Source organism: Rhodovarius crocodyli (assembly GCF_004005855.1).
Classification (GTDB): Bacteria; Pseudomonadota; Alphaproteobacteria; order Acetobacterales; family Acetobacteraceae; genus Rhodovarius; species Rhodovarius crocodyli.
On record NZ_SACL01000003.1, the window covers coordinates 56,713 to 111,106 of the forward strand.

General features: G+C 69.9%; 56 protein-coding genes (2 of these 56 running past the window's edge). 33 read left to right on the forward strand and 23 right to left on the reverse strand.

Translation table 11 applies throughout. The features are described 5' to 3' along the window. Nucleotides 1-143, reverse strand: partial view of a glutathione S-transferase family protein gene (locus EOD42_RS09420; RefSeq protein WP_164867855.1) — the beginning only. The gene continues 412 nt to the left of window position 1, outside the view; only the first 143 of its 555 coding nucleotides appear in the window; the start codon lies at nt 141-143; the stop codon falls past the left edge of the window. Between the two features lie 51 nt (nt 144-194). On the opposite strand from EOD42_RS09420, the gene EOD42_RS09425 reads away from it, so the two are divergent. From EOD42_RS09425 to EOD42_RS09440, 4 genes are read left to right on the forward strand one after another with little or no spacing between them, the layout of a single operon-like run. After that, nucleotides 195-515, forward strand: coding sequence for an urease subunit gamma (locus EOD42_RS09425; protein WP_127787282.1), 321 nt, complete (start codon nt 195-197; stop codon nt 513-515). Then, nucleotides 512-817: an urease subunit beta gene (locus EOD42_RS09430; protein WP_127787283.1), complete on the forward strand. Its 306-nt coding sequence runs from the start codon at nt 512-514 to the stop codon at nt 815-817. Before EOD42_RS09425 ends, EOD42_RS09430 begins: the two co-directional genes overlap by 4 nt. Before the next feature lie 55 nt (nt 818-872). After that, complete coding sequence (gene ureC / locus EOD42_RS09435) at nt 873-2,585, forward strand: urease subunit alpha (protein WP_127787284.1); 1,713 nt, start codon at nt 873-875, stop codon at nt 2,583-2,585. After that, nucleotides 2,585-2,788: a hypothetical protein gene (locus EOD42_RS09440; protein WP_127787285.1), complete on the forward strand. Its 204-nt coding sequence runs from the start codon at nt 2,585-2,587 to the stop codon at nt 2,786-2,788. Before ureC ends, EOD42_RS09440 begins: the two co-directional genes overlap by 1 nt. Nucleotides 2,789-2,879: 91 nt before the next feature. Here the strand turns inward: EOD42_RS09440 and EOD42_RS09445 are convergent, their stop codons facing one another. The 4 genes from EOD42_RS09445 to EOD42_RS09460 form a co-directional block, all read right to left on the reverse strand. After that, complete coding sequence (locus tag EOD42_RS09445) at nt 2,880-5,660, reverse strand: bifunctional aconitate hydratase 2/2-methylisocitrate dehydratase (protein WP_127787286.1); 2,781 nt, start codon at nt 5,658-5,660, stop codon at nt 2,880-2,882. Nucleotides 5,661-5,826: 166 nt separating this feature from the next. Continuing rightward, complete coding sequence (locus tag EOD42_RS09450; RefSeq protein ID WP_127787287.1) at nt 5,827-6,300, reverse strand: VOC family protein; 474 nt, start codon at nt 6,298-6,300, stop codon at nt 5,827-5,829. Continuing rightward, nucleotides 6,293-6,766 carry an RES family NAD+ phosphorylase gene (locus EOD42_RS09455; protein WP_127787288.1) on the reverse strand — a complete coding sequence of 158 codons (474 nt, stop codon included), beginning with the start codon at nt 6,764-6,766 and terminating at the stop codon, nt 6,293-6,295. Before EOD42_RS09455 ends, EOD42_RS09450 begins: the two co-directional genes overlap by 8 nt. Before the next feature lie 9 nt (nt 6,767-6,775). Continuing rightward, nucleotides 6,776-7,237, reverse strand: a complete 462-nt coding sequence (locus tag EOD42_RS09460) for an antitoxin Xre/MbcA/ParS toxin-binding domain-containing protein (protein WP_127787289.1) — start codon at nt 7,235-7,237, stop codon at nt 6,776-6,778. Nucleotides 7,238-7,379: 142 nt separating this feature from the next. On the opposite strand from EOD42_RS09460, the gene EOD42_RS09465 reads away from it, so the two are divergent. Genes EOD42_RS09465 through EOD42_RS09490 form a run of 6 tightly spaced genes read left to right on the forward strand, consistent with a single transcriptional unit; the run spans nt 7,380 to nt 11,630 of the window. After that, nucleotides 7,380-7,940, forward strand: coding sequence for a PadR family transcriptional regulator (locus EOD42_RS09465; RefSeq protein ID WP_127787290.1), 561 nt, complete (start codon nt 7,380-7,382; stop codon nt 7,938-7,940). Further along, on the forward strand, nt 7,940-8,224 hold the full coding sequence (locus tag EOD42_RS09470) for a DUF2218 domain-containing protein (protein WP_127787291.1): 285 nt from the start codon (nt 7,940-7,942) through the stop codon (nt 8,222-8,224). The genes EOD42_RS09465 and EOD42_RS09470 overlap by 1 nt, the downstream gene beginning before the upstream one ends. Nucleotides 8,225-8,270: 46 nt before the next feature. Next, complete coding sequence (locus EOD42_RS09475) at nt 8,271-8,816, forward strand: urease accessory protein UreE (protein WP_127787292.1); 546 nt, start codon at nt 8,271-8,273, stop codon at nt 8,814-8,816. After that, nucleotides 8,701-9,483 carry an urease accessory protein UreF gene (locus EOD42_RS09480; protein ID WP_338069634.1) on the forward strand — a complete coding sequence of 261 codons (783 nt, stop codon included), beginning with the start codon at nt 8,701-8,703 and terminating at the stop codon, nt 9,481-9,483. Before EOD42_RS09475 ends, EOD42_RS09480 begins: the two co-directional genes overlap by 116 nt. Further along, the gene (ureG, locus tag EOD42_RS09485) at nt 9,480-10,145 is read left to right on the forward strand and encodes an urease accessory protein UreG (protein ID WP_127787293.1); all 666 of its coding nucleotides are present in this window, start codon (nt 9,480-9,482) and stop codon (nt 10,143-10,145) included. Before EOD42_RS09480 ends, ureG begins: the two co-directional genes overlap by 4 nt. Before the next feature lie 57 nt (nt 10,146-10,202). After that, entirely contained in the window at nt 10,203-11,630 is a 1,428-nt protein-coding gene (locus EOD42_RS09490) for a PAS domain-containing protein (protein ID WP_127787294.1), read from the forward strand. On the opposite strand, the gene EOD42_RS09495 is transcribed toward EOD42_RS09490, so the two are convergent. From EOD42_RS09495 to EOD42_RS09505, 3 genes are all read right to left on the reverse strand, one after another. Further along, nucleotides 11,620-12,786, reverse strand: a complete 1,167-nt coding sequence (locus EOD42_RS09495; RefSeq protein WP_127787295.1) for a murein hydrolase activator EnvC family protein — start codon at nt 12,784-12,786, stop codon at nt 11,620-11,622. The two genes, EOD42_RS09490 and EOD42_RS09495, sit on opposite strands and share 11 nt — an antisense overlap. A 10-nt stretch (nt 12,787-12,796) precedes the next feature. Beyond that, a complete protein-coding gene (gene gpmI / locus EOD42_RS09500) occupies nt 12,797-14,311 on the reverse strand; it encodes a 2,3-bisphosphoglycerate-independent phosphoglycerate mutase (RefSeq protein WP_127787296.1) in 1,515 nt (504 codons plus the stop codon). A gap of 66 nt (nt 14,312-14,377) precedes the next feature. Next, nucleotides 14,378-15,331 (reverse strand): Bug family tripartite tricarboxylate transporter substrate binding protein, encoded by a 954-nt coding sequence (locus tag EOD42_RS09505; RefSeq protein WP_127787297.1) that lies wholly within the window; start codon nt 15,329-15,331, stop codon nt 14,378-14,380. A 134-nt stretch (nt 15,332-15,465) separates the two neighbouring features. Between EOD42_RS09505 and EOD42_RS09510 the strand changes: the two genes are divergently transcribed. After that, the gene (locus EOD42_RS09510; RefSeq protein WP_164867856.1) at nt 15,466-16,428 is read left to right on the forward strand and encodes a Bug family tripartite tricarboxylate transporter substrate binding protein; all 963 of its coding nucleotides are present in this window, start codon (nt 15,466-15,468) and stop codon (nt 16,426-16,428) included. A gap of 19 nt (nt 16,429-16,447) precedes the next feature. Here the strand turns inward: EOD42_RS09510 and EOD42_RS09515 are convergent, their stop codons facing one another. Continuing rightward, nucleotides 16,448-17,716: a hydantoinase/carbamoylase family amidase gene (locus EOD42_RS09515; protein WP_127787299.1), complete on the reverse strand. Its 1,269-nt coding sequence runs from the start codon at nt 17,714-17,716 to the stop codon at nt 16,448-16,450. A gap of 121 nt (nt 17,717-17,837) precedes the next feature. Here EOD42_RS09515 and EOD42_RS09520 point away from each other — a divergent pair, with 121 nt between their 5' ends. From EOD42_RS09520 to EOD42_RS09530, 3 genes are all read left to right on the forward strand, one after another. Beyond that, on the forward strand, nt 17,838-18,824 hold the full coding sequence (locus tag EOD42_RS09520; RefSeq protein WP_164867857.1) for a tripartite tricarboxylate transporter substrate binding protein: 987 nt from the start codon (nt 17,838-17,840) through the stop codon (nt 18,822-18,824). Between the two features lie 236 nt (nt 18,825-19,060). Further along, nucleotides 19,061-20,038: an N-acetyl-gamma-glutamyl-phosphate reductase gene (argC, locus tag EOD42_RS09525; protein ID WP_127787301.1), complete on the forward strand. Its 978-nt coding sequence runs from the start codon at nt 19,061-19,063 to the stop codon at nt 20,036-20,038. 121 nt (nt 20,039-20,159) lie between these two features. After that, entirely contained in the window at nt 20,160-22,439 is a 2,280-nt protein-coding gene (locus EOD42_RS09530) for an NADP-dependent malic enzyme (RefSeq protein ID WP_127787302.1), read from the forward strand. A gap of 264 nt (nt 22,440-22,703) precedes the next feature. Here the strand turns inward: EOD42_RS09530 and holA are convergent, their stop codons facing one another. The 3 genes from holA to leuS are packed head-to-tail and all read right to left on the reverse strand — an operon-like array spanning nt 22,704 to nt 26,793. After that, complete coding sequence (gene holA, locus EOD42_RS09535; RefSeq protein WP_127787303.1) at nt 22,704-23,717, reverse strand: DNA polymerase III subunit delta; 1,014 nt, start codon at nt 23,715-23,717, stop codon at nt 22,704-22,706. Continuing rightward, nucleotides 23,704-24,222, reverse strand: coding sequence for an LPS assembly lipoprotein LptE (gene lptE, locus EOD42_RS09540; protein ID WP_127787304.1), 519 nt, complete (start codon nt 24,220-24,222; stop codon nt 23,704-23,706). The genes holA and lptE overlap by 14 nt, the downstream gene beginning before the upstream one ends. A gap of 3 nt (nt 24,223-24,225) precedes the next feature. Then, on the reverse strand, nt 24,226-26,793 hold the full coding sequence (gene leuS / locus EOD42_RS09545; protein ID WP_127787305.1) for a leucine--tRNA ligase: 2,568 nt from the start codon (nt 26,791-26,793) through the stop codon (nt 24,226-24,228). Between the two features lie 64 nt (nt 26,794-26,857). On the opposite strand from leuS, the gene EOD42_RS09550 reads away from it, so the two are divergent. From EOD42_RS09550 to EOD42_RS26330, 3 genes are read left to right on the forward strand one after another with little or no spacing between them, the layout of a single operon-like run. Then, on the forward strand, nt 26,858-27,988 hold the full coding sequence (locus tag EOD42_RS09550) for an alpha/beta hydrolase (protein ID WP_127787306.1): 1,131 nt from the start codon (nt 26,858-26,860) through the stop codon (nt 27,986-27,988). Nucleotides 27,989-28,021: 33 nt separating this feature from the next. After that, nucleotides 28,022-28,483 carry a hypothetical protein gene (locus tag EOD42_RS09555; RefSeq protein WP_240655099.1) on the forward strand — a complete coding sequence of 154 codons (462 nt, stop codon included), beginning with the start codon at nt 28,022-28,024 and terminating at the stop codon, nt 28,481-28,483. 53 nt (nt 28,484-28,536) lie between these two features. Next, complete coding sequence (locus EOD42_RS26330) at nt 28,537-29,409, forward strand: SH3 domain-containing protein (protein ID WP_240655100.1); 873 nt, start codon at nt 28,537-28,539, stop codon at nt 29,407-29,409. Here EOD42_RS26330 and EOD42_RS09565 read toward each other — a convergent pair. The 3 genes from EOD42_RS09565 to EOD42_RS09575 all read right to left on the reverse strand — a co-directional run bounded on the left by EOD42_RS09565 (nt 29,402) and on the right by EOD42_RS09575 (nt 30,965). Then, nucleotides 29,402-29,833, reverse strand: a complete 432-nt coding sequence (locus EOD42_RS09565) for an EVE domain-containing protein (RefSeq protein WP_127787307.1) — start codon at nt 29,831-29,833, stop codon at nt 29,402-29,404. The two genes, EOD42_RS26330 and EOD42_RS09565, sit on opposite strands and share 8 nt — an antisense overlap. Nucleotides 29,834-29,837: 4 nt before the next feature. Further along, nucleotides 29,838-30,203: a VOC family protein gene (locus tag EOD42_RS09570; protein ID WP_127787308.1), complete on the reverse strand. Its 366-nt coding sequence runs from the start codon at nt 30,201-30,203 to the stop codon at nt 29,838-29,840. 66 nt (nt 30,204-30,269) lie between these two features. Next, a complete protein-coding gene (locus EOD42_RS09575) occupies nt 30,270-30,965 on the reverse strand; it encodes a helix-turn-helix transcriptional regulator (RefSeq protein WP_127787309.1) in 696 nt (231 codons plus the stop codon). A gap of 115 nt (nt 30,966-31,080) precedes the next feature. Between EOD42_RS09575 and EOD42_RS09580 the strand changes: the two genes are divergently transcribed. Genes EOD42_RS09580 through EOD42_RS09590 form a run of 3 tightly spaced genes read left to right on the forward strand, consistent with a single transcriptional unit; the run spans nt 31,081 to nt 34,551 of the window. Beyond that, a complete protein-coding gene (locus tag EOD42_RS09580; protein ID WP_164867858.1) occupies nt 31,081-32,679 on the forward strand; it encodes a methyl-accepting chemotaxis protein in 1,599 nt (532 codons plus the stop codon). Then, nucleotides 32,672-33,826, forward strand: coding sequence for a PP2C family protein-serine/threonine phosphatase (locus tag EOD42_RS09585; protein WP_127787311.1), 1,155 nt, complete (start codon nt 32,672-32,674; stop codon nt 33,824-33,826). The genes EOD42_RS09580 and EOD42_RS09585 overlap by 8 nt, the downstream gene beginning before the upstream one ends. After that, nucleotides 33,826-34,551 carry a sulfite exporter TauE/SafE family protein gene (locus tag EOD42_RS09590; protein ID WP_127787312.1) on the forward strand — a complete coding sequence of 242 codons (726 nt, stop codon included), beginning with the start codon at nt 33,826-33,828 and terminating at the stop codon, nt 34,549-34,551. Before EOD42_RS09585 ends, EOD42_RS09590 begins: the two co-directional genes overlap by 1 nt. Here the strand turns inward: EOD42_RS09590 and EOD42_RS09595 are convergent. The 4 genes from EOD42_RS09595 to EOD42_RS09610 form a co-directional block, all read right to left on the reverse strand. Further along, on the reverse strand, nt 34,548-34,979 hold the full coding sequence (locus tag EOD42_RS09595) for an organic hydroperoxide resistance protein (RefSeq protein WP_127787313.1): 432 nt from the start codon (nt 34,977-34,979) through the stop codon (nt 34,548-34,550). The genes EOD42_RS09590 and EOD42_RS09595 overlap by 4 nt on opposite strands. A gap of 195 nt (nt 34,980-35,174) precedes the next feature. Beyond that, a complete protein-coding gene (locus tag EOD42_RS09600; protein WP_127787314.1) occupies nt 35,175-35,513 on the reverse strand; it encodes a DMT family transporter in 339 nt (112 codons plus the stop codon). Continuing rightward, nucleotides 35,510-36,472: a glycosyltransferase family 2 protein gene (locus EOD42_RS09605; RefSeq protein WP_127787315.1), complete on the reverse strand. Its 963-nt coding sequence runs from the start codon at nt 36,470-36,472 to the stop codon at nt 35,510-35,512. Before EOD42_RS09605 ends, EOD42_RS09600 begins: the two co-directional genes overlap by 4 nt. Before the next feature lie 10 nt (nt 36,473-36,482). Then, complete coding sequence (locus tag EOD42_RS09610) at nt 36,483-37,226, reverse strand: class I SAM-dependent methyltransferase (protein WP_127787316.1); 744 nt, start codon at nt 37,224-37,226, stop codon at nt 36,483-36,485. A gap of 224 nt (nt 37,227-37,450) precedes the next feature. Here EOD42_RS09610 and EOD42_RS09615 point away from each other — a divergent pair, with 224 nt between their 5' ends. The 5 genes from EOD42_RS09615 to EOD42_RS09635 all read left to right on the forward strand — a co-directional run bounded on the left by EOD42_RS09615 (nt 37,451) and on the right by EOD42_RS09635 (nt 42,641). Then, a complete protein-coding gene (locus tag EOD42_RS09615) occupies nt 37,451-39,070 on the forward strand; it encodes a hypothetical protein (protein ID WP_127787317.1) in 1,620 nt (539 codons plus the stop codon). A gap of 5 nt (nt 39,071-39,075) precedes the next feature. Further along, entirely contained in the window at nt 39,076-39,906 is an 831-nt protein-coding gene (locus EOD42_RS09620) for an FAS1-like dehydratase domain-containing protein (RefSeq protein ID WP_127787318.1), read from the forward strand. An 83-nt stretch (nt 39,907-39,989) separates the two neighbouring features. Beyond that, nucleotides 39,990-40,886: a DMT family transporter gene (locus tag EOD42_RS09625; protein WP_240655101.1), complete on the forward strand. Its 897-nt coding sequence runs from the start codon at nt 39,990-39,992 to the stop codon at nt 40,884-40,886. After that, nucleotides 40,870-41,766, forward strand: coding sequence for a DMT family transporter (locus EOD42_RS09630; RefSeq protein WP_127787319.1), 897 nt, complete (start codon nt 40,870-40,872; stop codon nt 41,764-41,766). Before EOD42_RS09625 ends, EOD42_RS09630 begins: the two co-directional genes overlap by 17 nt. Next, nucleotides 41,763-42,641: an MBL fold metallo-hydrolase gene (locus tag EOD42_RS09635; protein WP_127787320.1), complete on the forward strand. Its 879-nt coding sequence runs from the start codon at nt 41,763-41,765 to the stop codon at nt 42,639-42,641. Before EOD42_RS09630 ends, EOD42_RS09635 begins: the two co-directional genes overlap by 4 nt. A 278-nt stretch (nt 42,642-42,919) precedes the next feature. Here the strand turns inward: EOD42_RS09635 and EOD42_RS09640 are convergent, their stop codons facing one another. Then, nucleotides 42,920-43,957: a threonine aldolase family protein gene (locus EOD42_RS09640; RefSeq protein ID WP_127787321.1), complete on the reverse strand. Its 1,038-nt coding sequence runs from the start codon at nt 43,955-43,957 to the stop codon at nt 42,920-42,922. Nucleotides 43,958-44,137: 180 nt separating this feature from the next. Between EOD42_RS09640 and EOD42_RS09645 the strand changes: the two genes are divergently transcribed. From EOD42_RS09645 to EOD42_RS09675, 7 genes are all read left to right on the forward strand, one after another. After that, entirely contained in the window at nt 44,138-45,124 is a 987-nt protein-coding gene (locus EOD42_RS09645; RefSeq protein WP_127787322.1) for a 2-keto-3-deoxygluconate permease, read from the forward strand. An 11-nt stretch (nt 45,125-45,135) separates the two neighbouring features. After that, on the forward strand, nt 45,136-46,383 hold the full coding sequence (locus EOD42_RS09650) for a four-carbon acid sugar kinase family protein (protein ID WP_127787323.1): 1,248 nt from the start codon (nt 45,136-45,138) through the stop codon (nt 46,381-46,383). 1 nt (nt 46,384) lies between these two features. Next, nucleotides 46,385-47,398, forward strand: a complete 1,014-nt coding sequence (gene pdxA, locus EOD42_RS09655) for a 4-hydroxythreonine-4-phosphate dehydrogenase PdxA (protein WP_127787324.1) — start codon at nt 46,385-46,387, stop codon at nt 47,396-47,398. Between the two features lie 13 nt (nt 47,399-47,411). Further along, a complete protein-coding gene (locus EOD42_RS09660) occupies nt 47,412-48,161 on the forward strand; it encodes a DeoR/GlpR family DNA-binding transcription regulator (protein WP_127787325.1) in 750 nt (249 codons plus the stop codon). 21 nt (nt 48,162-48,182) lie between these two features. Continuing rightward, a complete protein-coding gene (locus tag EOD42_RS09665) occupies nt 48,183-48,875 on the forward strand; it encodes a HugZ family pyridoxamine 5'-phosphate oxidase (RefSeq protein ID WP_127787326.1) in 693 nt (230 codons plus the stop codon). 218 nt (nt 48,876-49,093) lie between these two features. Further along, nucleotides 49,094-50,683 carry a phosphoenolpyruvate carboxykinase gene (locus EOD42_RS09670; RefSeq protein ID WP_127787327.1) on the forward strand — a complete coding sequence of 530 codons (1,590 nt, stop codon included), beginning with the start codon at nt 49,094-49,096 and terminating at the stop codon, nt 50,681-50,683. Nucleotides 50,684-50,854: 171 nt separating this feature from the next. Further along, nucleotides 50,855-51,097, forward strand: a complete 243-nt coding sequence (locus EOD42_RS09675) for a hypothetical protein (protein WP_127787328.1) — start codon at nt 50,855-50,857, stop codon at nt 51,095-51,097. 60 nt (nt 51,098-51,157) lie between these two features. On the opposite strand, the gene EOD42_RS09680 is transcribed toward EOD42_RS09675, so the two are convergent. Beyond that, entirely contained in the window at nt 51,158-52,189 is a 1,032-nt protein-coding gene (locus EOD42_RS09680) for an aspartate-semialdehyde dehydrogenase (protein WP_127787329.1), read from the reverse strand. Nucleotides 52,190-52,301: 112 nt separating this feature from the next. Here EOD42_RS09680 and zapE point away from each other — a divergent pair, with 112 nt between their 5' ends. Beyond that, nucleotides 52,302-53,474 carry a cell division protein ZapE gene (zapE, locus tag EOD42_RS09685; RefSeq protein ID WP_127787330.1) on the forward strand — a complete coding sequence of 391 codons (1,173 nt, stop codon included), beginning with the start codon at nt 52,302-52,304 and terminating at the stop codon, nt 53,472-53,474. On the opposite strand, the gene EOD42_RS09690 is transcribed toward zapE, so the two are convergent. Both EOD42_RS09690 and EOD42_RS09695 read right to left on the reverse strand, forming a co-directional pair. Further along, on the reverse strand, nt 53,457-53,735 hold the full coding sequence (locus EOD42_RS09690) for an RNA-binding S4 domain-containing protein (RefSeq protein WP_127787331.1): 279 nt from the start codon (nt 53,733-53,735) through the stop codon (nt 53,457-53,459). The two genes, zapE and EOD42_RS09690, sit on opposite strands and share 18 nt — an antisense overlap. A gap of 28 nt (nt 53,736-53,763) precedes the next feature. Then, on the reverse strand, nt 53,764-54,394 hold the 3' portion of the coding sequence (locus tag EOD42_RS09695) for a YjbH domain-containing protein (RefSeq protein WP_240655103.1). 1,469 nt of this gene lie beyond the right edge of the window; 631 of the gene's 2,100 nt are visible here — the last part of the coding sequence; its start codon lies beyond the right edge, outside the window; its stop codon occupies nt 53,764-53,766.

The following is a 54,394-nucleotide window of genomic DNA, read 5'->3' on the forward strand; positions in this document are numbered from 1 at the left end:
CCCTCGGCGTTGACGGCCAGAAACGGCGCTTCCTTGGTTTCCTTGCCCAGCGACATGGCATGGGTGGTGAAGTCCGCCCCTGCCTCGACCAGGGCGATATGGGTGGCCATCGAGCTGGAACCGGGGGTGAGATAGAGCTTCATCGTCGGCGTTTCCTTCTGGTGCGGCGCATGCTGCGCTGCCATTCTGCCGCCATGCAACTGACCCCCCGTGAAAAGGACAAGCTGCTGATCGCCCTGGCGGCGGAAGTGGCCCGCAAGCGCCTGGCGCGCGGCGTGAAGCTGAACTACCCCGAGGCCGTGGCCCTGATCACGGACCATGTGGTGGAGGGCGCGCGCGACGGCCGCACCGTGGCCGAGCTGATGCGCAGCGGCGCCACCGTGCTGACCACCGCCCAGGTGATGGAGGGCATCGCCCCCATGATCCATGACATCCAGGTGGAGGCGACCTTCCCGGACGGCACCAAGCTGGTCACGGTGCACCACCCGATCCGTGAGCCGGAGGACGCGGCATGATCCCCGGTGAAGTGATCACCCTGCCCGGCGACATCGAGCTGAACGCGGGCCGTGAGGCGGTGGAACTGCCGGTGGCGAACACCGGCGACCGCCCGATCCAGGTCGGCAGCCACTACCACTTCGCCGAGACCAACCCGGCCCTGCAATTCGACCGCGCGGCGGCACGCGGCCGGCGCCTGGACATCGCGGCCGGCACCGCCGTGCGCTTCGAGCCCGGCCAGACCCGCACCGTGCGGCTGATCGAGTATTCCGGCCTGCGCGTCGTGCACGGCTTCCGGGGCGAGACGGAGGGGAAACTCTGATGCGCGGCCTGCTTATCGCCTTCGGGCTTCGCCCTCAGACGGCGGGACGCGGCTGATGGCGACCCGCATTTCCCGTACCGCCTATGCCTCCATGTTCGGCCCCACCACGGGCGACAAGATCCGCCTGGCCGACACCGAGCTGTTCATCGAGATCGAGCGCGACCTCACCACCTATGGCGAGGAAGTGAAGTTCGGCGGCGGCAAGGTGATCCGCGACGGCATGGGCCAGTCCCAGGTCACGCGTGAGGGCGGGGCGCTGGACACGGTCATCACCAACGCCGTCATCCTGGACCACACCGGCATCTACAAGGCCGATGTGGGGCTGCGGGACGGGCGCATCGCCGCCATCGGCAAGGCCGGCAACCCGGACACCCAGCCGGGCGTGGACATCATCATCGGCCCCACCACCGAGATCATCGCGGGTGAGGGACGCATCCTCACCTCCGGCGGGATCGACGTGCATTGCCACTTCATCTGCCCGCAGCAGGTCGAGGAAGCGCTGGCATCGGGCGTGACCACCATGTTCGGCGGCGGCACCGGCCCGGCGCACGGCACGCTGGCCACCACCTCCACCCCCGGCGCCTATCACCTGCGGCGCATGATGCAGGCGGCCGAATCCTTTCCGATGAACCTGGGTTTCCTGGGCAAGGGCAACGCGGCGCTGCCCGGCGGCCTCATCGAGCAGATCCGCGCCGGCGCCGCCGGCCTGAAGCTGCATGAGGATTGGGGCACCACCCCCAAGGCCATCGACACCTGCCTGCGCGTGGCCGATGAGATGGACATCCAGGTGGCCATCCACACCGACACGCTGAACGAGAGCGGCTTCGTCGAGGACACGATCCGCGCCATGGCCGGGCGCACCATCCAGGCCTTCCACACCGAAGGCGCGGGCGGCGGCCACGCGCCGGACATCCTGCGCGTCATCGGCCTGGACAATGTGCTGCCGAGTTCCACCAACCCCACCATGCCCTACACGGTGAACACGGTGGACGAGCATCTCGACATGCTCATGGTGTGCCATCACCTGGACCCGCGCATCGCGGAGGATGTGGCCTTCGCCGAAAGCCGCATCCGCAAGGAAACGATCGCGGCCGAGGACATCCTGCATGACCTCGGCGCCATCAGCATGATGAGCAGCGACAGCCAGGCGATGGGCCGGGTGGGCGAGGTGATCATCCGCACCTGGCAGACCGCCCATAAGATGAAGGTGCAGCGCGGCCGCCTGGCCGGAGAGACCGGCGACAACGACAACCTGCGCGCCCGCCGCTACATCGCGAAATACACCATCAACCCGGCGCTGTCGCAGGGCATCGCGGCCCATGTCGGCAGTGTCGAGGTCGGCAAGCTGGCCGACCTGGTGCTGTGGTCGCCGGCCTTTTTCGGGGTGAAGCCCGATTTCATCCTGAAATGCGGCACCATCGCCATGGCGCCGATGGGCGATCCCAACGCCTCCATCCCCACGCCGCAGCCGGTGCATTACCGGCCGATGTGGGGTGCCTATGGCCGCGCCATGATGGAAACCGCCGTGATCTTCACCAGCCAGGCCGCGATGGATGACGGGCTGGCCGCGCGCATCGGCGTGACCCGCCCGATGCTGCCGGTGAAGAACACCCGCGGCGGCCTGCGCAAGACCGACATGATCCTGAACGGGGCGATGCCGAAGATCGAGGTGAACCCCGAGACCTATGAAGTGCGCGCGGATGGCGAATTGCTGGTCTGCGAACCCGCGAATGTGCTGCCCATGGCGCAGCGCTACTTCCTGTTCTGATGGACCTCGGGCGCGGCTTCTTCCGGGTCTGGGTGGTGTTCGCCCTGCTGTGGTGGGTGGGGCTGGCCATCGGCTGGTATGCGGATGGGCATGACGCGCCGGGCACCACGGCCCTGCTGTGGTGGCTGCTGCCGCCGCTCGGGGTCTACGCGCTGGTCTGGGGCATCTGGTGGATGCTCTCGGGGTTTCGCGCGCGGGACTGAGCAAGCCTTCTTCTTTTTCTGAAGAAAAAGAACATGAAAAAAGGGCGCCCACCCGCGAAGGTGAGGCGCCCCTTTTTATTGGCAGATCCGCTCAGTAGTGAACGGAAGCGCCCAGCCCCTTGGAGGGCGCAAACTTCGTCAGTTCGATGCCTTCCACGGCGGTCTTGTATTCCTCGGCGCTGGGCGTGCGGCCCAGGATCGCGGAGAGCACCACCACGGGGGTGGAGGCCAGCAGCGACTCGCCCTTCTTCTCGGCCGAGTCTTCCACCACGCGGCCCTGGAACAGGCGGGTGGAGGTGGCGAGCACGGTGTCGCCCTTCTCGGCCTTTTCCTGGTTGCCCATGCACAGGTTGCAGCCCGGGCGCTCCAGATACAGGATGTTCTCGTAATCCGTGCGGGCCTGGGTCTTGGGCGCCAGGTCGTCGAACACGAAGCCCGAGTAGCGCTGCAGGATGTCCCAGTCGCCCTCGGCCTTCAGCTCATCGATGATGTTGTAGGTGGGGGCGGCGACGACCAGCGGCGCCTTGAACTCCACCTTGCCCGACGTCTTCTCGATGTTCTTCAGCATCTGGGCGACGATCTTCATGTCGCCCTTGTGCACCATGCAGGAACCCACGAAGCCCAGATCCACCTTCTTGGCCGCGCCGTAGTAGGAAACGGGGCGGATGGTGTCGTGGGTATAGCGCTTGGACACGTCCATGTTGTTCACGTCCGGGTCGGCGATCATCGGCTCGTCGATCAGGTCCAGGTCGACCACCACCTCGGCGAAGTACTTCGCGTTGGCGTCCGGGGCCAGCGCCGGCTTCTCGCCGGAACGGATCTCGGCGATGCGGGCGTCGGCCTTGTCGATCAGCCCCTTCAGGGTGCCGGCCGCGTTCTCCATGCCCTTGTCGATCATGATCTGGATGCGCGCCTTCGCGATCTCCAGCGACTCGATCAGCGTCGCGTCCTCGGAGATGCAGATGGAGGCCTTGGCCTTCATCTCCGCGGTCCAGTCGGTGAAGGTGAAGGCCTGGTCGGCCAGCAGCGTGCCGATATGGACCTCGATGATGCGGCCCTGGAACACGTTGTCGCCGCACTGCTGCAGCATCTGCGCCTGGGTGGCATGGACCACGTCGCGGAAGTCCATGTGGGGCTGCATCTTGCCCTTGAAGGTGACCTTCACGGACTGCGGGATCGGCATGGTCGCCTCACCGGTGGCCAGGGCCAGCGCCACGGTGCCCGAGTCGGCGCCGAAGGCGACGCCCTTGGACATGCGGGTGTGGCTGTCGCCGCCGATGATGATCGCCCAGTCGTCCACGGTGATGTCGTTCAGCACCTTGTGGATGACGTCCGTCATCGCGGGGTACACGCCCTTGGGGTCGCGCGCCGTGATCAGCCCGAAGGTGTTCATGAAGGACATGAGCTTCGGGATGTTGGCCTGGGCCTTCTTGTCCCAGACGGAGGCGGTGTGGCAGCCGGACTGATAGGCGCCGTCCACCAGGGGCGAGATGACGGAGGCGGCCATCGCCTCCAGCTCCTGCGCGGTCATCGGGCCCGTGGTGTCCTGGGAGCCCACGATGTTGACCTTCACGCGCACGTCGGAACCGGCGTGCAGGGTCTTGCCCGGGGTCACGCCCACCGCGTTGCGGTTGAAGATCTTCTCGACCGCCGTCAGGCCCTGGCCCTCGACCGAGATTTCCTTGTTCGGCGCGAAGACCTGCGGCGGGGTCACGCCCAGCGTCTGGGCGGCGAAGGTCTGCAGCTTCTTGCCGAACACGATGGCGTAGGAGGAGCCGGCCTTCATGAACTCGGTCTTCTGGGGCGTGAAGGCGGCGCCGATGTCCACCAGCTCCTGGCCGTCCTCGGCGCGCAGCTTCTTGCCCTTGGCGTCGATCTTCAGGACCGTGCCGGTCTCGACCGAGTACTTCTGCTCAAGGATGGGGTTGCCGTCGTTGTTCAGGATGGCCTTGCCGTCCTCGCCGGTCTTCTTCACCCAGTTCTTCAGGTTGATGCCGATACCGCCCGTGACGTCCACGGTGGTGGCGAAGATGGGCGAGATGCCGTTGGTGCCGGCCACGATGGGGGCCACGTTCACGAAGGGCACATAGGGGCTGGCCTGCTTGCCGGTCCAGAGCGCCACGTTGTTCACGCCCGACATGCGCGAGGAGCCGACGCCCATCGTGCCCTTCTCGGCGATCATCATCACGCGCTTGTCGGGGTGCTGCTGCTGCAGCGCCACGATTTCCTTCTGCGCTTCCGGAGAGATCATGCACTTGCCGTGCAGCTCGCGGTCGGCGCGGGAATGGGCCTGGTTGCCGGGGGAGAGCAGGTCGGTCGAGATATCGCCTTCGGCGGCGATGAAGGTGACGACCTTGATCTCGTCCTCGACCTCGGGAAGCTTGGTGAAGAACTCGGCGTTGGAGTAGCTCTGCAGCACGTCCTTGGCGACGGCGTTGCCGGCCTTGTAGGCATCGCGCAGGCGGAACATGTCCGCGTCATACAGGAAGACCTGGGTCTTCAGCACCTCACCGGCCTTCACGGCGATGGCGGCGTCGTCGCCCAGCGCCAGGTCCAGCAGCACGCGGATGGAGGGGCCGCCCTTCATGTGGGACAGCAGCTCCAGCGCGAAGTCCGGCGTGATTTCCGGCACCACTTCCTCACCCAGCACGATCTGCTTGAGGAAGGCGGCCTTCACACCCGCGGCGCTCGTGGTGCCGGGCAGGGTGTTGTAGATGAAGAACTTCAGCGCGTCGGGGCGATAGGTGGTGCCGCTGTCGCGGATGATGGCGATGATGTCGCGCACCAGTTCGCCGTCATCGATCGGCTTGGGCGCGAGCCCCTGGTTCTTTCTGCCTTCGATCTCGGTCAGGTAATCCAGGTAGGCTTTCATCGCATTCCCAACGTCATGATGTTTCTGGAGCTGAAACGCCGTGCCTCTCGCCTGTAGGGTCTGATCGGCCTGGGTCTGAGCCTGGGTTTCGACCGGTTCGACTACGCCAACCCAGCCCGACTGGCAAGGTGCCGCAATGCAGCGGAAAGCGGCGGTTTCGCGGGGCTCAGCCCTGGCGCGCCCGGTCGATGGCCGCCACGTCGATCTTGCGCATGGTCATCATGGCCTGGAAGGCTCGTTTCGCTTCCTCGCCGCCGGCCGCCATCGCCTCCGTCAGGGTGCGCGGCGTGATCTGCCAGTTCAGGCCCCATCGGTCCTTGCACCAGCCGCATTCGCTCTCCCGTCCGCCATTTCCGACGATGGCGTCCCAATAGCGGTCGGTCTCCTCCTGGTCCTCGGTCATGACCTGGAAGGAGAAGGCCTCGGAATGCGGGAAGATCGGGCCGCCGTTCAGCCCGATGCAGGGAATGCCCAGCACGGTGAAGTTCACCACCAGCACATCGCCCGCCTTGCCGCCGGGGAAATCGGCGGGTGCGCGGCTGACGGACCGCACGGCGGAGTTCGGAAACAGGCCGGCATAGAAGCGCGCTGCGTCCTCGGCTTCCTTGTCGTACCACAGGCAGATGGTGTTCTTATCCATGGGGCGTCTCCTTCAGGCGCCCATCATACAGCCATCTGCGGGCCTTCCGGGCCTTGATGCCCGTCGCCAGCGCAGGATTGATCAGCACGTTCATCTCCTCCGGCACGATCACGGAGGGCACGACCAGCAGCGCCGCCTTGCCCGCCCGCAGCCAGGCGGTGCCGAGATCGACGCTGGTCATGCTGGCAGGTTGCGCATCCCATCCCACCGGAGGCTTCTCCACCCGCCGCGCGGCCTTCCACAGCGCCTCGGGCACCGAGATCTCGATCAGATAGCGGTTGAGCGGCAGGCCGCCGGCGTTCAGGTGCACCACCGTCTCCAGGCAGGCCAGCGCCCGGCTGGTGGAGGTATAGACCACCGCGTGGCCCTCGGCGTTCCAGCGCCCGCCCGTGGCGCGCGCGCCGTTGCCCGTCATGTCGTCGGCCGGATAGGCGCGGGTGTCGGCCGCGATGCGCCACAGGATCATGCGCTGGGGCTACGCATAGGCGCCGCTGACGGCCTGTTCCAGGGTGCGGGCCACCAGGGCCTGGCCTTCCATCGTGTCCATCAGGTCGATGGGCCGGGCATGGCCCAGCGCGGGCAGGGGCTGCACCAGCCAGCCCGCCAGCCAGGCGCGGGCATCGAAGCCCGGCGCCTCCTCCGTCATCGCCTCCACCTGGCCCACCAGCCGGGCGAAGCCGATCACGCGCTCGCTTTCGGCGGGGGAAAGGCGGCCGTCTTCCTTCACCTTGCGGTTGAAGGTGGCCACCGGCAGGTCCAGCGCCTTCAGGGTGGCGCTGCGGCCCAGGGGTTCGATCTCCAGCCATTGGCGCGCATCGGTGGCGCGCACGCCCTTCTTGATCATGTCGATGCGCACCATCACCGGCGCCTTGTAGAGTTCGCCATAGAAGGCTTCCTCGGTGACCGGGTGGGGCTGGATGGTCTGGGTCTCGCCCATGATCGTGCTCCTTTGGGCAATTCATATGCTCAAATGAGCGATAAACTCCAGACTTTCCGCCATGAAACATTTCGTCACTCGTCTATCGACAGCATTTCGATATATCTAAACACCAACGAAACACTATCGGAGCACGACAGCCATGTTCGGCCATCACCATCATCACCACCACCGCGGCGAACGCCGCTTCGCCCGCGGCTTCTTCGGTCGCGGCGACCATCATGAGCATCGCGGCCATCGCGGCGGCGGCCGCTTCTTCGACCATGGGGAGCTGCGCCTGTTGGTCCTGCACCTGATCTCGGAAAAGCCGCGCCACGGCTATGAGATCATCAAGGCCATCGAGGAACGCCTGGCCGGTGCCTATTCCCCCAGCCCCGGCACCATCTACCCCACGCTGACCCTGCTGGAGGAGCTCGGCCAGGTTTCCGTGACGGAGCAGGGCGGCAAGAAGCTGCACACCATCACCCCCGAGGGCACCCGCGCCCTGGAGGAAGCGGCCCCCCAGGTCGCCTCCATCGAGGCCCGCATCGCGGCCGCCGGCGGCGACCGGCCCCAGGCATCGGCCATGCAGGTCATGCGCGCCATGCACAACCTGAAGACCGCGCTGCGCTTCCGCATGATGCGCGGCGGCATGACCGAGGAGGAGCTGGGCCGCATCGTCGCCGCGATCGACGAGGCCGCACGCCAGGTGGAGCGCGCCTGATGACCAGCGCCGAGGCCACCGTCGCCACCGAAAGCCCGGCCCGCTACCTCGGCCAGCTGGTGAAGCATTTCGCCCACAAGCTGCCGACCACGCTGGCCGAGGACAACACGGCCGGCCACATCGCCTTCCCGATGGGCCCCTGTGACCTTTCGGTGCGGGGCGAGGCGCTGCACATGCGCGTGCAGGCGGAAACGGTCGATGACTGCGCGAAGCTGCAGGATGTCGTGGCGCGGCATCTGCTGCGCTTCGCCTTCCGCTCCCCGCCCGAGATCGCCTGGACCTGAACGGAAGGCGCGTTGATACTGCGGCGGTCCAGCAGAGAGCCGCCGCATGTCACTTCCCCGCGCCACCAGCATCAGCCCCGCCGGCAGCTTCACCCCCGACGCGGCGGTGGACAGCGTGACGCTGGATTTCGACGACCGCTTCCGCCGCCGCAAGCGCCTGGAAACCGAGGCCGGCCGCGAGTTCCTGCTGGACCTGGCCGAGGCCCAGGTGATGCATGACGGGGACGCGCTGGCGCTGGAGGACGGCACGCTGATCCTGGTGAAGGCCGCCCCCGAGGCGCTGCTGGAGGTGCGCGGCCGGGACGCCGGGCACCTGCTGCGCCTGGCCTGGCACCTGGGCAACCGCCATCTGCCGGCCGAGCTGCAGGAATCGCGCATCCTGATCCGCCAGGACCATGTGATCGAGCGCATGCTGGGCGGGCTCGGCGCCGCCACGGCGAAAGTCCAGGCCCCCTTCAACCCGGAGGGCGGCGCCTATGGCGAGCACAACCACGACCCCGGCCATCAGCATGGCGGGCACCATCACGGCCATGGCCATTCCCACGACCATGGGCATGGCCACCACCATCACCACCATCACCACCATGATTGACCTGTACCGGCTGCTGGCCTGGTGCTCGCCCGCCTATCCGGTGGGCGGCTTCAGCTACAGCCACGGGATCGAGACGGCGGTCGAGGAAGAACTGGTCACCAACCGCGCGGGGCTTGAGGCCTATATCCGCACGGCCCTGCTGGCCGGCGCCGGGCGCGTGGACGGCGCCCTGCTGGTCGCGGCCCACCGTGCCGCCACCGCTGAGGACGACGCGGCGCTGGATGAGGCGGCCGAGCTTGCCGCCGCCTGGCGCGGCACGGCCGAAACCGCGCTGGAGGCCACCCAGCAGGGCGGCAGCTTCGCCTCCGTCACCGCCACATGCTGGCCCGATGACCGCTTTGCGGCCTTCGCCGCCCGCCACCCGAAACGCCTGACCCATGCGGTGGCCTTCGGCGCCGCCGCCGGCTTCGGGTCCATCCCGCTGCGCCCGGCACTCACCGCCTGGCTGTCGGGCTTCGCGGCCAATCTCGTCTCGGCCGGCGTGCGGCTAGTGCCGCTGGGCCAGACCGACGGCCAGCGCGTCACCGCCGCCCTCTACCCCGCCATCGAGCAGGCGGCCGATGCCGCCGAGGCCGCGTCGCTCGACCGGCTGGGCACCGCGGCACCCATGCTCGACCTGTTCTCCATCCGCCACGAAACCCAGTACACGAGGCTGTTCCGATCATGAGCGTCACCATCGGCCGCATCCTGGAAAACGGGCCGCGCCCCACGCTGCCCGCCCCCAACGGCCCGCTGCGCGTGGGCATCGGCGGCCCGGTCGGCAGCGGCAAGACCGCGCTGGTCGAGCGCCTGTGCCGCCACCTGCGCGACACCCACGACATCGCGGCCATCACCAACGACATCTACACCAAGGAAGACAGCGAGTTCCTGACCCGCGCCGGCGCGCTGGACCCCGCGCGCATCATGGGGGTGGAGACCGGCGGCTGCCCGCATACCGCCATCCGTGAGGATGCCTCGATCAACCTGGCGGCCGTGGCCGACATGATCGGCCGCTTCCCGGGGCTGGAGGTGCTGTTCATCGAGAGCGGCGGCGACAACCTCGCCGCCACCTTCTCCCCGGAACTCGCGGACCTGACGATCTACGTCATCGACGTCTCGGCCGGCGACAAGATCCCGCGCAAGGGCGGGCCGGGCATCACGAAGTCGGACCTGCTGGTGATCAACAAGATCGACCTGGCGCCGCTGGTCGGCGCCGACCTGTCCGTGATGGACCGCGACGCGCGGCGCATGCGCGGCCGCCGTCCCTTCATCTTCACCAACCTCAAGGCCGAGGAAGGCGTGAAGGAGGTAGCGGACTTCATCTTGCGTGAGGGCGGTGTCCGCGCCTGAGCATTGTCTTACAAAATTGAGTAGGCGTAGCGGGTTACTCGCCCTATCGTCTCCGCGATGAGCCATGACGGCGTTGAGGGGGCGGGACGCCGGTGGCGGCAGCGGGTGCGCGAATGGCGGCCGTCGCGCTATCTCGTCCTCGCGCTGCTGATCTGGTTCGCGGGCGGCATCGGGGCCTTCTTCCTGGGCGAAGCCTATGTGGAGCAGCAGACCCGCCTGCATATGAACCACACGCGCCAGGAACTGCAGGCCGCCGTGGTCAATGCGGAGCAGGTGGCCCTGCGCGCGGTCGAGGAAACCCAGGACCTCTACGCCCTGACCCTGCTGCGGCGGGAACTGGCCGCCCGCGGCAACACCGAGGGCGCGGCCGCGATCGAAAGCCGGCTGGAGGCGCTGATGCGGCTGGGCCGGTTCGGCATCCGCCAGGTGTCGGAGATCGGGGCGGACGGCATCCTCACCTGGAGCACCACGCGCGGCTGGCGTCCCGTCGACCTCAGCGACCGCGAGCATTTCCAGGTCCATCGCGCCGGGCGCCGCGCCCTGTTCGTCAGCCGCCCGGTGCTGGGCCGCGCCTCCGGCATCTCGACCGTGCAGTTCACCCTGCCGATCATCGAGGCGGACCGCTTCGCGGGCGTCGTCGTCGTCTCGCTGGACCCGCGCCTGCTGTCGGTCGCCCTCGAACAGCTGCGCTATGAAAGCGGCATCGCGGTCGGCATCGTGCGCACCGCCGACCGCACACTGATCGCCCGCAGCCATGATGCCAGCCGCTATATCGGGCTGCAGCCGCTGACCCAGGCCTCGCCCGTCGACCGGCAGCGCGGCCGCTTCGGCTTCATGCGCACGCGCAGCAACCTGGACGACATCTCGGCCTATTTCTCCTATCGCATCATGGAACAGGCGCCGCTGGCCATCGGCGCGCGGCTGTCGGTCAGCGAGGCCACCGAACCCTCAGGTACGCTGGCGATGTGGATCCGCATTGCCATCCTGCTGGGCTGGCTGAAGCTGCTGGCCACCATCCTGTGGATCAACCAGCTGGTGCGCACCCGCCGCACCCGGCTGGGCGCCGCCGGTGCCCGCCACATGGCCCAGACCGAGTCCCAGGCGCGGGAGCAATTGCAGCACCTGGTGGCCGACGCGCCCGTGGCGCTCTACGCGGCGCAGCTGGAACAGGGCCGGCGCGTGCTCGCCTACAACTTCCTCACCGGCAACCTGCAACGCCTGACGGGATGGAGCGCGGAGCAGCTGTCCGAGCCCGGCAGCATCGCCGCCCGCTCCGACCCCGTGGGCCAGGAGGCCCGGCGGGAGTTCATGGCACGCCTGGCCGAGCGCGGGCGCGCGATGGTGGAATACCGGCTGCAGCGCCCCGACGACAGCTGGATCTGGCTGCGCGAGGAAGCCCAGGTCACGGAGCGCGACGGCGGCATGCTGCACATCGCGGGCGGCCTGTCCGACATCACCGCCTTCGTCGGCGACGCTACCCCCTGAAGAAGCCGCGCGGGTCGCTGGGCTGGCCGTTGCGCCGCAGCTCCACGTAAAGCTGCGCGTCGGAGGACAGGCTGCCCACCGGCTCGCCGGCCAGCACGCGCTCACCCATCGCGGTGTCCAGCCGTTCCAGCCGCGCCAGCACCACATGCACCCCGCCGCCGCAATCGATGATGATCAGCTGGCCGAAGCTGCGGAACGGCCCGGCGAAGGCCACGCGCCCGCCGCAGGGTGAGACGACGCGCGCGCGCGGGCCGGCCGCGACCGTCATGCCGCGCGCCGTCCCGCCTTCGCCGGAGGAACCGAATTCCCGCGTGATCTGCCCCGGAACCGGCAGCGGATGCCCCCCGCGCGAGGGTGTGACCGGGGCCTCGGCCACCGGGGGCGGGCGGCGGGCACGGCGGGCCGCTTCCTCGGCCGCGCGCTGCCGGGCGGCCTGGCGGGCTTCCTCGGCGGCGCGCTCGCGCTCCAGCCGTTCCAGCGCCTGTTCCAGGTCGCGCGCGCGGCCGATCGCGGCCTGGGCGCGGCGGGCGGCCTGGGTCTGTTGGGCCTCGCGGTTCGCGCGGCGGCCGCGCGCGGCGTCCAGCGCGGCTTCCAGCCGGGCATCGGCGGCGCGGGCCTCGGCGCGCGCCTCGGAAAGCCGGTCGGCCTCACGCGCCGCCAGCCGGGCCGTTTCGGTCGCGCGGGCGGCGGCGAGGCGGAAGGCCTCCGCCTCCTGCCCCGCCTGGCGGATCAGCACCTGCATGGCCAGCAGGCCGCGCAGCGATTCCTCGGGCGCGGCGGGGGTGGCCAGCAGGGATTCGGCCGGCCAGCGTTCCAGCCGGTACAGCAGCGGCAGCAGCGGCGCGATGGCGGCGGCGCGGGCCTGGCGGTCCTGCATGGCGCCGGCGGCATCCTGCGCGGCGCGGCGGGCGGCGCCCTCGGCCTGGTTCAGCCGCGCCTCGGCCGCCTGCACGGCGCGCGCGGCCACCACGCGCTGCTCGGCCAGGCGGGTTTCCTCCGCGCGGGCGGCTTCGGTGGCGCGGGCGGCGGCCTCCGCCGCGGCTTCCTGGCTTTCGGCGCTGCGGCGCGCGTCGCGCAGCTCACGCCGTGTCTGCGCCCCGGCAGGCAGCGCGCACAACGCGGCAAGCAGCACGAGAAGGGCCGGCCGGATCACCATGCCGGGGATACTACCCCAACAGGCTTTTCCCCGTCATCGCCCCAGGCTGCGGCAGGCCCAGCAGTGCCAGCAGCGTCGGCGCCACATCCGCCAGCCGGCCGCGGGCCAGCGTGGCGCCGGAGGGCCCGCCCACCAGCACCACCGGCACCACGTTCAGCGTGTGCGCCGTGTGCGGGCCGCCAGTGTTGGGGTCCTTCATCATCTCCGCATTGCCGTGGTCGGCCGTGACCAGCAGCGTGCCGCCCGCCTCGCGCATCGCCTCCACGATGCGGCCGAGGCCGGTATCCACCGCCTCGCAGGCGGCGGTGGCGGCGGCCAGGCTGCCGGTGTGGCCCACCATGTCCGCATTGGCGAAGTTCAGCACGATCAGGTCATAGGTGCCGGAGCGGATGGCGGCCGCCGCCTTCTCCGACAGTTCCGGCGCGCTCATCTCCGGCTGCAGGTCATAGGTCGCGACCTTGGGCGAGGGCACCAGGATACGGTCCTCGCCGGCCAGGATCGGTTCCTCGCCGCCGTTCAGGAAGTAGGTGACGTGGGGGTACTTCTCCGTCTCGGCCATGCGCAGCTGCTTCATGCCGGCGCGCGAGACGACCTGGCCCAGCAGGTCCGCCATCGACTGCGGCGGAAACAGCGCCGTCTGGAAGGCCGTCAGCGCGGTGGAATACTGCGTCATGCTCAGCGAGCACGCGAAGGCCGCGACCGTGCCGCGCTCGAAGCCGGTGAAGCCCGGGTCCAGCAGGGCCGAGGAGATCTCACGCACGCGGTCGGCGCGGTAGTTGAAGCAGGCGAGCCCGTCGCCCGGCTTCACCCCGGCATAGCCGCCGACGATGGCGGGCTCGATGAACTCGTCGGTCTTGCCCGCCGCGTGCCCGGCCGCGATGGCCCCGGCGGCGGTGGCGGCAGCAGCCCCCTCGCCCTTCACGATGGCGTTGTAGGCGCGGGAGACACGCTCCCACCGGTTGTCGCGGTCCATCGCCCAATAGCGGCCCGTGACGGTCACGACCTTGGCGCCCTGGGGCAGCGCGGCCTCGAAATTCTTCAGGTAGCCCGGCGCGGCGTCGGGCGGGGTGTCGCGCCCGTCGGTCCAGGCATGGATGGCGACCGGCACGCCGGCGGCGGTAAAGGCGCGGGCGATGGCCACCGCGTGGTTCTGGTGGCTGTGCACGCCGCCGGGGGAGAGCAGGCCCATCAGGTGCAGCGTGCCGCCGCTGGCCTGCAGCTTCGCGATCGCGTCCAGCAGGATGGGGTTGGCGTCCAGCGACCCGTCCTCGATGGCGGCGTCGATGCGCGGCAGGTCCTGCATCACGACGCGCCCGGCGCCGAGGTTCAGGTGCCCCACCTCGCTGTTGCCCATCTGGCCGTCGGGCAGGCCCACGTCGCGGCCGCAGGTGGCCAGGAAGTTGCGGGGGCCCGCCGCCCACAGCCCGTCGAACACCGGGGTGCGGGCCTGCATCACGGCGTTGTCCGCCTTGTCCTCACGCCAGCCCCAGCCATCGAGAATCACGAGCATCACGGGACGGGGCATGGCTTCACCTTGCTGCTGTGGGCGCTGCGAAGGGGATAGCCGCCGCGCGCCCGCGCGGGAAGCCCGCTACTCCGGCTTGATGCCGGTCGCGGCCACCAGCGCCGCCCATTGCGCGCGGTCGTCCGCGATGTAGCGGGTGTAGGCCGCTGTGGTCATCGGCAGCGGCACCAGCCCCTGGGCCGCGATCCGCGCCAGGAACTCGGGCTTGGCCAGCAGGCGCTGCATGCCGCCATGCAGGGCCTCCACGGCCTCGGGCGGGGTGCCGTTGGGGCCGTTGATCCCGTACCAGTTCAGCACCTCATAGCCCGGCAGGGTTTCCCCGATCGAAGGCAGGTCCGGCAGGATCGACAGCCGCTGCGGGGTCGAGACGCCGAGCGCCTTCACCCGCCCCTCGCGGATGAAGGGCAGGGCGGTGTTGATGGCGTCCGTCATCGCCGTGATCCGCCCGGCCAGGATCTCCGGATAGACTTGCGCCGTGGTGCGGAAGGGCGCGTGCAGCATGTCGAGCCCGGCGCGATGCGCCAGCAGCGCCAGCGTCATGTGCGTGGAGGTCCCCACCCCGGCCGAGCCGTAGGACAGCGCGCCGGGCCGGGACTTCGCCAGGGCGATGAATTCCGCCAGCGTCGCGGCCGGGGTGGCGTTGCCCACCACCAGCACCGCCGGCACGCCCGCCACATTGGCGATGGGCAGGGTCTCGGTGCCCGGGTCCATGGCCAGGCGGTTCACCACCGGGCTGACGCCATGCGTCGCCTGGCTGGCCAGCATCAGCGTGGTGCCGTCGGGGCGCGACCGCGCGACATATTCGGTCGAGACCGCGCCGCCGCCGCCCGGCCGGTTCTCCACCACGAAATTGATGCCGAGCATGGCGCCCAGCTCCTCCGCCAGCAGCCGCGCCACGACATCCGACGGGCCGCCGGCGCCGAAGGGGGCCACCAGCCGCACCGGCCGGTCGGGCGTCCAGGCAAGGGCGGGGCGGGCAAGGAAGGGCAGGGCGAGAAGCGGCAGGTGGCGGCGTTGCATGGTTTGAGCATGGAATGACCGCCCTGCCGCCCGGCGCGGAATCCCCGCCCGATTTCACGCCCGCGCGAGAATTCTGGCGCAGGGGCGGGCAACCGGCGCATCCTGCGGCCCAAGGAATGAACAACGGAGGAAACATGCGTATCACCCGCCGCGCCGCGCTGGCGGCGCTGGGCCTGCCCGCGCCCGCACTGGCCCAGGACTGGGCGCCGAACCGGGCGCTGAAGCTCGTGGTTCCCTTCCCGCCCGGCCAGGCGTCGGACATCGCTAGCCGCATCGTGGCCGAGCAGCTCTCCCGCAGGCTGGGCCAGCCGGTCGTGATCGAGAACCGGGGCGGGGGCGGCGGCGCGATCGGGATGGAGGCGGTGGCCCGCGCCACCCCCGACGGCTACACGCTGGGCAATGCCGCCTTCGGCCCCATGACGGCCTTTCCGGCCATGGGCAGCAACCTCACCTATGACCCGGTGCGGGATTTCTCGGCCGTCGCGCCCTATGGCTTCGTGCCGCTGCTGTGGGTGGCCCATCCGGGCGCGGGCTGGAACACGATCGAGGATTTCGTCTCCAGCGCGCGGACGCGCACCATCGAATGGGGCTCGGGCGGGCCGGGCACCACCCAGCACCTGGCGGGGGAATGGTTCCGGCAAAGGCTGGGGCTGCGGCTGAACCATGTGGCCTATCGCGGCAGTGCGGCGGCCATCGTGGACCTGGTGGCGGGCACCATCCCGGTGATGATGGACAGCGTCGCCAGCGCCCTGCCGCATATCCGCGCGGGCCGCGCGAAGCCGCTCGCCGTCACCTACGGCACGCGCGTGTCCTGGCTGCCGGAGGTGCCGACGGTGAAGGAACGCCTGCTGGAGGATTTCGAGGTGTCGGGCTGGCTGGGGCTCGTGGGCCCGGCCGGCATGCCGGCGCCCGTCGTCACCCGCCTGAACGCCCTGGTGAACGAGGCGACCGCCGACCCCGCCCTGCTGGCGCGATACCAGGAGATGGGGCTGGTGACGGGTGCGCCGGGCGGGCCGGATGAATTCGCGGGCTTCATCGCGGGCCAGCTGCAACGGTGGCGGCAGGTGGCGCGCGACGCGAATATCCGGATGGAATGAGGGCTAGGGCCCGCAGGCCCTACCCGGCCGCCTTCAGCATGGCGGCCGCCAGCACCCGGCAGCCCACGGCGTAATCCGCTTCCTCCAGGTGTTCCTTCGGATTGTGGCTGCCGCCCGGGTTGCGCAGCATCAGCATGGCCGAGGGAATGCCCGACAGCGCGAAGATGCCCGCATCATGCCCCACGGTGGGCAGGCGGAAGGGTGCGATGCCCTCGGCGCGCAGCCCGGCCTCAAGCAGGGTGATGGCGCCTTCGTCCAGCGCCACCGGCTCGGCCGTCACCTCGGCGCCCATCTCGAAACACACGCCGCGTTTGGCGGTGATCTCGGCCACCAGCTCATCCTTGCGGGCGCGCATGATCGCGAGCGTCTCTGCGCTGGTCGCACCCATGGCCAGGCTGAAACTCACCTCGCCGGGCACCTTGGTCAGCGCATGGTGGGCGGGGTCGGTGCCGAAGCGGCCGAGGGTGACGACCAGGTTGTCGTCGCCCTTGGCATGCAGTTCCGCCCACAGCTCGTCCAGGCCCAGCGCCAGCTCGGCCACCGCCATCACGGCATCGCGCCGACTTTGGCGCGGCACGGCGGAGGCATGGCCGTATTCGCCCAGGCACCGCGCGGCGGGGTAGCGGATATTGCCGCGGATGGCACTCGCCACGCCCGCCGGCAGGTCGCGCTCGATCAGCAGCGGGCCCTGCTCGATGTGCAGTTCCAGGAAACAGGCGGTGTTGGCCGGCGTCAGGATGGGCTCGGCATCGGTGCGGAAGGGATAGCCCAGCGCCTTCACATGTTCTTCCAGCGTGCGGCCGGTATCGACGCGCAGGCGCGCGCCCAGCTCCGCGCGGGGGCGGTAGTTCAGCAGCAGCTGGCTGCCCAGATAGGCCATGTTGAACCAGGGGCTTTCCTCGGCGCGCATGGCCAGGGCCCGCAGGCCGTGGCGCGTCCGCACCCCCGCCGCGTGGGCGGCCGCCACCACGGCCAGTGCCGCAGCCGTGCCGGCCATGCCGTCGTAATTGCCGCCATTGGCCACCGTATCCAGATGCGAGCCGGAGGTGACGGCGGGCAGGCCCGCCTCCGTGCCCGGCAGCAGGATGTAGATGTTGCCGAAGGCGTCATGCTCGAAGGGCAGGCCGCGCGCGGTCAGGAATTCCCGCACCAGGGTGGCCGCCATTTCCTCCTGTTCAGAGAAGGCGGGGCGGGTGTGGCCGGGGGGCGTTTCGCTGCGCCGGCCGATTTCCTTCATCAGGGCCCAGGTCTCGGCGATGGCGGTGTCGAGGATGGGGGCAGGGATCACGGCAGGCTCCTGATGGACTCGCTGTGAACATTAGCTCATGATTGAAGGTAATTGGTCCAGCCGCCTGCGCGGGAATAAAGGGCCGTCGAGGATGACCAGCCGCCCCTTCGAGGAGCAGAGCATGCCTATTTCGCGTCGTATCCTTTTCTCCGCCCTGGCCGCGCCGGCCGTGGCCCCCGCGATCGCCCCAGGGGTCGCCGGCGCCCAGGCACCGGGCTTCACCCGCCCCGTGCACCTCATTCTCAGCACCTCTCCCGGCGGCGGTGCGGATGTGACGGCGCGGCTGATCGCGCCCGGCATCACGGAGCGCATCGGCCAGTCGCTGGTGATCGAGAGCAAGGCCGGTGCATCGGGCCTGATCGCCGGCGGCTATGTCGCGCAGCAGCCGGCCGACGGCTACACCTACCTGTTCGACATCACCTCCCACGCCGTGAACCCGCTGCTGGGCCGCACCATGCCCTACAAGGTGCTGGAGGACCTGGTGCCCGTCACCCAGGTCAGCCGCGCGGCCAATGCGCTGGCGGTCCATCCCTCCCTGCCGGTGAACACGGTGGCGGAGTTCGTGGCCTATGCGAAGGCGAAGGGCAGCGAGATGTCCTACGCATCCTCCGGCAACGGCACGGCGCAGCATCTGGGCATGGAGATCTTCAAGTCCATGGCCGGGCTTGAGATGAACCATGTCCCGTATCGCGGCGGCGGGCCTGCCCTGGTGGACGTGATGGCGGGCCATGTGCCGTGCTGCCTGGCCTTCCTGCCGAGCTCCACCCAGCACATCCGCCAGGGGCGGCTGAAGGCGCTGGCGACCACGGGCGCCACGCGGGCCGAATCCTTCCCGAACCTGCCGACGCTTGCCGAAAGCGGCTTCGCCGGTTTCGAGAACTATGACTGGAACGGCATCTTCGCCCGCCCCGGCGCGCCGGCGGCGCTGACCACCCGGCTGCAGCAGTCGGTCGCCGCCACCCTGGCCCAGCCCGAGACCCGCGCCCGCTTCGCGGAGCAGGGCAATGAGCCCGTGGGCAGCACCGCCGAGCAGTTCCGCACCTTCATCCAGGCCGAGATGACCAAATACGGCGAGGTGATCCGCCGCGTGGGCATCACGGCGGATTGACGCCGTAAGGGTGTGGCGACAATCTCGGGCCCACATGCCCGGGCTCCGCACCCTTTCCGACCGACGCCGACGCCGCAGCACCCTTGCTGCGGCCCTTCCGGCTGCGCGTCGATCAGTCTCCCCCGGCATGTGACCGCCTGACCCCAGGCCCACCCGCCGGATTGACCCGGCCCGCATTCCAGAACCCCCGCAGCCCCCCGGTTGCGGGGGTTTTCTTTTGCCTGAAGGACACACCCATGAGCATTCGCGTCGGCATTGTCGGCATCAGCGGTTTCGGCGGCGGCGAGGCGATGCGCCTGGTCGCGGCGCATCCGGCCTTCGAACTGGTCTATGCCGCCGGCGAGGGCAGCGCCGGCAGCCGCCTGGCCGACCGCTTCCCCGGCCTGCCCGCCAAGCTGGCCCATCTGGTGATCGAGAAGTGGGACCCCGAGGCCCTGCCGCCGCTGGACCTGCTGTTCGCCTCCCTGCCCACGGGGGCCTCGGCCGAGGCGCTGGCCCGCGTGCCGGCATCGGTGAAGATCGTCGATATCGGCGGCGACCACCGCTATGCCGAGGGCTGGACCTATGGCCTGGGGGATGTCTGGCCCGAGCGGATCATCGGGCAGACACGCATCGCCAACCCCGGCTGCTTCCCGGCCGCCACCCTGACCGCGCTGGCCCCCCTGCTGGCCGAGGGGCTGATCGAGCCCGGCAACATCATCATCGACGCCAAGACCGGCGTCTCGGGCGCGGGGCGCGGCGGCGCCACCAGCGGCTTCGGCTATGCCGAGACCAACGAGAACCTGATCCCCTACGGCCTGCTGAAGCACACCCACATGCCCGAGATGGCCGCCACCATCGAGCAGCTGAGCGGCGGCAGCGCGGCGGGGCTGGTATTCACCCCGCACCTGGTGCCCATGACGCGCGGCCTGCTGGCCACCATCTACTGCCGGGGCCGGGCCACGACCGAACAGTGCATGCAGGCCGCCCGCCGCTTCTATGCCGACCGGCCCTTCGTGCGCGTGACCGACAAGCCGCCGCAGACCAAGTGGGCCACCGGCTCCAACCTCGCCTTCGTCAGCTATGCGGCGGACCCTGCCCGCAACCTGGTGATGGCGATCGGCGCGGTGGACAATCTGGGCAAGGGTGCCGCCGGCCAGGCGGTGCAGAACGCCAACCTGATCTGCGGCCTGCCGGAAACCATGGGTCTGGAGGGCGCGCCGGTCTGGCCCTGACGCGCCGTCGCTTGCATGCAAGTGCGCGGGTTATCCGGCCCGCGCATACCGCATCGCACGCCGCGCCGGTTGCTTAAGCCCGCCCCCGGCCGCATTCTGCGCCCCGACCTGGGGGACCACGATGGACGACGATTTCCGTAAAGCCGCGCTCGATTATCACCGCCTGCCGCGCCCCGGTAAGCTGTCCATCGAGCCCACCAAGCGCATGGCCACCCAGCGCGACCTGGGCCTTGCCTACTCCCCCGGTGTCGCCGCCGCCTGCGAGGAAATCGCCGCCAACCCCGAGGCCGCCTGGGACTACACCACCCGCGGCAACATGGTGGCTGTCATCACCAACGGCACGGCCGTGCTCGGCCTCGGCGCCATCGGCGCGCTGGCGTCCAAGCCGGTGATGGAAGGCAAGGCGGTCCTCTTCAAGAAGTTCGCCGGCATCGATTCCATCGACATCGAGGTGGAGGAGCGCGACCCCGCCCTGTTCGTCCAGGCCGTGTCCAAGCTGGAACCCAGCTTCGGCGCCATCAACCTGGAAGACATCAAGGCCCCGGAATGCTTCGAGATCGAGCGCGAACTGCGCGCGAAGATGAACATTCCCGTCTTCCATGACGACCAGCACGGCACCGCCATCATCGTGGCCGCCGCCATCCGCAACGGGCTGCTGCTGCAGGGCAAGTCACTGGCCGACGTGAAGCTGGTGAACACCGGCGGTGGGGCGGCGGCCCTCGCCTGCCTCAACCTGCTGGTCACCATGGGCCTGAAGCGGGAAAACGTGTGGGTCTGCGACGTGGACGGCCTCGTCTACAAGGGCCGCAACGCGATGGACCCCTACAAGGCGGAATACGCGCAGGATACCGACCTGCGCACGCTGGAGCAGGTGCTGGACGGCGCCGACATCTTCCTGGGCCTGTCCGCGCCGCGCGTGCTGAAGCCCGAATGGCTGGGCAAGCTGGCGCCGAAGCCCCTGGTGCTCGCGCTCGCCAACCCCGAGCCCGAGATCCTGCCCGAAGCCGTGCGCGCCGCCCGCCCGGACGCCATCGTGGCCACCGGCCGCACCGACTACCCGAACCAGGTCAACAACGTCCTGTGCTTCCCCTTCATCTTCCGTGGCGCGCTGGATGTCGGCGCCACCACGATCAATGAGGAAATGAAGGTCGCGACCGTCGAGGCCATCGCGGCCCTGGCGCGCATGGAGGCCAGCGAAGTGGTCGCCGCCGCCTATGGCGGCCAGGCCCCGGTCTTCGGCCCCGAATACATCATCCCCAAGCCCTTCGACCCGCGCCTGATCCTGGAGATCGCGCCCGCCGTCGCGCGGGCCGCGATGAACAGCGGCGTCGCCCGCCGCCCCATCAAGGATTTCGAGGCCTACAAGACCGAGCTGGAACGCTTCGTCTTCCGCTCCGGCAACCTGATGCGGCCGATGGTCGAGGCCGCGCGCAAATCCCCCCGCCGGGTGGTGTACTCGGAGGGCGAGGACGAGCGCACGCTGCGCGCCGTGCAGACCATCCTGGACGACGGCATCGCGGAGCCCATCCTGATCGGCCGCCGCGCCGTGATCGAGGCGCGCGTCGCCGCCATGGGCCTGCGCATGGACCTCAACGGCTCCGTCCGTGTGCTGGACCCGGCGCAGGATGTGTCGGTGTTCGGCCCGCTTGAGGAACTGTACGTCCGCAAGGTAGGCCGGCGCGGCGTGCCGCCCGACAATGCCGGCCGGCGCATCGTCACGCGCCCCACCGTGGCCGCCAGCCTGCTGCTGGAAACCGGCCAGGCCGATGCCGCCATCGTGGGCGGCAACGGCGACTGGATGCGCCACTGGCACCACGCGCTGGACGTGATCGGCAAGAGCAGCGAAGTCAGCCGCGTCTATGCCATGACCGCCGTGCTGGTGCCCAACGGCGCGCTGTTCTTCGTGGACACGCACCTGCTGGTGGAACCCACCGCCGAGCAGATCGCGGAAATGACCCTGCTGGCGGCCGACCAGATCCGCCGCTTCGGCCTGACGCCGCGCGCGGCGCTGCTGTCGCATTCCTCCTTCGGGGCATCCCAGGCGCCCAGCGCCCGGCGCATGCGCAGCGCGCTGAAGCTGATCCAGCAGGCCAACCCCGGCTTCGAGGTGGACGGCGAAATGCACGCCGACGCGGCCCTCGTCTCCAGCATCCTGGCCAAGTCGGTGCCCGACAGCACCCTGACCGGCCCCGCCAACCTGCTGGTGATGCCGAACCTGGATGCGGCCAACATCAGCTTCAACCTGCTGAAGGCCGCAGCCGAAGGCCTGCAGGTCGGCCCCCTGCTGCTGGGCATGAACAAGCCGGTGGAAGTGCTGGTGAACTCCGTCACGGCCCGCGGCATCGTCAACGTCACCGCCGCCGCCGTCTCCCACGCGAACGGGTGGAAAGGCCCGGCGTAAGGGCGCATTCCGGGGGCCTTGCCCCCGGGACCCCGCGCAGGGGCTCTGCCCCTGCACCCCGCCAAAGGCCGAAAGGCCTTTGGAAACCGGGAGCTGAAAGTCTGGGGAAGGGGCACCGAGCGCGCTTCGGTCCCGAAAGTCCTTCGCAGCCCCTTCCCCAGACTTTCAGTTAATTCGAGTGGGTCCAGGGGCCACAGGCTCCTGGCGGGTTCCAAGGGCGGCGCCCTTGGTGGGGTCCGGGGCAAGGCCCCGGGAGAGCCGCCCTCACCGCCGTGCCGCACCCCGTTGCGCGATGGCCAGCACGGCCTGGCGGGCCACGGCCTTGTCGGGCATGCCGGTCGTTTTGGTGCGGCGCTCGGCTTCCAGCAGGGCGTTGGCCACCGCTTGCAGGGCGGGTTGGCGCCAGTTGCGCAGGGCGCGTTCCATGATGGGTCGGCTGCGGAAGAACACGGGCGGGCGCAGGGCGCCCAGCGCGTCGCCCGGTGACATGCCGTCCGCGACGGACATGCTGGCATCCAGCAGGCGCTGGGTGTGGCGCAGGGCGGCGCGGATGATCTGCACGGGCACGGCGCCGTCGGCCACGGCGGCGGCCAGTGCCCGGTCGGCGCCCGCCACGTCGCCGGCGAAGGCCGCGTTCAGTGCCTCGTCCAGGCTGAGGGTGTTGGCCTCGCCCACCACGGCCAGGACGTCTTCCTCCGTCGCGCGGTTGCCGGGGCCGACATAGAGCGCGAGTTTCTCCAGCTCTCGCCGCAGCAGCAGCCGGTCCTCGCCCTGGTTCTGCACCAGCCAGTCGATGGCCGGCCCATCGGCCGAGACGCCGAGCTCCTCCAGGATGCGTTTCGCGCTGCCGGCCAGCTCCGCGCCGCGTTCGCGCCAGCAGGCGATGACGGCGGCTTTCGGCGAACCCTCCAGCAGGGAGCGCAGCTTGGACCGCGCCTGAAGCTCCGGCCCTTCCATGATGACCACGCCGGGGCCGGGGCCATCGAGCGCTGCCTTGGCGGCATTGGTGAAGGCGTCGGTCGCCTCGCGCACGCGCACGGCCCGCCTACCGCCCAGCAGCGGGCGGGTCGCGGCCTCGCTGGAGAGGAGGGCGGTGTCCTTGGCGCCTTCGCGCGGGATGTCGGCGATGGAGAGGTCGTCGCCGCCCGTCACGTTGCGGGCCAGAAGGGCGGCGCGTTCCCGCACCAGCCCGGCATCGTCGCCATGCAGCAACACCACGCGGGTGTCGCCGGGGTCCTTCAGGAAGGCGTCGATCCGCTTGGGGTCAAGCTTCGCCACGCCGGCGGAACTCCAGCGCCAGGCGGCGGGCGATGTCCTCGGCCACGTCTTCCATCAGCCGGCGCTCCATCGCCTCGCGGCTGATGTCGGCGGCGAAGAACTGCAGGTCCGGCAGGTTGAAGGCGTCGAATTTCCGGGCGGTGCCGCGCAGGATTTCCTCCTGCTCGGTGCCCAGCGTCATCAGCACGAAATCGGCCGAGACGGTGACGCGGATGCGGGTGATGGCGCCGTCCGTGCGATAGCCCTGCACGTCGGAATCGTTGCGCACGCCCACCCGCAGCTCATAGCGGGGCGCGGTGCCGGGGCGGGTGTCCTCCAGCCGCGCCATCAGGGCGCGGCGCAGCAGCTGGCCCTGGCGCTCACCGATGCGCGCGACCTGCACGGCCGCCAGCTCGGCCGAGAGTGCCTCGCCGCTCGGCATGTTGCCGGGGCGGTACAGCGGCCGGAAGCCGCAACCCGCCAGCAGCAGCGGGGAAGCCAGCAGAAGCGTGCGCCGCGTCGTCATGCCTTACACCACGAAGTTCACGATGCGCCCGCGCACATGGATGCGCTTGCGGATGGGCTTGCCGTCGATCGCGCGGGAGACGTTCTCCTCGGCCAGCGCCGCGGCGAAGATAGCATCCTCGCCCTCGTTCACCGCTACCTCGATGTTGGAGCGCAGCTTGCCGTTGACCTGCACGGCCAGCGTGACGGTCTCGGCCTTCAGCAGGGCGGGGTCGGCCACGGGCCAGTCCAGCTCCGCCACCAGCTTGCCGTCGGGGTGGAGCGTGGACCACAGCTCCTCGGCCAGGTGCGGCATCATGGGCGAGATCAGCTGGGTGATGGCATCCAGCGCCTCGGCCTTGGCACCCGCCGCTTCGGCCGGGGCCTCGGCGATGGCGTTGGCGAATTCATGGATGCGGGCCACCGCCACGTTGAAGGCGAAGGTCTCCAGCGCCTGGGTCACGGCCGCGATGGCGCGGTGCGTGGTCTGGCGCAGCTTGCGCCCGGCCGGGGTTTCCTCGGCGGCGGGCAGCGGCAGGTTGGTCTGCACCAGGCGCCACAGGCGCTGCACGAAACGCTGGGAACCGGCCACACCGGCTTCCGACCATTCCATGTCGCGCTCGGGCGGGTTGTCGGAGAGGATGAACCACCGCGCCGTGTCCGCGCCGTAGCGGTCGATGATCGCCCCGGGGTCCACCGTGTTGTTCTTCGACTTCGACATCTTCTCGCCGCGGCCGATGGCCACGACGGCGCCGGTCGCCTTCTCGGTCGCCACGCCCTCGGCATCCACCGAGATTTCCTCGGGGTAGAGCCAGCGGCCATCGGCGGCGCGGTAGGAGGCGTGGGTCACCATGCCCTGGGTGAACAGCCCGGCGAAGGGCTCGGGCGTTGCCACCTTGTCCATGCCGTGCAGGGCGCGGGTGAAGAAGCGGGCATAGAGCAGGTGCAGGATCGCGTGCTCGATGCCGCCGATATACTGATCGACCGGCAGCCAGGCCTCGACGGCGGCCTTGGTCAGCGGCACGGTCGCGCGGGGCGAGCAGAAGCGGGCGAAATACCAGCTGCTGTCCACGAAGGTGTCGAAGGTGTCGGTCTCACGCACCGCCGCCCGGCTGCACTGCGGGCAGTTGACGTGCTTCCACGTCGGGTGGTGGTCCAGCGGGTTGCCGGGGCGCGAGAAATCCACGTCCTCGGGCAGCTTCACCGGCAGCTGGTCCTTGGGCACCGGCACCACGCCGCAGGCGTCGCAGTGGATGACCGGGATCGGGCAGCCCCAATAGCGCTGGCGGGACACGCCCCAGTCGCGCAGGCGCCAGTTTACGATGCCCTTGCCGGCGCGCTTCTGTTCCAGCGCGTCGATGGCGGCGCGCTTGGCCTCGGGCACGGTCTTGCCGTTCAGGAAGCCCGAATTGAAGATCGTGCCGTCATCGGTGTAGGCGACGTCGCCGATGGTGAAATCGCGCGGGTCCGCATCGGGCGGCAGCACCACGGGCAGCACCGGCAGGTCATACTTGCGGGCGAAGTCCAGGTCGCGCTGGTCGCCGCTGGGGCAGCCGAAGATCGCGCCCGTGCCGTATTCCATCAGCACGAAGTTCGCGATCCAGATCGGGTATTCCTGCCCGTTGAACGGGTGCTTCACGAAGAAGCCGGTGTCGAAGCCGCGCTTTTCCGCCTGCTCGATCGCGGCCTCGCTGGTGCCCTGGGCGCGGCATTCGGCGATGAAGGCGGCAGCCGCCGGGTCACGCTTGGCGGCGGCATCGGCCAGCGGGTGCTCGGCCGCCACCGCCAGGAAGGACATGCCGAACAGCGTGTCGGGGCGGGTGGTGAACACCTCCACATCCGTCACGCCATCCACCGATTGCGCCAGCTCGAAGCGCACGCGCGCACCCTCGCTGCGGCCGATCCAGTTGGCCTGCATCAGCTTCACGCGCTCGGGCCAACGGTCCAGCGTGTCCAGCGCGCCCAGCAGCTCGGGCGCGGCGCGGGTGATCTGCATGAACCACTGGCTCAGGCGCTTCTTCTCGACCGGCGCGCCGGAGCGCCAGCCCTTGCCGTCGATCACCTGCTCATTGGCCAGCACGGTGTTGTCCACCGGGTCCCAGTTGACCCAGCTTTCCTTGCGCTCGACCCAGCCGGCGGCCATCAGGTCCTGGAACAGGGATTGCTGCTGGCCGTAATATTCGGGGTCGCAGGTGGCGAATTCGCGCGACCAGTCCAGCGACAGGCCCATGCGCTTCAGCTCGGCGCGCATGTTGGCGATGTTGTTGTAGGTCCATTGGCCCGGGTGCACGCCACGGTCGCGCGCGGCGTTTTCCGCCGGCAGGCCGAAGGCATCCCAGCCCATCGGGTGCATCACCAGGTGGCCGGTCGCCCGCTTGTAGCGCGCCACCACATCGCCCAGCGTGTAGTTGCGCACATGCCCCATGTGGATCTTGCCGCTGGGGTAGGGGAACATCTCAAGGACATAGTACTTCTTGGCGTCCGCCGGCGGCACGTCCGGGGCGAGGAAGCAGTCGCGGTCGTTCCACGCGGCCTGCCAGCGCGGCTCGGCGGCGGCGAAATCGTAACGGGCGGGTTCGGATGCCTGGTCCATGCTCGGCGGAATAGAACAGAAACCGCTTTTGTGCCATGCGGCGCTTGGCATAAATGGGATGCTCATGACGGCGATCTGGTCCCGCTTCCGGCTGCTCCTGGCGCTTTCCGCCGTCGCCGCGCCGGCGGCGATGGCCTCTCAACCAGAGGATGAGGCGACCTATCGCGCCACCTTCTCGGCCGAGAATCTGGGCAGCAACCGACCGGGGCCCAGCGTGGTCCAGGGCTTCACCATGCATTACCGGGGCGCTGTGCCGAATTCGGCCTTCGCCATGGCGCGCGCCGAGGACGGCCGCAGCGCCTGGGGCCTGGCCAGCGGCCGCCCCAGCCCCGATGCCGCCCAGCAGGACGCCCTGCGCCTGTGCCGCGAGAGCACGGAGGGCGCGCGCGGCGGGCCGATCGCCGCCCCCTGCGTGGTGGTGGCGGTGAACGGGCGGGTGAACGGCCGCCCGCCGCTGCCGCCCCAGGGGCCCGCCGCCATCGGCCCCTTCCGCCCCAACCCCTGGCAGCTGTGGCGCGGCCCCGAGGCCGCGCGCGGCGTGGTCGTCTGGCAGCATGGCTATGAGGGGCCGGAGGTGGACCTGCGCGGCAATGTCACGCCGGGCTTCGTCTCCGCGCTGAACAATGCGGGATGGGATGTGCTGCGTTTCGACCGCCCGCCGGGCGACGACGCCCTGCACAGCACCCTGCCGCTGCTGGTGAACGCGCTGCCGCTGCTGCGGCCCTGGCGGCAGGTGGTGCTGGCCGGGCACAGCCGGGGCGCCTGGCAGTCCCTGCTGGCCGCCGCCCAGGCGCCGGGCCTGGTGGACGGCATCATCGCCGCCTCGCCGGCCGCCCACGGAGAAGTGGCCGGCACCCCCCGCGTGCCCGTGGCCCTGGCCGATTTCAGGCGCCACCTGGCGGGGCTGGGCGCCGACCGGCCCGCCCTGCTGGTGCTGCTGTTCGAGAACGACCAGTTCGACCCGGACGCCCCCGCCCGTGCGGCGGCGGTGAACGAATTGTCGGCCCGGCGGCCGGCACCCACGCTCGCGATCTTTCCGCGCGGGCCGGCGCAGGGGGGTATAGTCCAGGGGCACAACGGCGTGTTCGACTGGCGCTTCACCCGCGATTACGCGGCCTGTGTGCTGACGGCCATGACGCTGCCCCAGGCCTCGGCCCCGCGCGGCGTCAGGCGGGATTCCTGCGGCGGGGGTTAGCGCGAGGCACCGGTCTGCGCTACCAGACAGGGGATGAGCACCTCTGCCCGAGACACGCCCGAACTGGCCCAACTGCGCGCCTTGCTGGCTGCCCAGCGCGTGAAGCTCGGCGTCCATATCCGCCGCATGAACAGCCCGGGCAGCCCGGTCTATCGCATGTATGAGAATGTGTGGCCCGCCGCGACCATCCTGGTCACCAGCTTCCTGGGCACCTGGGCGGTGCATTTCTACCTGGGCGCCGCCATCCTGGGCGTGGGCTGCTGGTGGTGGATCGCGAAGTGGCTGCCGAAGATCAAGGACGGCGTGTTCGAGCGCACCTCCGCCCTGGTGCTGCATGATGCGAAGCAGTTCGACTACTGGTGGGTGGCGGGCGTGCTCAGCCTGTATGCCGCCATGCCGGACGGCTCCGAGCGCGCGGCGGCCAAGCGTGACGACTGGCGGGAATTCGTGCGGATCGTCTCTGCCGAGACGGAGCAAGAGGCGCCTGCCGCTTGACCCGGCGCGGCGGGACTTGCCAATCCTGGGGCATGAGGCACTGGCGGGCAGAAATGCGTGCGGTCAGGGTGGCCATGGCCGCCATGCTGGCGGCTGCGCTGACCGGCCCTGCCATGGCGCAGTCCATGCTGGGCGCGCCGGCCGCCCAGGCCCCCGCGCCGGCGGCACCCCGCCCGGCTGAACCCACCCGCCCTGCGGCGCCGCAGCGGCCCGCGACGCCCGCGCCCGCCGCACCCGGCGCCGCGGCCCCGAATGCTCCGGCCCGCCCTGCCCAGGCCGCGCCGCGCCCGGCCCAGCCCGCGGCGGCCGGCGGCCAGCAGCCCCGCCGCCCGCAGTCCGCGCAGCCCGGCCAACGCCCCGCGCAGGGCCAGCGCCCGCAGCAGCCGCCGCGCCGCCAGCCGCGCCCCACCCCCGCGACGCCGCCCGCCGAGGCCCCCGCTCCGGCCCCCGCGCCCGAGCCTGCGCCCCCGCCCATCCCGCCGCGCGGGCCGGCCACCGGCCTGCCCATGCCCCGCTTCGTCCCCCTCCGGTCGGACCGCGTGAACATGCGCGTGGGCCCTGACATGCGCTTCCCGATCGAATGGCGTTATGAGCGGCGCGACCTGCCGGTGATGATCGTGAACGAGCGCGACCAGTGGCGCCGCATCCGCGACGTGGACGGCACCGAGGGCTGGGTGCACCAGTCCAACCTGCTGCCCGGCCGCCGCACCTTCCTGGTGCGCCCGAGCCAGGCCGGCGAGGTCGAGCTGCGCCGCCGCCCGGACCCCGAGGCCGCCGTGCAGGCCCGGCTGCGCCCCGGCGTGATCGGCCGGCTGCGTGCCTGCGCCGCCGGCAGCGACTGGTGCGAGGTGCAGGCGCGCGACGCGCGCGGCTTCGTCCGCCGGCGAGAGATCTTCGGCGTGCTGCCGGACGAGGAACTCAACTGACGGCGCAGGCCGCCTCCATCGCCCCGGCGATCAGCCGGGCGTCCTCCTGCGTGACCTCGAACAGCCCGAAGCGCAGCCGGTAGCCCCAGCGGGGATCGCCGCTTGAGAAGGACAGCCGCTCAAGCAGCGGCCTGATCGGTGCCTCCCGCCCCGGCCACCAGTCGACATCGCGCCGCCACGGCCTGAAGCCTGCCGGCGCGGCGGGCTGGTAGGGCGCGCCGGAGCGCACGGTGCCCAGGGCGGTGAAGGCCTGCAGCCTGTCCCCGCCGCCGAGGCTCTCGGTCGGCGAGTAATACGCCACCAGGTCCCCCGGCGCGATGCGGCGCAGGGGCGCCGCCTTGCCGTGGCACACCTGCATGAAGCCCTCGGCCCGGCCCAGCCGGACATGCGCGGCGCAGGCGACGGCGATCCAGGCGCGGGGCATCGCCCTACGCCGCCGCCATGGCATAGACGCGCAGCCGGTGCCCGTCCGGGTCGACGGCGACGAAGCTGCGGCCGAAGTCGAGGTCGCGCGGCGGCATCAGCATGCAGGCCCCCTTGGCGTGCCATTCGGCATGCAGGCGATCGACCTCGGCGGGCGTCGCGACGCGGAAGCCGAGCTCGCAGCCACCGCCGGGCGCGGCCGGCGGCGGCTCCACCCCCGCCCGCTGCCACAGGCCGAGCCCGAAGCCAGAGGGCAGGATGAACATCGCGAAGCCGGGGCTGTTCTCGACGGGCGGCACTTCCAGGAGGCGTTCATAGAACCGCGCGCTCGCGGCCACCTCCGCGACGTAGAAGATAAGGCTGTTGTTCATGGGATGGGTCCGTCCTTGATGGTGCTGCCCATCCTGCCCGCCCCCTGCTGCCAGTTTCTGGCAGCATCATGCAGGCGGGCTTATGCCCTCCGCCTCCCGCCAGGCGCGCAGCAACGCGGCGCGGCGCTTCGGATACCGTTCCTCCAGCACCTCGGCGCGCTGGATGCGGTCGGTCCGGAAGTGGCGGAAATCCAAGCGCAGCTCGCACCAGGCGACGACGACGCGGACCCGCTCGAAAAAGGCCAGCGCCACCGGCCAGACGATGCGGGCGGAGGCAGCGCCCCGGTCATCCCGATAGTCGATGCGCAGCTTGCGCTCGGCGCGGATCGCGCCGCGCAGGGCCGGCAGGTCGATGCCGCCCTCGGGCGCGGCGCGGCCGCCGGGGCCCGCGAGCAGGGCGGAAGCCTCCAGCGCCTCACGAGAGCCAGGCGGCAGCACCGCCGCGATCCGGGCCAGCGCGCCGCGCGCCGCCGCGGCCAGCGGCCCGTCGGCACGCTCGGCCACCAGGCGCGACCCCAGCACCAGCGCCTCGACCTCCTCGGGCGGGAACATCAGGGGCGGCAGCAGGAAGCCCGGCTTCATGACATAGCCCAGGCCCGGCTCCCCCTCGATCAGGGCGCCCTGCGCCTGCAGGCTGGCGATGTCGCGGTACAGCGTGCGCAGGCTGACGCCGGTTTCCGCCGCCAGGGTCCGGCCGCTGACCGGCCGGCGATGCTGCCGCAGGACCTGAAGCAGATCGAGAAGGCGCTCGGAGCGGGACATGCCGGCACTGTATTCCGGCCAGGGTGCCGCGTCATTCTTGCGGCGCCCCGCGGCGTGAGGTTGTGACGCGCGCTGTCATGCCTGTAATGTGCCCGCGATGGCACCGGAAGCGCCCATGCCCGAAACAAAGCCCCCCGTTCGCGGCACCGCCCCCGCGCGCGGCGTCGCGCTGGCCGGGCGGATCGGTTTCCGCACCGCCGCCATCCTGGCCATCATGCTGGCGGCCCTGGGCATGCTGGCAGGCAACGCGCTGCTGCTGGTCCAGCGTGAGAACGAGATCATCGAAAGCCTGGGCGTGCGGGACCGCGCGAACATCGAGGCCGAGGACAATTTCGCCCAGCCCATCTCGGACTTCTCGGCCGCGTTCTCGGCCGTGATGGCGGGGGCGCTGCCCTCGATCGTGACCGCGCCGCGCATGCGCCGCAACGCCGCCGACATTCAGGCCAGCTTCGCCCGCATCGAAGAGCTGATGGGCCCGCGGATGGACCCCGTGCTGCTGGGCGGCGCGCGCGACATGACGGCGCGGGTGGGGCCCCTGGGCGACCAGGTGGCGCAGGCCTTCTCGCGCCGCGACCGCAACGCCTACAACCAGCTGCAGGAGGAATGGCTCGACATCCTCGTCGCGCTGAACAACACCTCCATCGCGGTGCGGGAGATCATCCGCACCGACCAGCAGGCCAGCCTGCGCCGGGCGCACGACATCGCCGAGGAAGGCGAGCGGAACACCATCATCGCGGCGGGCGTCGGGCTGGTGGGCGTGGGGCTGACCTGGCTGGTGCTGATCCTGCTGACGGCGCGCCCGCTGGGCCGGCTCGCGATCTCCATGAACCATCTGGCCGCCGGTGACGCGGACACGAAGGTGCCCGAGACCCACCGCGCCGACCAGGTGGGCGAGATGGCCCGCACGGTGGACGTGTTCAAGGCGAACCTGCTGGCCACCCGCGCCATGGCCGGCCAGGCCATGGACAGCGCCCGCCGCACCGCCCAGGCGACCAGCGAGGCCAGTTCCGCCATCGGCCAGGTCAGCGAGGGCGCGATGTCCCAGCTGGCGGAGCTGCGGGAAGTGGGCGCGGCCCTGAGCCAGACCACCGCCGCGATCGGCGAGGTGACGCGCACCACCACCACCGCCCAGGCCCAGGCCGAGCAGGCCAATGCGCTGGTGGCCGACAGCGTGCAGAAGGTGCGCGCCCTGACCGAGACGGTGGACGCGGTGGGCGAGGACACGGAGCGCGTGACCCGCATCGCCGGCACCATCCAGAAGATCGCGACCCAGACCAACATCCTGGCCATCAACGCCGCCATCGAGGCCGCCCGCGCGGGCGAGCACGGGCGCGGCCTGTCCGTCGTGGCCGAGGAAGTGCGCGCGCTGGCCGCGAGCACGGAGGCGCTGGCGCAGGAAATCGCCGATGTCGTCCTGCTCTCGGGCCGCCGCGCGCGTGAGGGCGCGGGGGTCGCCGCCGCCGTGGGCGAGTCCATGGACTCGCTCGAAACCCTGATGAACGACAGCGCCCGGATGGCGGCGGCGATCGCCGTCGCCATGGAGGAACAGCAGACCGTGGTGGGCAGCCTGGACGCCCGCATGGCCACGCTGACCCGCATCGGCCAAGCCAGCGCCACGGCGGCCGAGGAACTGACCGTCACCATGATCGATCTTTCGCGCCTGGCCATGGAAGCCCGCGCGGCCGCGGAGAAACTGGCACGTCGCGATGGCTGAACCGAATATCCTTGTAGTGGACGACAGCGGCTTCAACCGGCTGCTGCTGAAGCGCCGGCTTGCCGAGCTCGGCTACCCTGAACCTGTTATGGCCGAGAACGGCCGCCTGGGCCTGGAGGCCATCGAGGCGCAGCGCTTCGACGCCGTGCTGCTGGACCTGGAAATGCCCGAGCTGGACGGCATCGGCGTGCTGGAGGCCCTGCGCGGGCGCGCCGACGCGCCGCCCGTGATCGTCATCTCGGCGCTGACCGAGATGACCGGCGTGATCCGCTGCATCGAGCTGGGCGCCGAGGATTATCTGCCGAAGAGCTTCGACCCGCCGCTGTTGCGCGCGCGCCTGGCCGCCGTGCTGGAAAAGAAGCGCCTGCGCGACCTGGCGGCCGAGCGCCTGGCCGCGCTGGAGGCGGAGCTCAACAGCGCCCGCGCCGCCCAGCTCTCGCTGGTGCCGCAGGATGTGGGGCGGCTGGGCTCCGGCCGCGTGTCGGTGGCCGCCCATATGGAGCCCGCCCGACAGGTCGGCGGCGACCTGTTCGAGGTGATGCGCCTGGATGCCGCGCATCTGCTGTTCGGCGTGGCGGACGTGTCGGGCAAGGGCGCGCCCGCCGGGCTGACCATGGCGCGCACGGTGGGGCTGATCCGCAGCGCGGCCCGCATCGCCATCGGCCGGGGCGAGGTGCCTTCTCCCGCCACGCTGATGGAGATGGCCAATGACGACCTCTCCACCGACAACCCGGACATGACCTTCGTGACCGCGCTGCTGGGCGTGGTGAACACCGAAACCGGCCAATGCCGCATCTGCGTGGCGGGGCACGAGGCGCCCTTCATCCAGGCCGCCGGCGGGCCGCGCGCCATGTCGGGCTTCGCCAGCAACCCCGCCATGGGGGTGATGGACGGGCTGACCTATCGCGAGGGCGAGCTGACCCTGGCGCCGGGAGAGACGCTGGTGCTGTTCACCGACGGCGTCTCGGAGGCCGAATCCCCCGAGGCCGATTTCTATGGGCGGGAGCGCCTGTCGGGCGCCATCGCCGGTGCGGGCGACGCGGCGCCGGGCGTGCTGCTGACGGCCATCCTGGCGGATATGGCGGGCTTCACCCGCGATGCCCCCCAGGCCGATGACGTGACGCTGCTGGCGCTGCGTTTCGGCTGATGTGGTTCCTGTTGGGCGGCGCTCTCGTCGCCGGTTTGGCGCGCGGCTTTTCCGGCTTCGGCGCCGCGCTGATCTTCATGCCGCTGGCCAGCGCGGCCATCGGGGCGCGCATGGCCGCGCCCCTGCTGCTGGCGGTGGATGGCATTACCTCGCTCGGCCTGCTGCCGCGCGCCTGGGCCATGGCCAACCGGCGCGAGGTGGCGGTGATGACCATGGGCTGCGCGATGGGCACGCCCATCGGCACCTATGTGCTGACCCATGCGGACCCGCTGTTCATCCGCTGGGCCATCGTGGGCGTGGTGATCATGGCGCTGGCGCTGCTGATGTCCGGCTGGCGCTATCGCGGCCAGCCGCGTGCGGCGCTGACGCTGGGGGTCGGTGCCGCATCGGGCCTGTTTTCGGGCGTGGCGCAGGTGGGTGGGCCGCCTGTCGTGGCCTATTGGCTGGGCGGCAGCATTCCGGTGGCGACGGTGCGGGCCAACATCATGCTGTATTTCGCCGCCGCCGCCGTGGTCACGGGCATCAGCTTCGCCGTGGCCGGGCTGTTCGTGCGGGATCTGCTCTATTACGCGATCCTGACGGCGCCGCTCTATGCCGTGGGCGTGTTCATCGGCAGCCGCCTGTTCGGGCTGGCCAGTGAGCGCACCTTCCGCCGGGTGTGCTACGGCCTCATCGTCGCGGCGGCCCTGCTGGGCCTGCCGCTGCTCGATGGGGTGTTGCGTTAGCTGCGGGTTGTCGTGGGCACCGGCACGCTGGCCTTGATGGCGTTGGAGTAGGGGCAGATGCCGTGGGTGGTCTCCACGAGCTTCTTCGCCTCCTCCTCCGGCAGGCCGGGCAGATAGACATCCAGCGCGGCCGTGATGCCGAAGCCGCCCTCTGAACGGGGCCCGATGCCGATGGTGGCCGAAACGGTGGTGCCGTCCGGCACGGGGATCTTGGTCTGGGTGGAGGCCACGCGCATGGCGCCCAGGAAGCAGGCGGAATAGCCCAGCGCGAACAGCTTCTCCGGGTTGGCGCCGTCGCCGCCCGGCCCGCCCAGCTCCTTCGGCACGACCAGGTCGAAGGCCATGGTGCCGTCGGCCAGGGCGGTGTGGCCGTTGCGGCCGCCGCCGCTGGCGGTGGCGGAGGTGGTGTACTTGGCGTCTACAGGCATCGGGGGTTCTCCCTTGGTTGCTACCAGGGACGTGGCCATGAAACCGATTGGATCAAGGCCTGGAGAGACTATCTTCTTTTTCTGAAGAAAAAGAAGCAAAAAGACTTTGTGAGTTTTGGCGTGCTCTAGTTAGCCGAAGGTGTCCCACAAAACTCAAAAAAGCTTTTTGGTTCTTTTTTCCAAAAAAAACATGCTCTAGGCACTGGCCAGCACAATAACCCCAGCCCCGATCAGCCCGATCGCCACCAGCTTCTGCGGGTTCAGCCCCTCGCCGAAGAACCACCAGCCCGCGATCGCGATCACGATGTAGCTGACGGCCGTGCAGGGCAGGGCCACGCTCATCGGGATCTTCCGCAGCGCCACGATGTAGAGCATCGCGGCCCCGCCATAGAAGCCGAGCCCGATGATGGTCTGCCAGCGGAACAACTGGGCGATGAAGCTGCCCGTGCCGTCGCCGGTGCCGGCCTTCAGCAGCACCTGGCCCACCAGCGACGACGTGATGGCCAGTGCCAGGACCAGCCAGTGGATACTCATTGACGTTCTCCATCGACGCGCGGCGGCAGTACGTCGCGCACCACACCCTGGGGCTTGCCGTTCGCGGAAAGGAACGCACGCCCCACATACTCGCCCAGGACGCCCAGGATCATGAACTGCACGCCCGAGAGCAGCAGCATCATCATCATGGAGGACGCCCAGCCGGAGGGCGTGTCCCCGGTCAGGGCCTCGATGAACACGAAGACGGCCAGCAGCAGCCCCAGCACGCCCATGCCCGCGCCGGCGAACACCGCCATGCGCAGCGGCGCCACCGAGAAGTTGGTGGCCAGGTTCATCCACAGCCGGATCAGCCGCGTCATGGTGTAGTTGGACCGGCCCACCGCGCGCGGGTAATGCGCCACCACGATGCTGTCGATCCGCTGCGTCACCTGCATGATCAGCCCGTCGATATAGGGGTAGGGACCGCGGTACTTGGTCACTTCCCGCACCACCAGCGCCGACATGCAGCGGAAGGAGGACAGGTAGAGCCCCTTCGGCTTGTCCAGCAGCCAGTCCGCTACCTTGTTCGCGAACTGGGAGCCGAGGTTACGCCAGCCCTCGTGTTCCTTCTTCTCGTAGCGGGTGTAGACCACGTCCCAATTGCCCAGCCGCGCATGGTCATACAGCTTGATGACCTCCTCGGGCGGGTTCTGCAGGTCATCATCCATATTGATGATGTAGGCGCCGCGGGCATGGCGCAGCCCGGTCATGACGGCGTTGTGCTCGCCGAAATTGCGGGCGTGCTCGACATAGGTCAGCGGCACGGTGGCGGTGGCGGCCAGCTGGCGGCACACCTCGCCGGAATTGTCCGGGCTGCCGTCATTGACCAGCACGATCTCGAGGCCGCCCTCGGGCTTCAGCGCGGACAGGGCGGCCACGAGCTGCCCCACCGTGTCCGCGCCGCGATAGACGGGCACCACGATCGACAGGCCGACGGGATGGATGATGTTCTGGTCCATGGGGAGGTCCTCAGGGCCTGGTCGCGGAAACGATGACGGAGCCGCCCGCCGGAAAGCGCAGCCCGGCCCGCATCATCCCCGCCTCGATGCGGGTGGCGGCGAACAGGCAGGCATCCAGCCAGGGCGGAAAATTGGTGACGTCGCTCGGCGCGTCCGCGCGGGCGGCGAGAACCTTGCGCTGCAGGATCATCAGCGGCAGTAGCAGCGCGTTCCAGTAGCGGGCGCGGATGTCGGTGAAGCCCGCCGCCTGCAATTCGGCGGTGATGGTGGCGCGGGTATAGCGGCGCACGGTGAACACCCGCGCATCATGGGCCGAGCGCAGCCAGGGCAGGGCAGGCAGGTTCAGCACCATCACGCCGCCGGGCGCCAGCACGCGGCGGCATTCGGCCAGCATCTGCGCCGGCTCGGCGCCCGCGTGGCACAGCACGTCCAGGCTGAACAGGCCGCCGAACTGGCCGTCATGGAAGGGCATGGTGTTCACGCTGCCGGCCGTGACATCGACGCCCGCCTTCTCGGCGGCGCGGCGGGCGGCCTGCGGGTTGTATTCCAGCCCGACCATGGGGATGGCCAGCGCGGCGCCGGCGCGCCGCAGGAAGCCGCCCGTGCCGCAGCCGGCATCCAGCACCGGCAGGCCCTTGGCCGCCCCAAGGCGCGGATGCGCGCGGAAGGCCGCGATGGCCCGCGCGTGCATCGCGCGGTACCACCACATGGCCTCCTCGGCCGCATCCATCAGGTCGTATTCGACAGCTTCCACGGTGAAGGTTCATGCCGGGCAATCACGGCGGGAACAAGTCCGTGGCCGGGCCCTGGCGTGGCGGGCGGGCGCGGCGGCGCCACAAAATGGGGCGCCCGTGCCCCCGGGCGCTCGTCCCCGATGCCTGCCGGCCATTCCATGCCGCGCGCAGGCATCGGGGCTGCCCGCCGCGACGCGCTGTTGCCCTGGAAGGCGCCTCGGCCCAGATTGCCTGTCAGACGATCATGCAGCCAGCGCCCCGGCCTTCCTCGCTGTCCCTGGACCCGCCTCGCGAACCGTCGCGGCCGGAGTGGCGCAGCACGCCGCCGGGCGGGGTCGCCAGGCCGCCGCGCGCCCCGCTTTCCGTCCTGTACGTCCTGCTGGCGGGCCTGCCCTGGCTGATCTGCGCCATGCTGCCGCCGCTGAACCACGACGTGGCGGGGGTGCTGAACTTCGCCCAGCGGATGATCGCCGGTGAGCGCCTGTACACCGACCTGATCGACGTGAACCCGCCGCTGATCTTCGTGCTGAACCTGGTTCCGGCCGCGATCGGCGCCTACACGCCCATCGGTCCGGTGGCGGCGCTGCTGATGCTGGTTTTCGCGCTGATGAGCGCGAGCCTGCTGCTGTCCTGGCGGTTGCTGACGCAGCTGGAACTGCCGCCCCTGCCGCGCCAGGTGGCCATGGCCGCCATCGCCATGACCGAGATCTGCGCGGGCTATGACTTCGCCCAGCGTGAGCACCTGATGCTGATGGCGGGCATGCCCTATCTGGTCATGGCCGCGCTGCGCGGCGAAGGTCGGCGCGCCGGCGGCCGGCTGATGCTGCTGGTCACGGTGCTGGCCGCGGTGGGCTTCGGCATCAAGCCGCATTTCATGGCCGTGCCCGCCCTGGTGGAGCTGTGGGTGCTGTGCTGCCTCGGCCCCCGGCGCTGGCTGGCGGACCCCGTGCCCTGGATCATGGGCGGCATCTGGGTGCTGTACCTGATCAGCCTGCCGCTGCTGTTCCCGGCCTATTTCGCGCATGTCGTGCCGCTGGTGTGGGACTATTACGTCAGCCTGGGCGGGTTGAACTGGTGGCAGGTGCTGTTCCTGGACAGCCTGATGCCGGCCTGGGTCATGCTGGTGCTGCTGGCCCCGCTCGCCTTCTGGCGGGGGCCGCCGCTGGCCCGCGTGGTGGCGCTCGCTGCCCTCGGCAGCTTCCTGTCGGCCTGGGTGCAGAAGAAGGGGTGGTCCTATCATGTGCTGCCCATCAACCTGTATGGCGGGCTGCTGGCGGCGCTGCTGGCGGCGCATTGGGCCGGGCGGGTGCTCGCCCCCTCACGCGCGGAGAGCGCCGCGCCGCGCATGGCGGTGGCGGCGGCCGTCGTCCTCTCCTTCTTTCATCTGCTGGGCAGCGAGGCCCCCTATCGCCAGATCACCTGGTCCTGGTCGCGCGTCGGCATCCTGACGCGGGAATTGCAGGACAGCGCCCTGGGTGAGCGCCTGCTGGTGCTCTCGCCCGACGTGTTCCCGGTCTATCCGGCGCTGAACTACGCCGAGGCGCAGAGCACCCTGCGCACCATGACGCTGTGGCTGCTGCAGGGCGTCTATCAGGAATGCCCGCGCAACAATGCCCGCTTCCGTGAGCCATGGGAGATGAGCCGGACGGAGTTCTTCGTCTATCGCACGGTCGCCGAGGACTTCGCGCGCGCCCCCCCCGCCGCCGTGCTCGTCTCGGACAATGCGGGCATCCGCTGGTGCGGCGGGCGGCCCTTCGACCTGATTGCCTATTTCAGCCGGCACCCCCTGTTCGCCGAGACTTTCAGCCATTACCGACAAACGGGGGCCTTCGAGGGCTACCGTCTCTACCGCCGGGAGGAATAACCAGGATGTCCAGCTACGCCGACTTCATCGGCAAGACCGAGACCGTGCAGGACCGTTGCGACCCGCGCCTGATCACGGGTTTCGCCGCCACGCTGGGCATCGACCCGCCGACCGGCGCCATGCCGCCGCTGTGGCACTGGATGCTGTTCCAGGACTGGAAGAAGCCCGACGGCATCGGCCCCGACGGCCATCCGAAGCGCGGCGGCTTCCTGCCGCCCGTGCATCACCTGGCGCGCCGCATGTGGGCCGGCGGGCGCCTGACCTTCCTGGCGCATGGCATCGAGGCCGATGACATCGTGACCCGCCGCAGCACCATCCTGGACATCCAGGAAAAGAAGGGCGGCAGCGGCGAGCTGGTCTTCGTCACCGTCAAGCACGTCATCAGCGGCCCGCGCGGCCCGGTGCTGGAGGAAGAGCAGGACATCGTCTATCGCGGCATGGAGGGTGCGGCCGTGAAGGCAGCCCCCGCCGCGCCGGAGATTCCGGGTGCCGTCAGCACCACCGTGATGCCGGACAGCCTGATGCTGTTCCGCTACTCCGCGCTGACGGGCAACGGCCACCGCATCCATTACGACTACCCCTATGTCACCGGCGAGGAAGGCTATCCCGGCCTGGTGGTGCACGGGCCGTTGCAGGCGACCTTCCTGGCCGCGCATGCGCTGGCCATCGCGGGGGCAGGCGCGAAGCTGGCCAAGTTCAGCTTCCGCGGCCAGCGCCCGGCCTTCGACGGCCGCACGCTGACGGTGCTGGGCACGCTGGACGGCAAGGCCGCCAAGCTGGAGACCCGCGACCTGGACGGCGCGACCTGCATGAAGGCCGAAGCCACCCTTGCCTGACGGCTGCCCATCGAGGGGGCCTCGCCCCCCTCGATCGTCACCAGGGGGTTCGCCCCCCTGGCACTCCATGAGTTTTTCCTGACATGACGCCCCAACCCCGCGACGCCGCCGTGCACGGCATCATGCTCGCGGCCGCCGGTTACTCGATCATCGCCTGTGCCGATGCCGCCGTGAAATGGGTGCTGCCCCAGGTGGGCGTCGCCGGCGTGCTGCTGTGGCGCGGCATCGTGGGCGCCATGGTCGTCGCCATTCTGTTCCGCGGCCGGGTCTGGCCGAAGAACCGCCGCGTGGTGTTCGGCCGTTCCATCCTGCACGCGGCCGTCGCCATCATCTGGTACGTCGCCTGGATGCGCGGGGTGGGGCTGGCCGACAGCTATGCCGTGGCCGCGCTGGCGCCGATCATGATGACGCTGCTGGCCATCCCGATGCTGGGTGAGACGGTGGGCTGGCGCCGCGCCATGTCCTGCGCGATCGGCTTCTGCGGCACGTTGGTGATGTTGCAGCCGGGCGGTTCGCTGTGGCGGTGGGAAGCGCTGATGCTGATCGTGGCCGTGGTGGGCATGGCGATCAGCCGCGTGCTGACGCGCGTGCTGGCCCGCACCGACACGGCCGCCGCCGCCGCCTTCTGGCTGATGGCCGCCCATATCCCGCTCGGCCTGCTGGCGCTGCCCTTCTTTGAGGTCCCGGTCTCACTGCTGCCCACCAGCTGGGGGTCGGGGGTCGCGCTGCTGCTGTTCGGCTGCGCCAATGCCATGGCGCATATCCTGTTCGCGCGCGCCTATGGCCTGGCGCCCGTCGCGGCGCTGGCGCCGCTGGAATACACCGTGCTGCCTTTCGGTGCCGTGCTCGGCTATTTCCTGTTTTCCGAGATCCCGGCCTGGACGACCTGGCTCGGCGCCAGCATCGTGGTCGGCGCGGGCATCTACAACCTGCACCGCGAACGTATCAGAGCGAGGGAACGACGTGCCGCTCAGGCATGACATACGCCGGGGCGCCACCTGCATGCTGGCCGCCACCGCGCTGTTCACCATCATGTCCAGCATGGTCAAGCTGGTGGCGGACCGCATTCCCTTCAACGAGGTGATGTTCTTCCGCGTGGCGCTGGCCATGCCCATCGTCTGGATCATCGTGAAGCGGATGGGCGACACATCCGGCCTGCTGCAGACCAAGCGGTTCAAGGGCCATGTGTTCCGCGCGATGACCGGCACGCTGGCCATGGGCAGCAGCTTCTATGCCGTGACCCTGCTGCCGCTGCCGGAGCACACGGCGCTGTCCTACACGCAGCCGCTGTTCGTCACGCTGCTGTCCATCCCCTTCCTCGGCGAACGGCCGGGCATTCATCGCTGGTCCGCGGTGCTGCTGGGCTTCTGCGGCATTCTGGTGATTGCCTTCGGCCAGGGTGCCTTCAGCGCGGGCGTGGACCAGTGGATCGCCATCGGCATGTTCTTCGCGGTGGTGCAGGGCGTGTTCTCGGCGCTGACCACGCTGCTGGTGCGCGGCCTGTCCGCCACCGAGAAATCCACCACCATCGTCATGTGGCAGTCCATCCTGATGACGTGCTTCGTGGGCGTGACCATGCCCTTCGTCTGGGTCACGCCGCAGGGCACGGAATGGCTGCTGCTGCTGGGCATCGGGCTGACGGGCGGCGTGGCGCAGGTGCTGCTGACCGAAGCCTATGCGTCCGCGCAGGTCAGCTCGCTCGGGCCCTATTCCTATACCTCGATCCTGTGGGCCAGCTTCCTGGGGCTGATGATCTGGGGCGTGCTGCCCGGCATGCCGATGGTCGTGGGCTCTGGCATGATCATCGCGGCTGGGCTCTATATCCTGCACAGGGAAATGAGACGGGTGAAAAAGCAGTGAACATCCCCTTCCTCCGCCAGGATGAGGCCGAGTACGGACGCGCGCAGAACGTGGCCCCGGGGGTGCGGCGCGTGCTGTGCCAGAACCCCGGCCCCTTCACCTGGCGCGGCACCAACAGCTACATCGTGGGCGAGGGCCGGGTGGCCATCATCGACCCCGGCCCGGCCGACGAGGCGCAGCTGGCGGCTCTGCTGGAGGCCACCGCCGGCGAGGTCGTGACCCACATCATCATCAGCCACACCCACCGCGACCACTCGCCGGGTGCGAAGGCGCTGCAGGCGCTGACCGGCGCGCAGACCTATGGCTTCGGCCCGCACATGACGCCCAGGGAGGCAGGGGGTGAAGGCGGTGACCATGATTTCAAGCCGGATGTCCGCGTGGCGGACAACGAGGAGATCGCGGGCGACGGCTGGCGCCTGACCGCCCTGCACACGCCCGGCCACTGCGCCAACCACCTGTGCTTCGGCATGGAGGGCAACGGCGTGCTGTTCAGCGCGGACCATGTCATGAGCTGGTCCACCACCGTGGTCAGCCCGCCCGACGGCAACATGCGCGCCTATATGAACAGCCTGGCCCGCCTGCGAGACCGTGAGGGCCAGGACAGCCTGTACCTGCCCGGCCATGGCCCGCCGCTGGCGGAGCCCATGCCCTTCCTGGACGCGCTGGCCGTGCACCGCCGCCGGCGAGAGGCGCGGGTGGTGGCGGCGCTGCGCGAGGTCGGGCCGAGCACGGCGCTGGCGCTGGTCGGGCCGGTCTATGGGCCGATGGACCCGAAGCTGGTGGGGGCTGCCAGCCGCAGCCTGCTGGCGAATTTGGAAATGCTGGCGGAAGAGGGTGTGGTGACCAGGGAAGGGGATGCCTGGGCGATGGCGTAATGCTGGGGCTTTGCCCCAGACCCCACCAAGGGGCGCTGCCCCTTGGAGCCCCGCCAGGACCGTAGCGGCCCTGGACCCCGAGCAGATTGATTTTAGCAATAAGATTGTGCCCCGCTTACCCAGCTGAGGCCCCAAACTCTTATCAGGTCCAGGAGATATTATCTCCTGGCGGGGTGGTCAGGGGCAGCGCCCCTGACTGGGGGCCTCGGGGGCAACGCCCCTGAGTGCTTTCACCCCTTCACCCCTTCACCCCTTCACCCCTTCACCCCTTCACCCCTTCACCCCTTCGCCACTTCCAGCAACCCGTCCACTGCCTCCGCCGGGCAGTCATACCGGCACACCAGCCGGATCGTGTCCTCCGCGCGGCGATAGAAGTGGAAGTTCTCCGCGATCAGCCGGTCGATCGTGGCCGGCGGCAGCTTCGCGAAGATGATGTTGGCGTCCACCTGTTCCAGCAGCTCCACGCCCGGGATGGCGGCCAGCCCCCGCGACAGGCGGGTGGCCTGCGCGTTGGCCTGGGCGGCCAGCTTCAGCCACAGCCCGCCTTCGACATAGGCCAGCAGCTGCACGGCGGCGAAGCGCATCTTGGACCAGGTCTGCCCGGCGCGGCGCAGCAGGAAGCGCAGCGGCTCCACCAGCTCCGGCTTGAACACGACAATCGCATCCGCCGACATGGCGCCGTTCTTGGTGGCGCCGAAGGACAGGATGTCGACGCCGATCTTCGTGGTGATCTCGGCCGGGCCGCAGCCCAGCCGCGCCAGGGCATTGGCGAAGCGCGCGCCGTCCAGGTGGAAGTGCAGGCCCTTCTGCTTCGCAAGCGCGCCGATGCCGGCCAGCACCTCCGGGGCATAGACCCGGCCGCGCTCGGTCACCTGCGTCACGGACACCGCATCGGGCTGCGCGCGCTGGGTGTTGCCGATGCCGGCGCCCTCCAGCCCCGCGGCCAGTGCCGCGGCGTCGAACATGCCGCCCGCGCCCGGCAAGGGCAGCAGCGATCCGCCGGCGCTGAACGCCGTGACCGCGCCGCCTTCCGAAAGGCGGATATGCGCGCCCTCATGGCAGAACACGCCGCCGAAGCTGCGCAGGCAGGCGGCCAGGGCCAGGGCGTTGGCGGCGGTGCCGGTCGCGACCGGGAACACCCGGCAGGGCGCGCCGAACATTTCGGAAAAGCGCGCATCCAGCTCCGCGCTGACTTCATCGGCGCCATAGGGCGGCTGGGTGCCGGTATTGGCCGCCACCAGGGCCGCCATGATCGAGGGCTCGACCATCGCCACGTTGTCGCTGCGGAAATCGCCCCGGCTTTGCTTCACGGACATACATGCTCCCTCGCTTCGCCGGAAATCTGCGCCCACACGGCTGAAGCGTAAAGCGGGCCACCCGCGCACAACTATTGCGCGATTCGGACCGAAATCTTTCGGCACTCCTTGACTCTCGATGAAATTGCGCGAAACCAGCAGCAGTTTTTGCGCATTTCGCGCAGTCCGGAGGGAACCCCCATGCAGATCCCCATCAAGAAAGCCATCGAGCGCGTGCCAGGCGGCATGATGGTCGTCCCGCTCGCCATCGGCGCGCTGATCGCGACCTTCTTCCCCGAGACCCCGCGCTATTTCGGCTCCTTCACCGGCGCCCTGTTCTCCGGCGCGCTGACCATCCTGGCCGTGTTCTACGTCTGTATGGGTGCCAGCATCGACTTCAAGGCGACCCCCTACATCCTGAAGAAGGGCGGCACGCTGTTCGCGGTGAAGATCGGCATGGCGGCCCTGCTGGGCGTGATCTTCGGCCAGATCCTGGGCGAGGCGCCGATCTCCTCCGGCATGTTCGCGGGCCTGTCCACGCTGGCCATCGTGGCCGCGATGAACGACACCAACGGCGGCCTGTACATGGCGCTGATGGGCCAGTACGGCGAACCCCGCGACGTCGGTGCCTACACCGTCATGACGCTGGAATCCGGCCCGTTCCTGACCATGATCACGCTGGGTGTGGCGGGCCTGTCGGCCTTCCCGATCCCGACGCTGATCGGCTCCATCCTGCCGCTGGTGGTGGGCATGATCCTGGGCAACCTGGACAAGGACATGCGTGAGTTCCTGTCCCGCGCCATCCCGGTCATGATCCCCTTCTTCGCTTTCGCTCTGGGTTCGGGCCTGGACCTGGGCAAGGTGTGGCAGGCCGGCCTGCTGGGCCTGGGCCTCGGTCTCGCGGTGGTGGTCGTCACCGGCATTCCGCTGTTCTTCGCTGACCGCGCCATCGGCGGCACGGGTGTCGCGGGTGTCGCCGCGGCGTCGACCGCCGGCAATGCCGCGGCCGTCCCGGCCATCGTGGCCTCGGCCAACCCGATCTACGCCCCGGCCGCCGCCCATGCGACCATCCTGGTGGCGGCTGCCGTGATCGTGACCACGGTGCTGGTGCCGCTGCTGACGGCCTGGACCGCGAAGCGCGTGCATGGCACGCCCGACGGCGCACCGCCGGCGCAGAAGATCGGCTGAGGGAGCACGCGATGACCCGCCGCTGGCTGATCCTGGCCGACGACCTGACCGGTGCCGCCGATTGCGGCATCGCCTTCGCGAAGCGCGGCCTGGCGGCCACGGTGGGCTGGGGCAACGGCGCCGATGCGCCGGGCGCCGCCGTGCTGGTCATCGATGCCGATAGCCGCCGCCTGTCGGCCGAGGCGGCGGGCATCCGCCACCGCACCCTGCTGGAGGCGCACCACGCCCCCGGCACCCTGCTGATCAAGAAGATCGACAGCACCCTGCGCGGCCAGCCCGCGCAGGAACTGGCCGACACCGCCCGGGCGCTGCGCGCGCGCGGCGCGGGGTCGCTCGCCATCCTGGCCCCCGCCTTCCCGGCCACCGGCCGCACGACGGAGGGCGGCTGCGTGCTGATCAACGGCGCGCCGCTTGAGAGCACGCCGCTGTGGGCGCGCGACCACACCTATGAGAGCGCGGATCTGGTCGAGGTGATGGCCGGCGTGGGCATGCAGGCCCGCCTGGTGCCGGTCGAGACCGTGCGTGACCCGCAGGCCTTCGGTGCAGCCATCCGCGCGGCGCTGGCCGAGGGCGCCGATGCGCTGGTCTGCGACGCCGTGGTGCCCGCCGACCTCGGCGCCATCGCCACCGCGACCCTTCCCTTCGCCGAGCAGGTGTTCTGGATCGGGTCCGGCGGCATCGCGGCGGCGCTTGCGGGCTGCCTGCCCCAGGCCGCCCAGCCCTGCCTGCCGCCGGCCGGCCAGGGCGGCGTGCTGATGGTGGTGGGCAGCGTGGCCGAGGCCTCCCGCGCCGCCGCCCGCAAGCTGATCGCGACCGGTGAGGTGCATCACGTCGTGGTGCAGCCCGAGTCGCTGCTGGCCGGCCCGCCGCCCGAGGAAGCCGCGCGCATCAGCGCGGACATCGCGGGCCCGCTGTCGCGCGGGCAGGACGTGCTGGTCGAGATCGCGGCCGATGCCGATGCCGACCTGTCGGTGGGCGCGGCCCTGGCCACCGCGCTCGCGCGGCTCCTGGCGCCCGCGGCGCCCCATCTCAGCGGCCTGTTCGCGACGGGCGGCGAGACCGCCTGCGCATTGCTTTCCGAACTCGGCATCCATGGCATCGACCTGGTGGACGAGATCGAGCCGGGCGTTCCGCTCGGCATCACCCGGGGGGCCTTCGCCTTCCCGGTCATGACAAAAGCCGGCGCCTTCGGCGGACCGGATACCATCCAGCATGCGCGCACCCGCCTGCGCGCCATGCATCATGCAGGGGCAAAGTGAGATGAGCGCAACGCAGGACACCCGCCCGATCGTGGCGATCACCATGGGTGACGCTTCGGGAATCGGCCCCGAGATCATCATGAAGGCCCTGGCCCACGCCGAGACCTATGCGATGTGCCGCCCGCTGGTGGTGGGCGACGCCACCCGCCTGCGTGAGGCCGGTGAGATCGTCGGCAGCAAGCTGGTGGTGAACGCGCTGGAGACGCCCGCCGGCGCTTCCTATGCGCTGGGCACCGTGGACTGCATCGACCTGAAGCTGATCCCGGCGGGCCACCCGTTCGGCCAGCTCAGCACCCTCTCGGGCGAGGGCGCCTTCCGCTACATCGAGCGCGCGACGCGCCTGGTGGAAGCCGGTGAGGCCGATGCCATCTGCACGGCCCCCCTGTCGAAGGAAGCCCTGCACGCTGCCGGCCACAAGTATCCCGGCCACACGGAAATGCTGGCCCACCTGACCGGCACGCCCGAGGTGTCCATGATGCTGGTGGCGCCCAAGCTGCGCGTCATCCACGTGACCACGCATATCGGCCTGATGGACGCCATCCGGAAGATCGAGCCGGGCCTGGTTGAGCGCGTGATCGCGCGCGGGCATGCTACCCTCGTGAAGTCCGGCATCGCGGACCCGCGCATCGGCGTCTGCGGCATCAACCCGCATGCCGGTGAGAACGGCCTGTTCGGCCAGGGCGAGGAGGAGCAGAAGATCATTCCGGCCGTCGAGAAATGCGTCGCGAAGGGTTGGAAGGTCACGGGCCCGCTGCCCGCGGACACGCTGTTCTTCCGCGCCGCGCGCGGTGACTTCGACCTGGTGGTGGCCATGTACCACGACCAGGGCCACGGCCCGGTGAAGGTGATGGGCCTCGAAGCCGGCGTGAACATCACGGTGGGCCTGCCCGTCATCCGCACCTCGGTCGACCACGGCACCGCCTTCGACATCGCCGGCAAGGGCATCGCCGATGACGGCAGCCTGATCGAGGCGCTGAAGCAGGCGACCGACCTGGCGCCGAAGCGCCGCCACTGATGCGGCGCCACTGATGAAACGTCGTCGCACCAGACGCGACGAGATGCTGGAGGCCATCGCCTCCGGCTGTTCGGATGTGGAGACGCTGGCCGAACGTTTCGGCGTCTCCGCCTCCACCATCCGGCGGGATCTGCAGGCCCTGTCGGAGAAGCAGGCGGTGGCCCGCACCTATGGCGGCGCGATCCTGGCCGCGCCCGACCGCGAGACCAGCCTGCGCACCCGCAGCGGCCAGCACCGCAACGAGAAGGCGGCCATCGCGGCCGCCGCCCTGGCCCTGGTGCGGGAAGGCGAGACGCTGATCCTGGATGGCGGCTCCACGGTCGAGGCCTTCGGCCGGCTGCTGCATGGCCGGCGCCATCGCGTCATCACCAGCAACCTGCCGCTGATCCCGCTGCTGGCGGGCGCCGAGGGGATGGAACTGATCGTGCTGGGCGGAACGGTCCGGCCCATCAGCATGGGCACCACCGGCCCGCTGGCCGAGGAGTCCCTGCGCCGGCTTTCCGCCGCGCGCTGCTTCATGAGCGCGGACGGCGTGGTGCCCGGGCGCGGCCTGTGCGAGGCCACGCTGGAACAGGTGGCGCTGAAGGAATTGATGATGGCCCAGTCGCAGGAGGTGGTGGTGCTCGCCGATGCCTCCAAGCTGGGCCGCGCGGGCCAGCCCTGCTGGGCACCGCTGCCCGCGCAATGGACGCTGGTGACCGACGCCGACGAGGCGGCCTGCGCGCCGTTCCGCGCGGCGGGCGCGCGGGTGGTGAGAGCCTAGCCGGGGCGCTAGGCTCGGCCCATGGAAGCCGACCACCCCTTCACCGCCCGTTGCCTGCTGCGCGCTGCCCCCGCCGCGACATTGGCGACCCAGCAGGAGGGCCAGCCTTTCGCCAGCCTCGTCACCCATGCCGTCGCGCCTGACGGCTCGGTGCTGCTGTTCCTTTCCATGCTGTCCCAGCACACCCGCCATCTGGTGGCGGAGCCGCGCTGTTCCCTGATGGCCGTGGGCTACGCCCCCGGCCCCAACCCGCAGACGGCCCCGCGCGTGACCGTCACCGGCCTGGCGGAGAAGGTCGACGACCCGGCGCTGAAGGCGCGCTGGCTGGCGCGCCACCCCTATGCCGCCCAATATGCGGGGTTCGGTGATTTCGCCCTGTGGCGCATCCGGCCGGTGCAGGCCCTGCTGGTGGCGGGTTTCGCCGCCGCGCACCGGCTGCGTCAGGCCGATTACATGCCCGACCCCGCCGCCGTGGCCGCCATCGCCGCTGCCGAGCCCGGCGTGATCCAGCACATGAACGAGGACCACCGCGACGCCATGGCCGCCATCGCCGGCGATGACCGGGACTGGCGCATGGTGGGGCTGGATGTGGACGGCTGCGACCTGGCGGCGGGGGAGGCGACCTTCCGCCTCGGCTTCTCGGCGCCCGTCGCGGATGCCGGTGCCGTCAGGCGAGAGCTTGTGGAGGCCACGCGGCGCGCCCGTGCAGGCTGACGCCCGAATCTTGGGCAGAAGATCAGCGAATTGATCACGGCGCATGAGATGGGTTGTGTCAGGGGGCATAACCTATGCGTGTGCGCGACACAGCCAGACAAAGTTCGGATTGCGAACCCGGCCATACCGCCGTAATTCCGCCTCAAGGCCTGATTAACCGGTGGCGCGCGCTGGCATCTCACAGGCCGGCGGTACTGCCCTGCTGTCTGGAGAGACTGATGAGCAACCCTGCCCTCGCCGGTACTGGCGTGGAAACCACTGCCCCCATCCATTCCAACCTGACCGCCGCCGGCCTCACGGCCTTTGCTCTGCAGCGCGGTGAGGGCCGTCTCTCCGCCGATGGCGCCTTCATGGCGCTGACCGGCCAGCACACGGGCCGTTCGGTCCAGGACAAGTTCGTCGCGGACGACCCCGAGGTCACGAACGAGATCTGGTGGGGCAAGGTCAACCAGAAGCTGGCGCCCGAGAAGTTCGCGGGCTTCGTCTCCCGCGTGCAGGGCTGGCTCGGCCAGCGGGAAATCCTGTTCACCCAGGACCTGTATGCCGGCGCCGACCCGGCCCACCGCATCAAGGTGCGGCTGGTGACCACCAATGCCTGGCACGCCATGTTCGCCCGCAACATGTTCATCCGCCCCGAGCGCGCGGAGCTGGACGGTTTCGTGCCGGACTTCACCATCCTGCACGCCCCGGAATTCGAGGCCGACCCCGCCATCGACGGCTGCCGCAGCAAGACGCTGATCGGCCTGTCCTTCGCGAAGAAGATCATCTGCATCGCCGGCACCAGCTACGCCGGTGAGATCAAGAAGAGCATCTTCACCGTCATGAACTGGCTGCTGCCGGCGCGCGGCGTGCTGCCCATGCACTGCTCGGCCAATGTGGGCCAGCACAATGACGTGGCGCTGTTCTTCGGTCTTTCCGGTACCGGCAAGACCACCCTGTCCTCCGACCCCGAGCGCGCGCTGATCGGCGACGACGAGCATGGCTGGTCCGACACGGGCGTCTTCAACTTCGAGGGCGGCTGCTACGCCAAGGTCATCAAGCTGAGCCGTGAGGCCGAGCCGCAGATCTGGGCCGCGTCGCACCGCTTCGGCGCCGTGCTGGAGAACGTGGTGGCCGATGAGCTCGGCAACCTCGACCTCGACAGCAACAAGCACACGGAAAACACCCGTTCCTGCTACCCGGTGGAGTTCATTCCGAACATCCATGTCGGCGGTCAGGCGGGCATTCCGAAGAATGTCGTGATGCTGACGGCCGATGCCTTCGGCGTGCTGCCGCCCATCAGCAAGCTGACCCCGGCGCAGGCGATGTACCACTACCTGTCCGGCTACACCGCGCGCGTGGCGGGCACCGAGAAGGGCCTGGGCGCCGAGCCGCAGGCCACCTTCAGCACCTGCTTCGGCGCGCCCTTCCTGCCGCGCCACCCCGAGGTGTACGGCAAGATGCTGGCCGAGCTGGTCGCCAAGTACGGCGCCCAGGTGTGGCTGGTGAACACCGGCTGGTCGGGCGGCGCCTATGGCACCGGCAAGCGCATGTCGATCCATCACACCCGCGCCCTGCTGCGCGGCGCGCTGGACGGCAGCCTGGCCAAGGTGGAATTCGCCACCGACCCGTTCTTCGGCCTGGCCATTCCCAAGAGCGTTCCGGGCGTGCCGGCCGAGGTGCTGAACCCGCGTGAGGCCTGGGCCGACAAGGCCGCCTATGACGAGACGGCGAAGAAGCTGGTGTCGATGTTCGAGAAGAACTTCGAGACCTTCGCCGGCGCCGTGGGCGACGACGTGAAGGCAGCGGCGATCAAGTCCGCGGCCTGAACCGGATCGGCGCCGTTCCTGATGGGACGGCGCCTTTTCTTTGGTTTGAACGATAGATGTTATCTATCGAAAACATAAATATCATCGCATTTTATCTATGATGAGGCGCGGATAGAACTGTCTTCAGAGAGGGAGGCCAACCGGCACCCCGCAGAGATAGGAGACAGTGACATGCGCAAGATTTCCATCATGACCCTGGCCCTGGCAGCGATGATGAGCATCGCCGGCGCTGCGGAAGCCCGGAACGTGGCGGTCTCCGGCCAGAACTGGATCATGGGCCAGAACCTGGCGATGAACGACCCGAACACGGGCGCCACCACCACCACCTTCGCCCAGGAACGCGCCCGCCGGCAGGCCATCCAGCAGAGCATGGGCAGCCGCGGCATGCGGGTCGCGAGCCGCACCCGCCGCTGATACGAAAAAGGCCCGGAGGCATGCGCCCCCGGGCCTCGATGTCTCGGCGATGCGCCGGGATCAGGCCGAGGCCTTCTCCAGCAGGCCCTGCTTCACCAGGGCTTCCGCGATCTGCACGGCGTTCAGGGCCGCGCCCTTGCGCAGGTTGTCGGCCACGCACCAGAAGGCCAGGCCGTTCTCCACCGTGGGGTCCTTGCGCAGGCGCGACACATAGGTGTCGTCCTCGCCGGCGGCCTCCAGCGGGGTCATGTAGCCGCCGTCCTCGCGCTTGTCGAAGACGGTGATGCCCGGGGCCTTGCGCCAGGCGGCCAACGCCTGGGCCTCGGTGATCGGCGCCTCGAACTCGACATGCACGGCCTCGGCATGGCCGATGAACACGGGCACGCGCACGCAGGTGGCCACCACCTTGATGTCGGGGTCGAGAATCTTGCGGGTCTCGACCGTCATCTTCCACTCTTCCTTCGTGAACCCGTCATCCATGAACTTGTCGATGTGCGGGATCACGTTGAAGGCGATGGGCTTGGTGAAGATCTGCGGCTCGGCCGGCTGGTGCACGAAGCTGGACTTGGTTTGCAGGAACAGCTCGTCCATCGCTTCCTTGCCGCCGCCGGACGTCGACTGATAGGTCGACACCACGACGCGCTTGATCCGCGCGACCTCATGCAGCGGCTTCAGGGCCACGACCATCTGGATGGTGCTGCAGTTCGGGTTCGCGATGATGTTGCGCTTGCGGAACTGGGCCAGGTGATGCGGGTTCACCTCCGGCACCACCAGCGGCACGTCCGGCTCCATGCGGAAATGGCTGGTGTTGTCGATCACGACGCAGCCCTGGGCGGCCGCGCGCGGCGCATGCACGGCGGAAATCGACGCGCCGGGGCTGAACAGGCCGATATCGGTGCCGGTGAAGTCGAAGGTCTCGAGGTTCTGGACCTTGAGCACCTTTTTCTCGCCGAAGCTCACTTCCTGGCCAGCGGACCGGGCGGAAGCGAGGGGAATCACCTCGTCCACCGGGAAGTTCCGCTCGGCCAAGGTTTTCAGCATCTCGCGGCCCACTGCTCCCGTGGCTCCGACGACTGCGACCTTGTAGCCCATTGGCTTTGCTCCGGTTGGATGGAAGCGTGCTTCCTACGGCCATGAACATAAGGTTTCAACACGGTTCAGGCCCGATTGTGCGCAAGGCTGCCCCGCGTTATCCCCCGATGCCATGGATGTTGCAGCGCAGATCAGGCCCAACCCCGCCGAAGGGCCGCTTCCCGCCTATCGGGCCCGGGTGAAGGCCGGGGTCCTGAACGCGGACCCGGCCCAGCAGGCCGCGGCCGAAACCCTGCAGGAGCTGTGGCACCGCCTGCGCGGCTATGACCCCAAGCCCAGCGAGCCCGAGAAGCCCGGCGGCGGCCTGCTGGGCCGGCTGTTCCGCAAGCGCGGCGCCGAGGACGGCGTGAAGGAAGCGCCCTGCGGCCTCTATCTCGTGGGCCAGGTCGGGCGCGGCAAATCCATGCTGATGGACCTGTTCTTCGACGCGGCCGATGTGCCCCGCAAGCGCCGCATCCACTTCCACTCCTTCATGCAGGAATGCCACCAGCGCATCCACACCTGGAAGAAGGCGAACCCCAGCGGCGAGGACCCCATCCAGCCGCTCGCGGACCGCATCCTGGCCGAGGCCGCGCTGCTGTGCTTCGACGAGTTCCAGGTGCACGACATCACCGATGCCATGATCCTGGGCCGGCTGTTCGAGGCGCTGTTCGCCCGCGGCGTGGTGATCGTGGCCACCAGCAACACCGCGCCGGACGACCTGTTCAAGGGCAAGCCGGGGCGTGACGCCTTCCTGCCCTTCATCGCCATCATCAAGAAGCAGGTGGAGGTATTGGCGCTGGACAGCCAGCGCGACTACCGCCGCGACCGCATCCGCGGCCTGCCCACCTGGCATTCCCCCGCCGACGGCCGGGCCGAGCGCGCGCTGGACGCGGCCTACAGGGAACTGACCGGCGAGGCGCATGGCGCGCCGATGGTGCTGGAGGTGCTGGGCCGCAAGGTGGAACTGCCCGAGGCCGCGCGCGGCGTGGCGCGGGCCAGCTTCGACGACCTGTGCAACAAGCCGCTGGGCCCGGCGGACTTCCTGGCGGTGGCCACCCATTTCCACACCCTGGTGATGGACGACATCCCGCGCCTGAACCCCGACAATTTCGACCGCGCGCGCCGCTTCATCACCCTGATCGACGCGATGTACGAGCACCGCTGCAAGCTGGTGGCCAGCGCGGCCGCGACCCCCGACCAGCTGTACGAGCACGGCCAGAACGCGGCGATGTTCGAACGCACCGCCAGCCGCCTGATGGAGATGCAGAGCCAGGAATACCTGAAGCTACCGCACCTCTCCTGAGGCCTTCAGGTCTTCATACAGCCCGCGCGCCTCGGGCGGCGGGCCGCGCCGTTCGCCCAGCGCCAGCACCTTCCACACCCGCACCTCATCGCCCCAGGCGAAGGTCAGCACATCGCCCACCCGGACGCGGGCATGCGCCTTGTCGGTGGGCTGCCGGTTGAGGCGGAAGCCGCCGGCCTCGACCAGCTTCGCGCAGAGCGGGCGGGTCTTGGCCAGGCGCACATGCCACAGCCAGGTGTCGAGGCGGATCGCGTTTTCCATCTGGGGCGCATATTGGCGCCTCAGCCCCTCAGCGCGCAAACCCCAGGAAGCCGCGCCCCAGGGCTTCGGCCCGCCCCTCGCGCGACACATCCCACAGCGGGTTGTCCACCCCCAGCCGCTGCCCGCCATCCCGTTGCACCGGCCGCACATTCAGCGCCGCCCGCGCGCGCGTCTCAGGCCCGAACACGTCGAAGGGCACGCGCACATAGATGCCCTTATCGAAGCTGCCCTCCCCGAAGCGGCGGAACGGCACGTCGGTGAAGGTGGCGAAGCCGCCGATCTCGATGCCGTTGGCGAAGCGCCGCCCGGCCTCCAGCGTCACGCCCCAGTCGCCCGCCAGGTAGCGCCCCGCCCGCACCACGGTGAACACGTTCCACCAGGGCGTGTCCCAGTACAGGGAGGCATGGCCCGTCACCGTCTGGTACCCCAGCGTGGCGAAGCGCTGCCGGTATTGCCGCTGCGCCACCCAGGCCATGTCCAGCCCGACCGCCACCGAGGACCCCTGCGGCCGCCACAGCACCTCGCCCGAAACGCCCGCATACATGGGTTCCAGCAACCCCGCCGTGACGCGCGCATACCAGTCGGGCGCGGGGTTCCACAGCCGCTCGGCATACAGCGCCGGGATGGTCGTCTCATGCCGGGCGTACCGCGCGAAATCG

Bases quoted from the DNA above. Each gene is read 5' to 3' on its own strand.
- EOD42_RS09625 (WP_240655101.1), top strand. From the start codon at position 39,990: ATGACGCCCCAACCCCGCGACGCCGCCGTGCACGGCATCATGCTCGCG.
- EOD42_RS26330 (WP_240655100.1), top strand. From the start codon at position 28,537: ATGCGTGCGGTCAGGGTGGCCATGGCCGCCATGCTGGCGGCTGCGCTG.
- EOD42_RS09480 (WP_338069634.1), top strand. From the start codon at position 8,701: ATGGCGAGCACAACCACGACCCCGGCCATCAGCATGGCGGGCACCATC.
- EOD42_RS09640 (WP_127787321.1), bottom strand. From the start codon at position 43,957: ATGTCCGTGAAGCAAAGCCGGGGCGATTTCCGCAGCGACAACGTGGCG.
- EOD42_RS09575 (WP_127787309.1), bottom strand. From the start codon at position 30,965: ATGTCCCGCTCCGAGCGCCTTCTCGATCTGCTTCAGGTCCTGCGGCAG.
- EOD42_RS09440 (WP_127787285.1), top strand. From the start codon at position 2,585: ATGGACCTCGGGCGCGGCTTCTTCCGGGTCTGGGTGGTGTTCGCCCTG.
- EOD42_RS09665 (WP_127787326.1), top strand. From the start codon at position 48,183: ATGGAAGCCGACCACCCCTTCACCGCCCGTTGCCTGCTGCGCGCTGCC.
- EOD42_RS09425 (WP_127787282.1), top strand. From the start codon at position 195: ATGCAACTGACCCCCCGTGAAAAGGACAAGCTGCTGATCGCCCTGGCG.
- leuS (WP_127787305.1), bottom strand. From the start codon at position 26,793: ATGGACCAGGCATCCGAACCCGCCCGTTACGATTTCGCCGCCGCCGAG.
- EOD42_RS09520 (WP_164867857.1), top strand. From the start codon at position 17,838: ATGCCTATTTCGCGTCGTATCCTTTTCTCCGCCCTGGCCGCGCCGGCC.
- EOD42_RS09660 (WP_127787325.1), top strand. From the start codon at position 47,412: ATGAAACGTCGTCGCACCAGACGCGACGAGATGCTGGAGGCCATCGCC.
- EOD42_RS09590 (WP_127787312.1), top strand. From the start codon at position 33,826: ATGTGGTTCCTGTTGGGCGGCGCTCTCGTCGCCGGTTTGGCGCGCGGC.
- EOD42_RS09565 (WP_127787307.1), bottom strand. From the start codon at position 29,833: ATGCCCCGCGCCTGGATCGCCGTCGCCTGCGCCGCGCATGTCCGGCTG.
- EOD42_RS09605 (WP_127787315.1), bottom strand. From the start codon at position 36,472: ATGGACCAGAACATCATCCATCCCGTCGGCCTGTCGATCGTGGTGCCC.
- EOD42_RS09470 (WP_127787291.1), top strand. From the start codon at position 7,940: ATGACCAGCGCCGAGGCCACCGTCGCCACCGAAAGCCCGGCCCGCTAC.
- ureG (WP_127787293.1), top strand. From the start codon at position 9,480: ATGAGCGTCACCATCGGCCGCATCCTGGAAAACGGGCCGCGCCCCACG.
- EOD42_RS09690 (WP_127787331.1), bottom strand. From the start codon at position 53,735: ATGGAAAACGCGATCCGCCTCGACACCTGGCTGTGGCATGTGCGCCTG.
- EOD42_RS09555 (WP_240655099.1), top strand. From the start codon at position 28,022: ATGAGCACCTCTGCCCGAGACACGCCCGAACTGGCCCAACTGCGCGCC.
- EOD42_RS09675 (WP_127787328.1), top strand. From the start codon at position 50,855: ATGCGCAAGATTTCCATCATGACCCTGGCCCTGGCAGCGATGATGAGC.
- EOD42_RS09580 (WP_164867858.1), top strand. From the start codon at position 31,081: ATGCCCGAAACAAAGCCCCCCGTTCGCGGCACCGCCCCCGCGCGCGGC.
- EOD42_RS09445 (WP_127787286.1), bottom strand. From the start codon at position 5,660: ATGAAAGCCTACCTGGATTACCTGACCGAGATCGAAGGCAGAAAGAAC.
- ureC (WP_127787284.1), top strand. From the start codon at position 873: ATGGCGACCCGCATTTCCCGTACCGCCTATGCCTCCATGTTCGGCCCC.
- EOD42_RS09620 (WP_127787318.1), top strand. From the start codon at position 39,076: ATGTCCAGCTACGCCGACTTCATCGGCAAGACCGAGACCGTGCAGGAC.
- EOD42_RS09430 (WP_127787283.1), top strand. From the start codon at position 512: ATGATCCCCGGTGAAGTGATCACCCTGCCCGGCGACATCGAGCTGAAC.
- EOD42_RS09490 (WP_127787294.1), top strand. From the start codon at position 10,203: ATGAGCCATGACGGCGTTGAGGGGGCGGGACGCCGGTGGCGGCAGCGG.
- pdxA (WP_127787324.1), top strand. From the start codon at position 46,385: ATGAGCGCAACGCAGGACACCCGCCCGATCGTGGCGATCACCATGGGT.
- EOD42_RS09600 (WP_127787314.1), bottom strand. From the start codon at position 35,513: ATGAGTATCCACTGGCTGGTCCTGGCACTGGCCATCACGTCGTCGCTG.
- gpmI (WP_127787296.1), bottom strand. From the start codon at position 14,311: ATGCCCCGTCCCGTGATGCTCGTGATTCTCGATGGCTGGGGCTGGCGT.
- EOD42_RS09615 (WP_127787317.1), top strand. From the start codon at position 37,451: ATGCAGCCAGCGCCCCGGCCTTCCTCGCTGTCCCTGGACCCGCCTCGC.
- EOD42_RS09495 (WP_127787295.1), bottom strand. From the start codon at position 12,786: ATGGTGATCCGGCCGGCCCTTCTCGTGCTGCTTGCCGCGTTGTGCGCG.
- EOD42_RS09680 (WP_127787329.1), bottom strand. From the start codon at position 52,189: ATGGGCTACAAGGTCGCAGTCGTCGGAGCCACGGGAGCAGTGGGCCGC.
- EOD42_RS09460 (WP_127787289.1), bottom strand. From the start codon at position 7,237: ATGGGCGAGACCCAGACCATCCAGCCCCACCCGGTCACCGAGGAAGCC.
- argC (WP_127787301.1), top strand. From the start codon at position 19,061: ATGAGCATTCGCGTCGGCATTGTCGGCATCAGCGGTTTCGGCGGCGGC.
- EOD42_RS09465 (WP_127787290.1), top strand. From the start codon at position 7,380: ATGTTCGGCCATCACCATCATCACCACCACCGCGGCGAACGCCGCTTC.
- EOD42_RS09645 (WP_127787322.1), top strand. From the start codon at position 44,138: ATGCAGATCCCCATCAAGAAAGCCATCGAGCGCGTGCCAGGCGGCATG.
- EOD42_RS09505 (WP_127787297.1), bottom strand. From the start codon at position 15,331: ATGCAACGCCGCCACCTGCCGCTTCTCGCCCTGCCCTTCCTTGCCCGC.
- zapE (WP_127787330.1), top strand. From the start codon at position 52,302: ATGGATGTTGCAGCGCAGATCAGGCCCAACCCCGCCGAAGGGCCGCTT.
- lptE (WP_127787304.1), bottom strand. From the start codon at position 24,222: ATGACGACGCGGCGCACGCTTCTGCTGGCTTCCCCGCTGCTGCTGGCG.
- EOD42_RS09670 (WP_127787327.1), top strand. From the start codon at position 49,094: ATGAGCAACCCTGCCCTCGCCGGTACTGGCGTGGAAACCACTGCCCCC.
- EOD42_RS09570 (WP_127787308.1), bottom strand. From the start codon at position 30,203: ATGAACAACAGCCTTATCTTCTACGTCGCGGAGGTGGCCGCGAGCGCG.
- EOD42_RS09510 (WP_164867856.1), top strand. From the start codon at position 15,466: ATGCGTATCACCCGCCGCGCCGCGCTGGCGGCGCTGGGCCTGCCCGCG.
- EOD42_RS09450 (WP_127787287.1), bottom strand. From the start codon at position 6,300: ATGGATAAGAACACCATCTGCCTGTGGTACGACAAGGAAGCCGAGGAC.
- EOD42_RS09585 (WP_127787311.1), top strand. From the start codon at position 32,672: ATGGCTGAACCGAATATCCTTGTAGTGGACGACAGCGGCTTCAACCGG.
- EOD42_RS09530 (WP_127787302.1), top strand. From the start codon at position 20,160: ATGGACGACGATTTCCGTAAAGCCGCGCTCGATTATCACCGCCTGCCG.
- EOD42_RS09550 (WP_127787306.1), top strand. From the start codon at position 26,858: ATGACGGCGATCTGGTCCCGCTTCCGGCTGCTCCTGGCGCTTTCCGCC.
- EOD42_RS09475 (WP_127787292.1), top strand. From the start codon at position 8,271: ATGTCACTTCCCCGCGCCACCAGCATCAGCCCCGCCGGCAGCTTCACC.
- EOD42_RS09455 (WP_127787288.1), bottom strand. From the start codon at position 6,766: ATGATCCTGTGGCGCATCGCGGCCGACACCCGCGCCTATCCGGCCGAC.
- EOD42_RS09595 (WP_127787313.1), bottom strand. From the start codon at position 34,979: ATGCCTGTAGACGCCAAGTACACCACCTCCGCCACCGCCAGCGGCGGC.
- EOD42_RS09650 (WP_127787323.1), top strand. From the start codon at position 45,136: ATGACCCGCCGCTGGCTGATCCTGGCCGACGACCTGACCGGTGCCGCC.